The 56,426-nt window shown below is 69.5% G+C and carries 51 protein-coding genes (2 of these 51 running past the window's edge); 22 read left to right on the forward strand and 29 right to left on the reverse strand.

Going from position 1 to position 56,426, the window contains the following annotated elements:
* The 3 genes in view from ABDZ92_RS06920 to ABDZ92_RS06930 are tightly spaced (each overlapping or abutting the next) and all read right to left on the reverse strand, a layout consistent with a single transcriptional unit that may run on beyond the window.
* Window positions 1–294: the 5' end (the start) of a type II secretion system minor pseudopilin gene (locus ABDZ92_RS06920; protein WP_125960691.1), read on the reverse strand. Its footprint begins 594 nt before the window's first position; only the first 294 of its 888 coding nucleotides appear in the window; it begins with the start codon at window positions 292–294; its stop codon lies off the left edge, out of view.
* Window positions 291–836: a type II secretion system protein GspJ gene (locus ABDZ92_RS06925; protein WP_241211830.1), complete on the reverse strand. Its 546-nt coding sequence runs from the start codon at window positions 834–836 to the stop codon at window positions 291–293. Before ABDZ92_RS06925 ends, ABDZ92_RS06920 begins: the two co-directional genes overlap by 4 nt.
* Entirely contained in the window at window positions 833–1,777 is a 945-nt protein-coding gene (locus ABDZ92_RS06930) for an ABC transporter substrate-binding protein (protein ID WP_241211829.1), read from the reverse strand. The genes ABDZ92_RS06925 and ABDZ92_RS06930 overlap by 4 nt, the downstream gene beginning before the upstream one ends.
* Window positions 1,778–1,962: 185 nt before the next feature.
* On the opposite strand from ABDZ92_RS06930, the gene gspN reads away from it, so the two are divergent.
* On the forward strand, window positions 1,963–2,595 hold the full coding sequence (gene gspN / locus ABDZ92_RS06935; protein WP_125960689.1) for a type II secretion system protein N: 633 nt from the start codon (window positions 1,963–1,965) through the stop codon (window positions 2,593–2,595).
* A 9-nt stretch (window positions 2,596–2,604) separates the two neighbouring features.
* Here the strand turns inward: gspN and ABDZ92_RS06940 are convergent, their stop codons facing one another.
* Window positions 2,605–3,831 (reverse strand): type II secretion system F family protein, encoded by a 1,227-nt coding sequence (locus ABDZ92_RS06940; protein ID WP_125960688.1) that lies wholly within the window; start codon window positions 3,829–3,831, stop codon window positions 2,605–2,607.
* A 229-nt stretch (window positions 3,832–4,060) separates the two neighbouring features.
* On the opposite strand from ABDZ92_RS06940, the gene ABDZ92_RS06945 reads away from it, so the two are divergent.
* The gene (locus ABDZ92_RS06945; RefSeq protein WP_125960687.1) at window positions 4,061–5,077 is read left to right on the forward strand and encodes a glycoside hydrolase family 43 protein; all 1,017 of its coding nucleotides are present in this window, start codon (window positions 4,061–4,063) and stop codon (window positions 5,075–5,077) included.
* Window positions 5,078–5,254: 177 nt separating this feature from the next.
* Here the strand turns inward: ABDZ92_RS06945 and gspE are convergent, their stop codons facing one another.
* Genes gspE through gspL form a run of 3 tightly spaced genes read right to left on the reverse strand, consistent with a single transcriptional unit; the run spans window position 5,255 to window position 8,306 of the window.
* Window positions 5,255–6,748: a type II secretion system ATPase GspE gene (gene gspE, locus ABDZ92_RS06950; RefSeq protein ID WP_125960686.1), complete on the reverse strand. Its 1,494-nt coding sequence runs from the start codon at window positions 6,746–6,748 to the stop codon at window positions 5,255–5,257.
* Window positions 6,745–7,242: a type II secretion system protein GspM gene (gene gspM, locus ABDZ92_RS06955; protein WP_125960685.1), complete on the reverse strand. Its 498-nt coding sequence runs from the start codon at window positions 7,240–7,242 to the stop codon at window positions 6,745–6,747. The genes gspE and gspM overlap by 4 nt, the downstream gene beginning before the upstream one ends.
* Window positions 7,239–8,306 (reverse strand): type II secretion system protein GspL, encoded by a 1,068-nt coding sequence (gspL, locus tag ABDZ92_RS06960; RefSeq protein ID WP_241211828.1) that lies wholly within the window; start codon window positions 8,304–8,306, stop codon window positions 7,239–7,241. The genes gspM and gspL overlap by 4 nt, the downstream gene beginning before the upstream one ends.
* A 33-nt stretch (window positions 8,307–8,339) precedes the next feature.
* Between gspL and gspG the strand changes: the two genes are divergently transcribed.
* From gspG to gspD, 5 genes are read left to right on the forward strand one after another with little or no spacing between them, the layout of a single operon-like run.
* Complete coding sequence (gspG, locus tag ABDZ92_RS06965) at window positions 8,340–8,849, forward strand: type II secretion system major pseudopilin GspG (RefSeq protein ID WP_125960684.1); 510 nt, start codon at window positions 8,340–8,342, stop codon at window positions 8,847–8,849.
* A 58-nt stretch (window positions 8,850–8,907) separates the two neighbouring features.
* The gene (locus ABDZ92_RS06970; RefSeq protein ID WP_241211827.1) at window positions 8,908–9,417 is read left to right on the forward strand and encodes a prepilin-type N-terminal cleavage/methylation domain-containing protein; all 510 of its coding nucleotides are present in this window, start codon (window positions 8,908–8,910) and stop codon (window positions 9,415–9,417) included.
* Window positions 9,414–9,779, forward strand: a complete 366-nt coding sequence (gspI, locus tag ABDZ92_RS06975) for a type II secretion system minor pseudopilin GspI (protein ID WP_125960683.1) — start codon at window positions 9,414–9,416, stop codon at window positions 9,777–9,779. The genes ABDZ92_RS06970 and gspI overlap by 4 nt, the downstream gene beginning before the upstream one ends.
* Window positions 9,776–10,579, forward strand: a complete 804-nt coding sequence (locus tag ABDZ92_RS06980) for a type II secretion system protein N (RefSeq protein ID WP_241211826.1) — start codon at window positions 9,776–9,778, stop codon at window positions 10,577–10,579. Before gspI ends, ABDZ92_RS06980 begins: the two co-directional genes overlap by 4 nt.
* A gap of 11 nt (window positions 10,580–10,590) precedes the next feature.
* Window positions 10,591–12,651 carry a type II secretion system secretin GspD gene (gene gspD / locus ABDZ92_RS06985; protein ID WP_241211825.1) on the forward strand — a complete coding sequence of 687 codons (2,061 nt, stop codon included), beginning with the start codon at window positions 10,591–10,593 and terminating at the stop codon, window positions 12,649–12,651.
* Here gspD and ABDZ92_RS06990 read toward each other — a convergent pair.
* From ABDZ92_RS06990 to ABDZ92_RS07020, 7 genes are all read right to left on the reverse strand, one after another.
* Window positions 12,645–13,064 carry a hypothetical protein gene (locus tag ABDZ92_RS06990; protein WP_125960682.1) on the reverse strand — a complete coding sequence of 140 codons (420 nt, stop codon included), beginning with the start codon at window positions 13,062–13,064 and terminating at the stop codon, window positions 12,645–12,647. The genes gspD and ABDZ92_RS06990 overlap by 7 nt on opposite strands.
* Complete coding sequence (locus ABDZ92_RS06995) at window positions 13,052–13,519, reverse strand: hypothetical protein (protein ID WP_125960681.1); 468 nt, start codon at window positions 13,517–13,519, stop codon at window positions 13,052–13,054. The genes ABDZ92_RS06990 and ABDZ92_RS06995 overlap by 13 nt, the downstream gene beginning before the upstream one ends.
* Window positions 13,516–13,983 (reverse strand): hypothetical protein, encoded by a 468-nt coding sequence (locus ABDZ92_RS07000; protein WP_125960680.1) that lies wholly within the window; start codon window positions 13,981–13,983, stop codon window positions 13,516–13,518. The genes ABDZ92_RS06995 and ABDZ92_RS07000 overlap by 4 nt, the downstream gene beginning before the upstream one ends.
* Window positions 13,984–14,155: 172 nt before the next feature.
* Window positions 14,156–14,494 (reverse strand): hypothetical protein, encoded by a 339-nt coding sequence (locus ABDZ92_RS07005; RefSeq protein ID WP_125960679.1) that lies wholly within the window; start codon window positions 14,492–14,494, stop codon window positions 14,156–14,158.
* Window positions 14,495–14,583: 89 nt separating this feature from the next.
* Window positions 14,584–15,897: an amidohydrolase family protein gene (locus tag ABDZ92_RS07010; protein ID WP_125960678.1), complete on the reverse strand. Its 1,314-nt coding sequence runs from the start codon at window positions 15,895–15,897 to the stop codon at window positions 14,584–14,586.
* Window positions 15,894–17,315 carry an amidohydrolase gene (locus ABDZ92_RS07015; protein WP_125960798.1) on the reverse strand — a complete coding sequence of 474 codons (1,422 nt, stop codon included), beginning with the start codon at window positions 17,313–17,315 and terminating at the stop codon, window positions 15,894–15,896. The genes ABDZ92_RS07010 and ABDZ92_RS07015 overlap by 4 nt, the downstream gene beginning before the upstream one ends.
* Before the next feature lie 50 nt (window positions 17,316–17,365).
* On the reverse strand, window positions 17,366–18,208 hold the full coding sequence (locus tag ABDZ92_RS07020; RefSeq protein ID WP_125960677.1) for a hypothetical protein: 843 nt from the start codon (window positions 18,206–18,208) through the stop codon (window positions 17,366–17,368).
* 91 nt (window positions 18,209–18,299) lie between these two features.
* Between ABDZ92_RS07020 and ABDZ92_RS07025 the strand changes: the two genes are divergently transcribed.
* From ABDZ92_RS07025 to tal, 10 genes are all read left to right on the forward strand, one after another.
* On the forward strand, window positions 18,300–18,962 hold the full coding sequence (locus ABDZ92_RS07025) for a DUF4129 domain-containing protein (protein WP_125960676.1): 663 nt from the start codon (window positions 18,300–18,302) through the stop codon (window positions 18,960–18,962).
* Complete coding sequence (locus tag ABDZ92_RS07030; protein WP_125960675.1) at window positions 18,959–20,191, forward strand: DUF4350 domain-containing protein; 1,233 nt, start codon at window positions 18,959–18,961, stop codon at window positions 20,189–20,191. The genes ABDZ92_RS07025 and ABDZ92_RS07030 overlap by 4 nt, the downstream gene beginning before the upstream one ends.
* Window positions 20,188–21,144: an AAA family ATPase gene (locus ABDZ92_RS07035; protein WP_125960674.1), complete on the forward strand. Its 957-nt coding sequence runs from the start codon at window positions 20,188–20,190 to the stop codon at window positions 21,142–21,144. The genes ABDZ92_RS07030 and ABDZ92_RS07035 overlap by 4 nt, the downstream gene beginning before the upstream one ends.
* Window positions 21,141–22,412: a DUF58 domain-containing protein gene (locus ABDZ92_RS07040; RefSeq protein WP_125960673.1), complete on the forward strand. Its 1,272-nt coding sequence runs from the start codon at window positions 21,141–21,143 to the stop codon at window positions 22,410–22,412. Before ABDZ92_RS07035 ends, ABDZ92_RS07040 begins: the two co-directional genes overlap by 4 nt.
* Complete coding sequence (locus ABDZ92_RS07045; protein ID WP_125960672.1) at window positions 22,409–23,404, forward strand: stage II sporulation protein M; 996 nt, start codon at window positions 22,409–22,411, stop codon at window positions 23,402–23,404. Before ABDZ92_RS07040 ends, ABDZ92_RS07045 begins: the two co-directional genes overlap by 4 nt.
* The gene (locus tag ABDZ92_RS07050) at window positions 23,397–24,278 is read left to right on the forward strand and encodes an RDD family protein (protein WP_241211824.1); all 882 of its coding nucleotides are present in this window, start codon (window positions 23,397–23,399) and stop codon (window positions 24,276–24,278) included. The genes ABDZ92_RS07045 and ABDZ92_RS07050 overlap by 8 nt, the downstream gene beginning before the upstream one ends.
* Window positions 24,279–24,293: 15 nt before the next feature.
* Window positions 24,294–24,848, forward strand: a complete 555-nt coding sequence (locus ABDZ92_RS07055; protein ID WP_125960671.1) for a GNAT family N-acetyltransferase — start codon at window positions 24,294–24,296, stop codon at window positions 24,846–24,848.
* Window positions 24,849–25,057: 209 nt separating this feature from the next.
* Entirely contained in the window at window positions 25,058–26,137 is a 1,080-nt protein-coding gene (gene dinB / locus ABDZ92_RS07060) for a DNA polymerase IV (protein ID WP_125960670.1), read from the forward strand.
* Complete coding sequence (locus ABDZ92_RS07065; RefSeq protein WP_125960669.1) at window positions 26,134–27,333, forward strand: FAD-dependent oxidoreductase; 1,200 nt, start codon at window positions 26,134–26,136, stop codon at window positions 27,331–27,333. The genes dinB and ABDZ92_RS07065 overlap by 4 nt, the downstream gene beginning before the upstream one ends.
* Window positions 27,334–27,411: 78 nt before the next feature.
* Complete coding sequence (gene tal, locus ABDZ92_RS07070) at window positions 27,412–28,533, forward strand: transaldolase (RefSeq protein WP_125960668.1); 1,122 nt, start codon at window positions 27,412–27,414, stop codon at window positions 28,531–28,533.
* Between the two features lie 99 nt (window positions 28,534–28,632).
* Here the strand turns inward: tal and ABDZ92_RS07075 are convergent, their stop codons facing one another.
* The 4 genes from ABDZ92_RS07075 to ABDZ92_RS07090 form a co-directional block, all read right to left on the reverse strand.
* Window positions 28,633–30,054, reverse strand: coding sequence for an amino acid permease (locus ABDZ92_RS07075; RefSeq protein ID WP_125960667.1), 1,422 nt, complete (start codon window positions 30,052–30,054; stop codon window positions 28,633–28,635).
* Window positions 30,055–30,079: 25 nt separating this feature from the next.
* The gene (locus tag ABDZ92_RS07080) at window positions 30,080–30,736 is read right to left on the reverse strand and encodes a GntR family transcriptional regulator (RefSeq protein ID WP_125960666.1); all 657 of its coding nucleotides are present in this window, start codon (window positions 30,734–30,736) and stop codon (window positions 30,080–30,082) included.
* Between the two features lie 61 nt (window positions 30,737–30,797).
* A complete protein-coding gene (locus ABDZ92_RS07085; protein WP_125960665.1) occupies window positions 30,798–31,796 on the reverse strand; it encodes a 4-hydroxyproline epimerase in 999 nt (332 codons plus the stop codon).
* A gap of 12 nt (window positions 31,797–31,808) precedes the next feature.
* Window positions 31,809–32,723, reverse strand: coding sequence for a dihydrodipicolinate synthase family protein (locus ABDZ92_RS07090; RefSeq protein ID WP_125960796.1), 915 nt, complete (start codon window positions 32,721–32,723; stop codon window positions 31,809–31,811).
* 75 nt (window positions 32,724–32,798) lie between these two features.
* On the opposite strand from ABDZ92_RS07090, the gene ABDZ92_RS07095 reads away from it, so the two are divergent.
* Both ABDZ92_RS07095 and ABDZ92_RS07100 read left to right on the forward strand, forming a co-directional pair.
* A complete protein-coding gene (locus ABDZ92_RS07095) occupies window positions 32,799–34,016 on the forward strand; it encodes an NAD(P)/FAD-dependent oxidoreductase (protein WP_125960664.1) in 1,218 nt (405 codons plus the stop codon).
* Window positions 34,017–34,032: 16 nt separating this feature from the next.
* On the forward strand, window positions 34,033–35,229 hold the full coding sequence (locus ABDZ92_RS07100; RefSeq protein ID WP_125960663.1) for a M24 family metallopeptidase: 1,197 nt from the start codon (window positions 34,033–34,035) through the stop codon (window positions 35,227–35,229).
* 230 nt (window positions 35,230–35,459) lie between these two features.
* Here the strand turns inward: ABDZ92_RS07100 and ABDZ92_RS07105 are convergent, their stop codons facing one another.
* Window positions 35,460–36,752 carry a homoserine dehydrogenase gene (locus ABDZ92_RS07105; protein WP_125960662.1) on the reverse strand — a complete coding sequence of 431 codons (1,293 nt, stop codon included), beginning with the start codon at window positions 36,750–36,752 and terminating at the stop codon, window positions 35,460–35,462.
* Between the two features lie 176 nt (window positions 36,753–36,928).
* A complete protein-coding gene (locus tag ABDZ92_RS07110; RefSeq protein WP_125960661.1) occupies window positions 36,929–37,876 on the reverse strand; it encodes an isopenicillin N synthase family dioxygenase in 948 nt (315 codons plus the stop codon).
* A gap of 211 nt (window positions 37,877–38,087) precedes the next feature.
* Here ABDZ92_RS07110 and ABDZ92_RS07115 point away from each other — a divergent pair, with 211 nt between their 5' ends.
* The gene (locus tag ABDZ92_RS07115; RefSeq protein ID WP_125960660.1) at window positions 38,088–38,423 is read left to right on the forward strand and encodes a DNA primase; all 336 of its coding nucleotides are present in this window, start codon (window positions 38,088–38,090) and stop codon (window positions 38,421–38,423) included.
* On the forward strand, window positions 38,420–39,283 hold the full coding sequence (locus ABDZ92_RS07120) for an MliC family protein (RefSeq protein WP_125960659.1): 864 nt from the start codon (window positions 38,420–38,422) through the stop codon (window positions 39,281–39,283). Before ABDZ92_RS07115 ends, ABDZ92_RS07120 begins: the two co-directional genes overlap by 4 nt.
* A gap of 72 nt (window positions 39,284–39,355) precedes the next feature.
* Here the strand turns inward: ABDZ92_RS07120 and ABDZ92_RS07125 are convergent, their stop codons facing one another.
* The 9 genes from ABDZ92_RS07125 to ABDZ92_RS07165 all read right to left on the reverse strand — a co-directional run bounded on the left by ABDZ92_RS07125 (window position 39,356) and on the right by ABDZ92_RS07165 (window position 54,031).
* Window positions 39,356–42,181 (reverse strand): TonB-dependent receptor, encoded by a 2,826-nt coding sequence (locus tag ABDZ92_RS07125; RefSeq protein ID WP_272695151.1) that lies wholly within the window; start codon window positions 42,179–42,181, stop codon window positions 39,356–39,358.
* A gap of 219 nt (window positions 42,182–42,400) precedes the next feature.
* Window positions 42,401–43,846 (reverse strand): glycoside hydrolase family 43 protein, encoded by a 1,446-nt coding sequence (locus tag ABDZ92_RS07130; protein ID WP_125960657.1) that lies wholly within the window; start codon window positions 43,844–43,846, stop codon window positions 42,401–42,403.
* 29 nt (window positions 43,847–43,875) lie between these two features.
* Window positions 43,876–44,898 (reverse strand): arabinan endo-1,5-alpha-L-arabinosidase, encoded by a 1,023-nt coding sequence (locus ABDZ92_RS07135; protein ID WP_425542284.1) that lies wholly within the window; start codon window positions 44,896–44,898, stop codon window positions 43,876–43,878.
* A gap of 97 nt (window positions 44,899–44,995) precedes the next feature.
* The gene (locus tag ABDZ92_RS07140) at window positions 44,996–46,594 is read right to left on the reverse strand and encodes an alpha-N-arabinofuranosidase (RefSeq protein WP_125960655.1); all 1,599 of its coding nucleotides are present in this window, start codon (window positions 46,592–46,594) and stop codon (window positions 44,996–44,998) included.
* 214 nt (window positions 46,595–46,808) lie between these two features.
* Window positions 46,809–47,234: an organic hydroperoxide resistance protein gene (locus ABDZ92_RS07145; RefSeq protein ID WP_125960654.1), complete on the reverse strand. Its 426-nt coding sequence runs from the start codon at window positions 47,232–47,234 to the stop codon at window positions 46,809–46,811.
* Between the two features lie 111 nt (window positions 47,235–47,345).
* The gene (locus ABDZ92_RS07150; protein WP_125960653.1) at window positions 47,346–48,896 is read right to left on the reverse strand and encodes a family 43 glycosylhydrolase; all 1,551 of its coding nucleotides are present in this window, start codon (window positions 48,894–48,896) and stop codon (window positions 47,346–47,348) included.
* 1 nt (window position 48,897) lies between these two features.
* Complete coding sequence (locus ABDZ92_RS07155) at window positions 48,898–50,682, reverse strand: DUF885 domain-containing protein (RefSeq protein WP_125960652.1); 1,785 nt, start codon at window positions 50,680–50,682, stop codon at window positions 48,898–48,900.
* Between the two features lie 2 nt (window positions 50,683–50,684).
* The gene (locus ABDZ92_RS07160; protein WP_125960795.1) at window positions 50,685–51,692 is read right to left on the reverse strand and encodes an Ldh family oxidoreductase; all 1,008 of its coding nucleotides are present in this window, start codon (window positions 51,690–51,692) and stop codon (window positions 50,685–50,687) included.
* Window positions 51,693–51,721: 29 nt separating this feature from the next.
* Window positions 51,722–54,031, reverse strand: a complete 2,310-nt coding sequence (locus ABDZ92_RS07165; protein ID WP_125960794.1) for a glycoside hydrolase family 127 protein — start codon at window positions 54,029–54,031, stop codon at window positions 51,722–51,724.
* Window positions 54,032–54,291: 260 nt separating this feature from the next.
* Between ABDZ92_RS07165 and ABDZ92_RS07170 the strand changes: the two genes are divergently transcribed.
* Window positions 54,292–56,426 carry the 5' portion of a DUF5695 domain-containing protein gene (locus tag ABDZ92_RS07170; protein ID WP_125960651.1) on the forward strand. Its footprint extends 610 nt past the window's final position, so only the first 2,135 of its 2,745 coding nucleotides appear in the window; it begins with the start codon at window positions 54,292–54,294; its stop codon lies off the right edge, out of view.

The following is a 56,426-nucleotide window of genomic DNA, read 5'->3' on the forward strand; positions in this document are numbered from 1 at the left end:
GTCGAAGCGGCCGCCCTCGATCGGCACGTCGCTGTCGGCGATCGCCCCCCAGGGCTCGCTCGCATAGTCGGCATCCGGCGCATCGCGGGCATCCCGGCGGAGCGCCACCAGCGCCGAAGTCTCGCCGCCGCGCACGATCGCGAGCGCGCGCGCGGCTTCCCTTGAGCGGATCGCGCGATCGAGCGCGATTTCCTCGCGGCTGATGAGCAGCAGCACGATGCCGCTGGCGATGGCCACGAACATCAGCACGTTGACGAGGATCATCCCCTCGTCGCCAGGCGCGCGCCGGTTCATTTCGGCTCGGCCGCCGGAATTGGGAGGGTGACGACGCGGCGGACGGTGCCTGCCATGCCGCTGGGCGCGGAGACTGCGAGCTCGACGGCCACGGCACGCGGCCAGGCGTCGACCCGCTCCTCGTCCGGAGGCCAGGAGTCGAGCCAGCCGCCATCGAAATAGCGCCAGCGTGCCGACCGGACGCCGCCGAGCACCCGCTGCGCCCGGCCGTCCACCGTGCGGACGAACACGTCATTGGCGAGGGTGTAGGTGACGGCGGGCGCGGGGCCGCCGAAGCCGCCGGCGGCACGCGAGAAGGCGACCCGGCCGCCGTCCCCCTGCACGCGCCCGCGTGCGAGCTGGTCGAAGTCGCTGGCCACGACGAACATCGCGCGCTGCACCTCGGCAATGCGGTCCAGCCGCTTTTCGGTGCGGCCCTGGACCGAGAGGATGCTGTCGACGAGCGTCACGCCCGCGACTGCGATCAGCGCGAACAGTCCGAGCGAGATCATCAGCTCGATGAGGGTGAAGCCGCCCTCCCCGTGCCGGACGGGCTGAGTCACGCGCCCTGGCTCACCGCCACCTTGGAGTAGCCGTCGCGCCCGGCGAGCAGGATCGCGAAGCTGCGCGCGCAGCTGCCATCGGTGCGGAAGCGGACCGCGCCCGTCGCGCACTGGAAGCCGCTCTCGGCGAGCAGCCCCTCGCGGTTGAGGCGATTGGCGGCACGCAGCTGGCGAGCGATGCCCGCCGCGTCATAGGCGAGCGCCGCAATGGTGCCTGGGCGGCCGCCATTGCGCGCCGCATAGGCCCCGGCGAAGCCCTCGAACGCCTCCGGATCGGGGCTGGCGATCCACGCGCCTTCAAGCGCGGTGAGCGCTTCGGGGCGATAGTCCACACCCTGGAAGGTTGCGAGCAGCTGCACGCCCGCATCGCGCAACGCGCGGGCCGCGGCGAGGAGCGTCGCACCGCCACCCGGCACCAAGACCGCATCGGGCGCGTCGCCGACCGCAGGCAAGGGCGTGCCGGGGGCGACCGTCACCGTCCGGACGGTCATGCCGAGCTCCGCCTCCATCGCCTTGGCCGCATCGACCGAGGCGATGGACCAGGCGCCGCCGTCGCCGATCACCAGCACGGTCCGCACGCCACGGGAACGGGCATAGCGCAGGATCGCCTGGGTGCTTTGCGAAGCGGTGATGCCGAACAGAAAGGCACCGCTGTTGCGCAGCGCCATGTCGTTGGAGAAGGCGAGCACCGGCACCTTCCCGCCGGCCGCCTGCACCACCGCTGGCACCTCCGCCGCGGTGAGCGGCCCGAGCAGCATGCCGGCCTTGGCCTTCAACGCCAGCCGGGCGGCAGCGGCAGCCCCCGCCGGGGTGCCCGCGGTGTCGAACACGCGCAGCATTCCCGTTTCGGCGGGTGCGCCGGATTGCGGAAGCATCGCCGCCTGCTGCATGCTAAGGCCCAGCGCCGCATGGCTGCCGGTCAGCGGCACCAGCAGCGCCACGGGCCGGGTTTCCTTCCGCGCCGCCAGCAAGGGAGCAGCGGCCCATGCCGCAGACGATAGCACTAGGGTCGACCGCAGCAGGCGAAGCGTCTGCCGCCGCGATACTTCCGGAAGGGGCGCGAGCTCAGGCACGGCGGCGCTCTATCGCGTTCGCGGGGTTGGGCATAGCCTCGTTCGCCGTCGCCATGATCGCAACGCTGCCGGCGAGCGCAGTGCTGACCGACCGGCCGTGGCGCAGCGGCGTCGCCGGCACGATCTGGAACGGCGAAGTGGGCGTCGCCGGAGGCAGCAAGGTCGAATGGCAATGGGCGCCGCTCCGCTCGCTCACTTCCCTGGGCTTTGCGGTCGACTGGCGTGCGACGGGGCCGGACACCGACCTGGGCGGCCAGGCGCTGTTCCGCATGGGGGGCACCGTGCGCCTGGACCGGGTGAGCGGGTCCGCCGACGCGAGCCTGCTCCAGGCGGTGGCGCCGGACCTGCCCTTCACCTGCGACATGACCATGCAGGTCGAGCTTCCGCGACTGGTGGCCGGCGGCAGCGACCAGCAGGCGCAGGCGACGATCCTGTCCGATGCCGGGAGCTGCATGGCAAAGCCGGCGGGCGCGGGAAGCACGGTGCCGGCAATGATCCTGACCGCAGAGCACGTCGGCAGCGAGACACGCGTCCGCCTGGCGCCGCAGACCCAGCGCCGCCAGACGCTGGTGGAGGCGGTGCTGGCCGAGGACGGCGCATACCGGGTGACGCTCACCAGCGACGGCGCGGCGGTGCTGCCGTTCACCGGGTTGCCACCGGGCGTGACGATCGAGAGCCGGCTGTAGGGGGGCGCATCAGATCGTCACCAGATTGTTGAGGTTGATGATCGGCAGCAGGATCGCGAGCACCATCAGCAGCACCAGCCCGCCCATCAGCAGCAGCACCAGCGGCTCGACCAGCGCGACCAGCGTGGCGGTGAGTGCGTCGAGTTCGCGCTCCAGCTCGGTCGCGGCGCGATCCAGCGCCGGGGCAAGCCGGCCGCTCGATTCGCCCGAGGCGACGATGGCGACCAGCATCGACGGGAAGGCCTCCGCCTCCGCCATGGCGGCGCGCAGGCTGAGTCCCTCGCGGACGCGATGGGCGACGCCGAGCGCCTTGTCGCGCACCCAGCGGTTGGGGGTGACGGCGGCGGCGGCGTGGAGCGCCTCGACCAGCGGCACGGCGCTGCCGACCAGGGTCGCGAGGCTGCCGGCAAAGCGTGCGGCATTGTGCTGGCGGCTGAAGCGGCGGAAGGGCCGCCGTTCGGACAGGAAACGATCGACGCGCAGCCGGTTGGCCGGCACCTTGGCCCAGCGCCCGGCGACGAGCCCCAGCACCAGCGCCGCGACGGCGACATAGAGGCCGTAGTTCTGGATGAAGGCGGACAGTGCGATCAGCGCGCGCGTCAGGAACGGCAGCTCGGCGCCGCGTGAGACGAACACGCGCACGATGTCCGGCACGACATAGACCATCAGCAGCACCATCATCCCGAAGGAGACGGCGGCGAGCAGCGCGGGATAGAGCAGCGCAAGCTGGAGCTTCTGCCCGTTGGCGTGGCGCGTCTCGACGAAGGCGGCGAGGTGGTTGAGCACGTCCGTCAACCGTCCGGACTGTTCGCCGGCCGCGACGGAAGCGGTGTAGAAACCCGGAAAGGCGCGCGGGTGCTTGGAGAGAGCCGCGGCGAAGCTGCGGCCGTCGAGGATCGCCGAGCGCACGTCGAGCAACAGCGCGCTCACCGCCGCCTGTTCGGCCTGCCCGGCTACCAGGCGCAGCGACTCCTCGATCGAGACATCGGAGCCGACCAGGGTCGCGATCTGGCGGGTGATGGTGGCGAGCTGGCGCGGGGTGATGCCGCGCCGACGGAGCGAGGGCAGCCGCAGCGTTCCCAGCGAGGCGCGCTTTTCTCCCGCGACCTCCACCGACAGCGGCAACAGGGACTGGTCGCGCAGCATCGCGCGGGCCGCAGCGGGGCTCGACGCCTCGATGATCCCCTTGCGGGTGGCGCCGCCACGATCGGCGGCGCGATAGGCATAGGCAGTCATGCGAGGCCTTCGGGAGCGCGGAAGTTGAGGAAGTTGAGGCTCAAACGCACTTCTGCCTCAACCATGTCAGCACCGTGACACAGGCGGCGAGCGGACAAGGGGGCGAGGAGAGGCATCGTCGGCCACGAAAGCACAGGCGCGCGGCGTAGGACAGGGGCAAGCGCACTGTCCTCTTGAGCATCACGCCGAAGTGCCGTCATACAGCAGATAAATATGAGGAGAGAGGTTGATGCGCGCGTTCCGGTGGATCCTGCCTGCCCTGGCTTCGGCCACCCTGGTGTCGGAAGCGGGGGTGGCGCGCACCCCGGCCGGCGGGTCGGCGGCGCAAGTGGCGATCAACCCGCTGCTCCCCGGCGGACCGGACCCGTGGATCGTCCGGCAAGGCGACACCTATTACTATATGGCGACGCTGGGCGACCGTCTGGCGATCCGGGCGACGCGCGACCTTTCCCGGCTAGCTGAGGCGAAGGAAACGGTGGTGTGGCGGCCGCCGGTGACCGGCCCCCATGCCCAGTCGATCTGGGCGCCCGAGCTGCACCGCATCGATGGCAAATGGTACATCTATTATACGGCCGCGGCCGCCGGGCATGACGACGACGCGCACCGCGGCGTGTTCGTGCTGGAGAATGCGAGTGCCGACCCGCTGACGGGCACTTGGATCGACCGCGGACGCGTCGCGACCGCGCGGCCGGGGATCGACGGCACCACCTTCGAGCACCGCGGCAAGCGCTACTTCGTCTATTCGCCTTATGTCGGGAGCGAGAGCGACCTGGCGATCGTCGTCATGACGAACCCGTGGACGGTGACGGGGCCGGAGACGATCCTCGCGCGGCCGGATCGGGACTGGGAGCGCCAGGGCGGGCGGCAGATCCTGGAGGGGCCGGCGTTCGTGAAGGGGCCGAAGGGCGACCTGTTCCTCGCCTATTCGGGCAGCGCCTGCTGGTCGGATGGCTATGCGGTGGGGCTGCTGCGTGCGTCGGCCGGTGCGGACCCGCTGAAGGCATCGTCTTGGACCAAGGCACCGGAGCCGATCCTGAAGACCACACCCTCGGCCGGGGTGTACGCGCCCGGGCACAACGGCTTCTTCACGGGCAAGGATGGGTCGACCTGGATGGTCTATCACGCCAACACCGCTGCCGAGATGGGCTGCACCGGCAAGCGTGCGCCGCACATCCAGCGCGTGACCTTCGACGCCAGCGGCGCGCCGGCGCTGCCGACGCTGGAGCGGGAGGCGGTGGTGCCGTGACGCAGGACGATTTGGAACCGAGACCGTTCGTGCTGAGTAGGGGCTGAGCCTGCCGAAGACCCGTATCGAAGCACCGCCGACGGTCCTTCGATACGCCATTTCGACTTCGCTCAATGGCTACTCAGGACGAACGGGTCTGGTGAACCCTCTGGGACACCGCTCCTCAGCGGCAGCGGCTCACCCCTCGTCGCGGACGACGCGGGCGACTTCCTCGACGGTCGTGATGCCGGCGCGGACCTTGGCGGCGCCGTCGTCGAGCATGGAGGGGTTGTCGCGACGAGCGGCGCGCTCGAGTTCTGCCTCCGATGCACCGTCGTGGATCAGCGCCTGGAAGGCGTCGTCCACCGCGACCACTTCGTAGAGGCCGGCGCGGCCGGTGTAGCCGTCGCCGTGACAGGCGTCGCAGCCGTTCGCCCGCCACAGCGGTTCGCCGGCTTGGATCGCGCCGCCCATCAGCAGCACGTCGCCCTCGCCCGCCACGTCCTCCCGACGGCACTCGGGGCAGAGCTTGCGAACGAGCCGCTGCGCGACCAGGCCCACGACCATCGGCGCCAGCAGATAGCGCTCCACCCCCATGTCGATCAGCCGCGTGACGGAGCCGATCGCGGAGTTGGTGTGCAGCGTCGACAGCACGAAGTGGCCAGTCATCGACGAGCGGACGGCCACCTGGGCGGTCTCCTGGTCGCGGATCTCGCCCACCATGATGACGTCGGGGTCCTGGCGCAGGATAGCGCGCAGCCCACGCGCGAAGGTGAGATCGGTGCGCGGGTTGACCTGGGTCTGGCCGATGCCCGGCAGCTCATATTCGATCGGGTCCTCGACCGTCATGATGTTGCGGCGGCGGTCATTGAGGCGGGTAAGCGCGGTGTAGAGCGTCGTCGTCTTGCCCGAACCGGTGGGGCCGGTGACGAGCAGCATGCCGTGCGGGCGTTCGAGCAGGCGGGTGAAGACGGTGACGTCGCGCTCCGACATGCCGAGGCTCGGCAGGTCGAGCCGCAGCCCGCCGCGCTCGAGCAGGCGCAGCACCACGCGCTCGCCATGCTGGGTCGGGATGGTCGAGACGCGCGCGTCGACGTCGTGGCCGCCGATGCGCAGCGTCACGCGGCCGTCCTGCGGCACGCGCTTTTCGGCGATGTCGAGCTTGGCCATCACCTTGATGCGGCTGACCAGCAGCGGCGCGAGCGCACGCTGCGGCTCGACGATGTCGCGCAGCACGCCGTCGATGCGGAAGCGGACAACGAGGCGCTTTTCCTGCGTCTCGACATGCACGTCCGACGCGCGTTCCTTCACCGCTTCCAGCAGCAGCGCGTTGATGAGGCGGATGACCGGCGAATCGTCCCGGCTGTCGAGGAGATCGTCGACCGAGGCGGCGCTGTCGGCGAGGGCCGCCAGGTCGTGCTCCGCAAGCTCGATGCCCGCGGCGGTGGTCGCGCTGCTGCCGCCATAGGCCTGGGCGAGCGCGGTCTCGAACGCGTCGTCGGCGACGGGCACGAACGGCACGCCGGGCGCGATGCGCTGGACCTCCAGCAGCGCGTCGAGCGGCGCGCTGGTGCGGTGGAGGCACTCGACGCCCGTGCTTCCAGGCCGCAGCAGCACGCCGGCGCGGCGGGCATAGCCATAGGGAAGCCGCTCGGCGGGCGCGTCCTCGATCAGGAGCAGCGTGTCGGTCATGCGCCGAACTCCACGGTGGCCGAGACATGGCCGGGTGCGGTGCCGCGCACGATCGAGACCTGACGAATGCCGAGCGTGGTGGTGCGCGCGACCTCGTCGATCCAGCGGATGACGCCGTCGTAGGCGCCGTCGGCAACGGTCACGCGGTATCCGCCGGTGACCATCGGCACCACCTGGACGGCGATGCCGGCGCGACCGGCGGCGGCGGTGATGACCGCGTCCGGGGGGCCGGCGGCGAGTGGCTGGACGGGCGGCAGCGTGCCGGCCGCGCGGATGCGGGCGTTCAACGTCTCGAACTGGCGGATGTCGGCGCGGGCATCGGCGCGCGCGGCCTGGATGGGCTTCACCACCCCATAGACGGCGACGAGCAGCACCAGCAGCCCCGCGAGACTGCCGACCAGCTTTCGTTCCCGCTGGCTGAGGTTGGTCCACCACGAGTCGAAGCGGGCGAGCCCCGCCTCCAGCCGCGAGCGTCCGGGCAGCCGCACGATCATGCGCCGGCCGCCGTCACGCGGATGCCGCCCGCGGGATCGGGAGTGACGGTCGCGTGGACGCGGGCACCGCTGAGCGCCGCACGGAGCCGGTCGGCGGCGCCCACCTCACCCGCGTCGAGATCCACCACCAGCTGGTTGCCGCTCCACTGCATCGAGCGCACGACGATGGCGGGGCCCATGGGGGCGAGCGCTGCCGAGACGCGGGCGAGTGCGGGAACGAAGCGGTTGTCGCCGGTGGCACGCGGGAGCCGATCGGTGATGCTGCCGGGCAGGTCCTCCGCCTGGGCGAGATCCGGTGCAGCGGTGGCGAGCAGGGTCCGCGTCTCCGCCTCCCGCCGGTCGGCGATCGCACGCAGCATCAGCGTGTCGGCCGCGGCAATGACGCCGTGCGCGACCAGCGCGGCGAGCCCGACCATCGCCAGCTTGCGCACGAACGCCGATCCGGTGCGGCGGCGTGCGTAGCGGCCCTGGCGCAGATCAAGCGCCGGCACCCCGAGCGTCATGCCGAGCGGCTGCGGCACCGCCGCCTGCGCGACGATCGGCTGGGCGAGCGGATCGCCGAAGGCCGTGACCTCGGGCCGGGCGGCGGCTTGCCAGGCGGCCGGCAGCAGCGCGGCGGGCACCGCAAAGCCGGTGCCGTCCCCTGCCCGCACGACCGCGCGCCCGTCGCGTTGCGCGACGTTCCACGCGCCCTCGGCCGGGCGCGGCAGCGACAGCGCATCGGGCACCAGCGCCGCATCGCCTAGGCCGTTCACGTCCGCCAGCGTGACCCACTCATCCATGACGCTGTGCCGCACGACCGCGACCAGATAGCGCTGCGGCGCCAGCATTTCCCCGATCGCCAGATGCACCGAATCGAGCGGGTCGGCGATGCGATCCTCGATCGCGAAGGGCAGTGCTTCCAACCGCTGGGCGCGCGTGGCGAGCGGCAGGTCGACGGCGAGCAGCAGCAGACGCTCGGAAGGCACCAGCAAGGTTGCGGGTCCCTCCGCATCGGCTATGATCGGGCGTTCGCCCTCAAGCGTCCACACGCCGGCAGCGGGGCCGGCCGGCGGGACAGTCATATTTGAGTCATCAGGCGAACGCATGGGGCCGGGATGCGCATCTTTTCACAACAGTTTCATGACAGCGTGACGGGCACCGTGGCAGCCCGGACGAAAAGCCGCAAGCCGCGCGTGCGTGCCGTCCCCGCCTCGCAGGCGGGCCTGACGCTGGTCGAGATGATCGTTGTGCTGGCGATCATCGCGATCGTCGCCGCCCTGATCGTCCCCAACGTCATCAGCCGCCCGGACCAGGCGCGTGTCACCACCGCCAATACCGACATCAAGAGCATCTCCGCGGCGCTCAAGATGTATCGGCTCGACAACGGCGACTATCCGACGACGCAGCAGGGGCTGAAGGCGCTGGTGGAGCGGCCGAGCACCCCGCCCGTCCCCAGCAGCTGGGCGCCGGGCGGCTATCTCTCCGACATGCCGGTGGATCCGTGGGGCAACCCCTATGCCTATAGCTCGACCGGCAACGGCAGCTTCGAGCTGAAATCGCTCGGCAAGGACGGAAAGCCCGGCGGCGAGGATCTGGACGCCGACATCGACGGCAAGCGTCCCTGACATGATGCCGCCCGCCCGGGTCGCGGGCACCATTCCGGCCGTCCCTTCGCGCGGTTGCGTGCGGAATCCTGCGCCTGCGCAGGACGGCAAGCGGCGCGCGGGCGAGGCCGGCATGACGCTGGTCGAGATGCTGGTGGTGCTCGCGATCCTGGGGGTGGCGGCGGGCGCCGTCACGCTCGGCATCGGGGCTGCGACGCGCGCGCCCACCGTCGAGACCGAGGCGCGTCGACTGGCGACGCAGCTGCAGGCGGCGGCGGACGACGCGATGCTGGGGGATCGTGCGATCGCCTTTACCGCAGGCGAGCATGGCTATGGCTTCGCGACCCTGAACGCCAAGGGCGGATGGACGCCGCGTGCGGGCGCCGGCATGGCATTCCATCCGCTGCCGGGCGGCATGGTGATGGCGCTGTCGGCGCGGCCGCCGGTGCTGCTGGGCGTGGACGGCACCGGCCAGCCGCTGACCGCCGAGATCAGCGCGGGCGGGGATCGCTGGATCGTCACCTATGACGGAATGACGGCAGAGGCCGTGCACGCGCCCGCCGACCCCGCAAAGGCGGCGGCAGCATGACGGCGCACCCGGCCGAAACGGGATTTTCGCTGATCGAGGCGCTGGTCGCGCTCGCAGTGCTGGCGATCGCGACCGTCGGGCTGATCGGCGCGGTCGAACAGCACATCGATTCGACCCGCGGGATCGAGCGGCGCACGATCGCCATGCTGATCGCCGAGAACCGGCTAGCGGAGCTGGAGGTCGGCGCGCCCGAGGCGGATGCCCGCGACGTGGAGATGCTGGGCCGCCGCTGGCAGGTGGCGGTCGCGCGGCGCGGGACCGACGATCCCGCGCTCGACCGGGTGCGCATCGCCGTCTCGGCAGCGGGCGAGGAAAGGCCGCTTGCGCAGCTCGACGGCTTCCTGGAAGGACGCGGATCATGAGGATGCCGCCCGCGCTGACGCCGCGCCAAAAACGCCGGACGCTCGACCTGGCGATCGCGCTGGCGATCATATCCGTGGCGTTCGCGCTGGCCGGCCTGGTGTGGCGCATGGCAGGGCATGCCGGCACCGGCGCGGTGACGGTGCCGAGCGAAGGGCGCGCGCGCCCGTCCGCCGTCAGCGACCTGGGACCGCTGCTCGGCTGGGCTCCGTTCGGCCAGGCGACGGTGGGCGAGCCTACGCAGAAGACGGCCATCCAGGCCGAGCTGAAGGGGCTGATCTTCACCGTACCGGCCGAGCAGGCGGTGGCGTTCGTGGCCACCGGCTCCGAGCCGGCGCGCGCCTATCACGTCGGCGACACGCTGGCGGGCTTGAGGATCGAGGGCATCCAGCGCGATCGCATCCTGCTGAACAACGGCGGCCGCATCGAATATCTGGGCTTCCCCGATCCTTCGGTGCTGACGGGTGCGGCTGCGCAACCGAACGGCGGCACCGCCGCTGCCGCTCCCGGCTCCACGCCGATGTCCTCCACGCCGCAGGCCGCGCCGCCCGCGGCGGCGCTGCCCGCAGCCTCCGCGCTGATCGACCGGCTGGGCGCGACCCAGGTCCCCGGCGGCTATGCGATCGGCGCGAACGCGCCGCCGGGCATGCGGGCGGGCGACGTCGTCCAGTCGATCAACGGCGTCGCGCTCAGCGACCCGGCAGCGGCCGACGCCGCGCTTGCCGGTGCAGGCACCGGCCCGGCCCAGGTCACCATCCTTCGCGACGGCAAGCCAATTACCGTCACCATACCGATCCGTTAGGTCAAAGCATCGTGCCGCATCCGATCCGTATTCCTCTCCTTGCGCTCTGCCTCTCCGCGACCGCGCTCCAGCCGCTCGCCGCGCAGACCGCGCCCGCGGGCGACATCGTCGTCAACATGCGCGGCGTGGAAATCGCCGACGTCGCCGAGCAGATCAGCCGGCTGACCGGGCGCACGTTGATCCTGGACCCGACCGTGAAAGGCCAGGTGACCGTCACGTCGGCGGAGCCGCTGTCCCCGGCGGGCGTGTGGGAGCTGTTCCAGTCGGTGCTGCGCGCCAACGGCTTTGCCGCGGTGCGATCGGGCGGCGCGTGGCGTATCGTACCGGCGGCCAACGCGGTGCGCGACGGCGGGGTGCGCGGCGGCGGCGGCCAGGCGCTGGTGACGCGCATGGTCCGGCTGGCGAACGTTCCCTCGGCCGATGCCGCCCGCATCGTCCGTCCGCTGGTCGCGAGCTTCGGCAGCGTGGAACCGCTGTCGGCGCCGAATGCGATCGTCGTCACCGACTATGCCGACAATGTCGCGCGGATCGAGGCGCTGGCACGTTCGCTGGACGGCGGCGGCGGTTCGAGCTTTGCGACCATTCCCTTGCAGAACGGCAATGCCAGCGATGTGGCGCAGGCGATGCAGGGCGTGCTGGGCGATGCCGCCGGCGGCACCGGCGCACGCGTGGCAGCCGATCCGCGGAGCAACACCCTCGTGGTGCGCGGCACCCCGGCGGCGGTGGCGGAGGCGCGGCGGATCGCACAGGCGCTCGATGCACCGGGCGGCGCCACGCCGGTCACGCGCGTCTTCCGGCTGAACCACGCCGATGCCGAGGCGGTGACCGAGGTGCTGCGCGGCATCCTGGGCCAGGAAGCCAGCGCGTCCAATCCGGTCGCGCGCAGCCTCTCCTCCCGCCCCCGCGCCGGTAGCGGGGCGCAGAGCCCGACGGCGGCGCTGTCGAGCCTGATCAGCGGCAACGCCGCCGCACAGGCAGCGGCGGCAGGGAGCACCACGGCCGGCCTGTCCGGCGGCAGCAGCGGCGGCGCCATGGGCGAGCAGGCGCCGACCCCGCAGGGCTTTTCGACACCCGACCTGACGGTGCAGCCGGCCCCCGACATCAACGCGCTGGTGGTGCGCGGCACGCCGACGGCGGTGGCGCAGATCGACCGGCTGATCCCCGACTTGGACGTGCGGCGCCCGCAGGTGCTGATCGAGGCGGCGATCGCCGAGATCGTTGGCGATGACGCCGAACGGCTGGCGGTCCAGCTGGGCACCAGCGGCGCGGCGCTGACGTCGGTGACGGGCGCCGGCACGTCCTTCAGCACGCCCACGGGCGTGACGCCGCTCTCGGCGATCCTGCAGACGCTGGGCGTGCCGGCCGGAAAGCTGCTGGGTGAGGGCCTGACCGCCAACATCGGCATCGGTAACGACTTCTCGATCCTGGTGCAGGCGCTGGGCACGTCGTCCAAGGCGAACCTGCTCTCCACCCCGCAGATCACCACGCTCGACAACAAGATGGGCGAGATCGTGGTGGCGCAGGAAGTGCCGTTCATCACCGGATCGATCCTGACCGACACGACCAACGCCAACCCCTATACCTCGATCGAGCGCCGGGACGTCGGCATCACGCTGCGAGTGCTGCCGCGGATCAATGCCGGCGACACGATCCGGCTGGAGGTGGCGCAGGAAGCCTCCTCGATCTCGCCCACGCAGCTGCAGGCCGCGTCCGACATCATCACCAACAAGCGCATGATCAACACGACCGTGCTGGCGGAGAACGGCCAGACGATCGTGCTGGGGGGCCTGACCGCGGACGACTACAACCGGCTGAAGAGCCAGGTGCCGATCCTGGGCGACATCCCGGTGCTCGGCGAGCTGTTCAAGAGCCGCCAGGAACAGCGCGTCAAGCGCACGCTGTTCATTTTCCTGAAGCCGACGATCCTGCGCGACGGCACGGCGGCAGCGGCGGAGACGCAGGCGCGCTACGACCGGCTGCGCGGCGACGAGGCGCAGCTGGGCGAGAAGCGCAGCCTGTTGCTCGATCCGCCGCGGCCGCGGCTGTCGGTGGAGATCGACGGGATCTACTGAGGCGGGTCTTCGCCCGGCATCGGCACCCGCGCACGCTGGCCGCCGCGGGTGAAATAGGCGGCGTCGGCGGCGAGGGATTCGAGTCGCCAGCCGTCGACGCTCTCGCCCGGCGCGAGCGTGCGCGTGCTCCCGTCGGCGGTGCGGACGAGCGCGACCGCATCGTGCATCAGCCGCCCGACCACACCCACCAGCGCGGGCGCATCCTCGGCAGCCGGCGCCTCTTGCCCGCCGGCCGCGAACAGCGGGCGGGTGAAGGCGGCGGCGAGCGGCGGCGCTTCCGGCGGCGCGGCGAGCGGCGGCAAGGCGCCCTGCGGCGCCTCCGATGCGCGGGGCGGCGCCAGCAGCAGTGCCGGCATCGCGCCGGCAAGCAGCGCGGCCGGCAGCAGCAGCCAGCGGGGGCTCAGCCGCGCCATGGCATCATCAACTGGGCGTCGAGGCGAATGCTGCCGCCCTCCCCGGCTTCCACCCGCCAGCGGGCGAAGCGGGCGAGCGGACGCCCGCGTTCGGCGCGATCGGCAAAGGCGAGCACCGCTTTTTCCGGACCCGAGAGGCGCAGGTCGAGCAGGACGAGCCCGGGCGGCGGGGCAGCGGCAGGGGCGATCCCCTCGACCAGCAGGCCGGCGGCGGTGGCGGCGGCGCGCAGCTGGCCGGCCGCCCGGCGCGTGGCGGTTGCATGATCGGGCGCGGCGAGCGCCAACTCGGGCGCGATCGGCGCCGGGGGCGGCGGTGCGTGGAGCGCGACGGCCAAGCGGCTGCGGGTCTCTCGCGCATCCGCCAGCCGATCGAGCGTTGCCGCCATCGGGATGCAGAACGCCGCCGCCATCAGGAGCCCCGCCACGACCGCCGCTGCCCAGAGCCGCGTGGTCATTGCGGACGCCCCCGCAGGGTCACGCGCATGACCGCCTCGTCGCGCTGCTGCCCCGCCTCCCGCAGTTGCGCCAGCACCGGCTCCCGGCGCAGGGCGTCGCGAAGCGCGTCGGGATCCGCGGTGAGGATCGCGACCTCCAGCGTACCGTTGGGATCGCTCGATACCCGGGCCAGGCGGTCTTCGGCAGGAAGCGTCGTTGCCAGACGCTCCAGGGTGGTGCCAAGCGTCGGCCGTTCAACCTGTGGTGCCCAGGCGACGCGGGTATCGGCAGCGGCGCGGGCGCGGGCGAGCAACGGTTCGGCGGCGGGTGCGAGGGCCGCGACATCGGCGCGGGCGCGGTGTTCGAGGACGGCGGCACAGGCCCAGGTCAGCGCGGGGCCGAGCGCCAGCAGCAGCGCCAGGGCGCCCGGCCAGCGGAGATCCCTTGCAGCAATGCGATCGGCGGGTGCAGCCCGGGACCGCACAGGGGGCACTTCGGGAGAGGAGGAAGGCTCGCGGCGGGGCGCAGTCGCCTTCGTCCTCGCTGCCGAGAGCGCCCGCGCCATCAGACTCGGCGGATTTCCGGGACGGGAGGGCGGCGCGGCCATGGGATCGCCCCTAGCTGCGCCGCACCGGTAAGTCACCCGTTGGGCGCGCTCACTTGCGCGTCATGCTGGTGACCTTGGCCATCCCGTCGGGGGTGAAGGCGATGATGTGCTTGGAGCCGTCGGTGCAGGTGGCGGTCCAGGTCGCCTGGGCGTCGCCCGAGCGTTCGGAGGCGGTAACGCCCTGGCACGGCAGCCCTGCGTCGCGGATCGCGCGGATGAACACGCCGTTGCGCTGTCCTTCCGAAAGTGCGGCGACCTTGGCGTCCAGCTGCTGGGTGGCCTCGGCCGTTGCGCCGTTTTCGGCAGCGGTCGGCTGGGGCTCGCTGTTGCCGCCGCATGCGGCGAGCGCCAGGGCGAGCGCGGGAACGATCAGGGTCGGAAAGCGCATCGGAATAGACCTCCTCTGGTGCCGCGGGCGGCGGCTCTCCTGACAAAGCGCGTGCCGCCCGCGCGGTTCCCGCGGGCGGCACGAAGCGGTCAGTATTGATATGCCTTGGGCAACGTGCCCTCGGTCGGATCGAGGTAGCGGTCGCGCAACCGCTGCTGGCGGTGGACGAGCGGCTGCTCGACCCCGTCGACGAACACCTGTGTCGGCATCGAGCCGATCTCCAGCGGATCGCCATCCCAGATCACCACGTCGCCGCGGCGGCCGGGCTGGAGCGAGCCGAACTCGCCGCCCATGCCCAGCGCCTCGGCAGGACGCGAGCTGATTGCCGCAAAGGCGCTGCCCCAGTCGAGCCCGGCGGCACCGGGAATGCGGCTGAGCGCCACGAGGTTGCCGGCGTACTGCTTCACCAGCCGCGCCTGGCGCGCCTCGTCGTTGTTGATCATGCCGATCGCGACGGGGACGCCCGCCGCCTTCAGCCGGCCGATGTTCGACTGGGTGGCGGCGAGTTGCTCGAAGGAGGACGGCAGGTCGGCAAGCGCGCTGGCGATCACCGGCACGCCGGCCGCCGCGATGTCCGCGGCGACGGTCCAGCCTTCCGTGGCGCCGACCAGCACGAGCTTGACGGTGCCGAGTTCGCGCTTGAGATCGAGCAGCGCGCGGATGTCCGACGCGCGCTCGACATGGGCGAGCAGCGGCATGCGCCCCTCGATCACCGGCACCAGCGCCTGCGCGTCGAGGCGGGTGAGCAGCGCGTCCTTGCCGCGATCGGCGAAGCTCGCGGGGCTGCGGGCATATTCGCGCGCCTCGAACAGCGCGTTGCGCAGCATGGCGAAGGCGGCCGGGCGGCTGCCGCCGGCAGCGCGCGCGCCGCTTTCGCCCCATTCCATGAACTGGAAGGCGCGCGGGCGGGTGACCGCGTCCATGTCCGCGGCGAGATCGATGACGGCGCCCTGGCCGGCAAAGATCGAGCCGCCATTCTCGGGCGCGACGACGGCGCGGGTGACGCCCTCAGCCCGGTTGAGGGCGATGGCGGAGGTGCGCGGGTTCACGGCAGGGGCGATGTCGAGCGCGGCGTTGAACACCGTCTCGTCGGCGCTGGCATCGTTCGTGCCGCGCACCGCATCGACCTCGACGATGCCCATGCGGGTGAAACCGGCGAAGATGCCAGGCGTCACCCATTTGCCGCCGGCATCGATGGTGCGCATCCCGGCGGGCACCGCCACGCCGGGACCGGCGGCGACGACGCGACCATCGCGCACCACCACCGTGCCGCCGTCGACCGGACCGGCGCCAGTGCCGACCACCAGCTTGGCGTTGGTGATCGCGACCGTCTGCGCGGAGGCGGGCAGCGCCGCTGCCGTGGCGAGCAGCAGGGCCGCCGTGGAAAGGATCAGGCGCTTCACTTCACATCCCCCTCGCCCGGCTGGCCGAGCTCGAAATCGGAAACCGGCCGCAGCCGCTTGTCATTGGCGTCGAACAGCAGCGCGCCATCGACCCACACCTTTTCGGGGCGGGTGTAGACGCTGAACGGATCGCCGTTCCAAAGCACGACATCGGCCATCTTGCCGGGCTTCAGGCTGCCGGTGACCTGGTCGATGCCGAGCGCACGCGCAGGCGCGATGGCGAGCCAGGTCCAGGCATGTTCGGGGGTGACCGCGATACCGGCGCGGCGCGCCGAGCCCATCACCTTGGCGACTTCCTGGTTCAGCCGCTGGATGCCGTTCTCGTCGTCCGAATGGATCATCGCGCAGGCACCGGCGCGGTCGAGGATGGCGAGGTTTTCGCCGACCGCGTCATAGGCCTCCATCTTGAAGCCCCACCAGTCGGCCCAGACCGCCGCACAGGTGCCGTTCGCCTTCAGCAGATCGGCGATCTTGTAGGCCTCCACCGCGTGGTGGAAGGCGGTCACCTTGTAGCCGAACTCCTTGGCCATATCGAGGACGACGGCCATTTCGTCGGCGCGGTAGCAGTGGTTGTGGACGAGAATCTCGCCGTCCAGGACGCCGCGCAGCGTGTCCATGGCGAGGTCGCGATCGGGCGCGTCGCCGCCGTCCTCCTCATACTTGTCCCACTTGCGATCATAGGCGCGGGCCTTCGCCCAGGTGGCGCGATCGACCGCGACATTGCCCATGCGGGTCGTCGGCATCCGGCCCTTGCTGCCATAGACGCGCTTGGGGTTTTCTCCGCAGGCCATCTTGAGGCCATAGGGAGCGCCAGGGAACTTCATCCCCTGCATGGTGCGGGCGTAGACGTTCTTCACCGTCACCGAGCGGCCGCCGAACAGGTTGGCGGAGCCGGGCAGGATCTGCAGCGTGGTGACCCCGCCGTTCGCGAGCGCGCGGCCGAAGCCGGGGTCCTGCGGCCAGACGCTGTGCTCGGCCCAGACCTCTGCGGTCACCGGCGCCGACATCTCGTTGCCGTCGGACAGCGCCTCGACGCCGGGCGAGGGATAGTCGCCGAGGTGGCTGTGGACGTCGATCACGCCCGGCGTCACCCACTTGCCGGTGCCGTCGATCACGGTCACGCCCTCAGCAGGCGCGATCGACTGGGCGACTTCGACGATCTTGCCGTCGCGGAACAGCACGGCGCCGCCGTCGATGCGGCCACCCTCGCCATCATAGATGGTAACGTTGGTGAGGAGCGTCGGCCGGCCGGGATAGGCGCGGTAGGTGGAGGGATAGGGATCGTGGTTATACCCCTTGCCCGCGCCGGGCGCCTCGTCGCCCTTGTCCTTCTTGGCGCTGGCCGAACGATCGCCGGCGGTATGCGCCCGCGTCCCATCGGCCGCGCAGGCGGCGAGCCCGCCGGCCGCGGCGAGCATCAGCAACGTTCGTAGCAAGCCTGTTCTCCGTTCCTGTCGATGTCGGGCGGTCATGCGAACACCGCCTCCAGATCCTCGCCCACCAGCCCTTCGCGTTCGGACTTGAGCTGGTGGTAGATGGTCGAAAGTCCGGCCGCGCCCATCGCCCCGGTGAGGGTCGCGACCAGCGTCTGGATGACGATGCTGCCGATCCGGGCGCCGCTGGTCTGGCTGGCGAGCGCGAAGCCCTGGCCCATGCCGCCGAACAGCGACCAAGCCACGAACACGACCGCGAAGAGCAGCAGCAGCCGCCAGCGGGCGCCGCGCAGGAGCTCCCCGCTGCGCGCGAAGCTGGCAAAGATGCCGGGACGCTCAGCGACCAGGACCGGGAGCACGATCGCCCAGGTCAGCATCAGCACCAGTCCCGGGATGATGAAGAGCATCAAGCCGAAGGCGACACCCACCCACAGCAGCAGCCGGACGAGAATGGCGGGCAGCAGCAGCCGCAGTCCCTGCGCCAGCGCCGGCCCGAACTGCACCGGCCGCCCGGCAAGCACGTCGAGCGCGATCGCGATCATCACGACTTCGCCCAGCGTGCCCACCAGCAGGCTGACCAGCCAGCCGATGCCGAGGGCGGTCAGCACCTGCTCGTCCGGCATGGTGAACATCCGGGCGGTTGCGTCGAAGCCGAGTGCCGTCTGGAGGGCGGTGGCTGGCAGCGCGATCGTCACCAGGCTGGTCGCCAGCATCGGCAGGCGCGCACGGCCGATCGTCGAGAAGCTCTGCGAGACCACGTCGGTGATGCGGAAGCGCCAGGGATGTCGCCGCGCCTCGGTACGCGCCGCGAAGATCAGGGCGGCGATGAACAGGAAGGGCAGCGCAAGCAGCACCACCAACATCAATATGACTGCCATGGATCCCCCGCCCCCCGCCGGTTCGCCAAGCCTAGGCGAAAAGCGTTGCGTGTAAATCGGCGATTTGCTCCAACGGCGCGCAGGGGGACGAATGACGGCACGCGCATCCATGGAGGCCGCATCGGCGGCAGCGCCGCCCGACCCCGCGCGTGTGGCGGAGGCGCATCGCGCGATCCTGGCCGACAAGAGCATCCAGTTCGACCTGCCAATGCGGCACATCGAGGCGCGCGAGACGCCCGAGTGGCTGAAGGCGCTGGGCAGAGCGATCGCGCGCTTCGTCGCCTGGGTCGGCGACGGCTGGACCGTGATCGGCTGGATCGCGGCGGCAGTAGTGGTTGCGGTGCTGCTGTTCGCGCTGGTTCCGGGGTTGCGGGACTGGGTCCTCTCGATCGTCCGGCGCGGCCGCAGCGACGTGGACGAGACGCCGCAATGGGCGCCGACGGAGCGCCAGGCCCGCGCGCTACTGGAAGAGGCGGACGCGCTGGCGGCCGGCGGCCGCTATGACGAGGCGGTGCACCTGATCCTGTTCCGCAGCATCGACGACATTGCCGCCTGGCGCGGCGAGCTAGTGCGCCCCTCCTCTACCAGCCGCGACATCGCGCGGGCCGAGGGGCTACCAGGCGAGGCGCGCGGGGTGTTCGCGCGGATCGTGGCGGCGGTGGAGCGCAGCTGGTTCGGCGGGCGTGCGCTGGAGGCGGGCGACTGGGAAGCGGCCCGTGCGGATTACGCTCGGTTCGCACTGAAGACCGCATGAGCGCGACACCCGAGCCCTTTGCGCGGCGCACCGCGATCGTGCTGGTGGTGGTCGGCACGCTGCTGGCGCTGGCGGCGATCCTGCTCAACGGCTTTTCCGACGTGCTGTCGCGCCAGCTGGGCTCGCTTCCGGCGGCCGACGAGAAGCATGGCGCCGGCTATTATGCCCTTCGCCAGCTGGTCGACCGCACCGGCGGTGGCGGATCGCTGGTGGCCGATCCGGACGATCTGGCCGCGATGCCCGAATTGGCGGTGCTGACGCCGGCGATCGACACCCAGCCCGAGCAGGTGGCCAGGCTGGTGCAGGCGCGCGAGGCACATGCGGCCGCGGCGGAGGAGGAAGACGCAGAGGAGAGCGGCGACTTTCCGACGCTGATCGTGCTGCCCAAGTGGCACGTGTCGGCGCTGCCGTTACAGCCCAATCGGGTGCAGCGCGTGGGGCTGCTGAGTTCCGAGAAGGTCGCAGCGCTGGTGCCCGCCAAGGCTGTCGACACCACCTATGGCGCGACGCAGGAGATGCGCAGCGCCCCGGGCTGGAAGCTCCGCCCCTTCCTGGCGCCCCGGTATCTTAGCGCCGTAACAGGCAAGACACTGGTCCCGGTCCTGCGGGACCAGGACGGGGCGGCAGTGCTGGCGCGAATCGGGCGGACGAACACCTATGTGCTCTCCGACCCGGACCTCCTCAACAATGCCGCGCTCAAGCACCCGCAGAATGCGCAGGCGGCGATCGCGCTGCTCGCGGCCCTCGACCCGAAATATCCGGGTGCGGCCGTGTTCGACGCGTCGCTGCATTATGGCCCAGGCGACCGCAACCTGGTGAAGCTGCTGTTCACGCCGCCGTTCCTGGCGGCGACCCTGGCGATGATCGCCGCCGCCGTGCTGGCGGGACTTGCGACCGCGGTGCGGTTCGGGCCGGTGCTGCGCGAGCGGCGGGCGGTGGCGCTTGGGAAAGCGGCGCTGATCGACAACATCGCCGCCCTCACCCGCTTGTCCGGCAGAACGCTCTCGGCCGGGGGGCGCTACGCCGACATCGCGCGCGAGGGGCTGGTTCGCACCATGGACCTGCCGCGCGACCTGGACGAGGCCGGCGTGCTGGAGCGCCTCGACCGGCTGGGCGACCGCCCCGCCCCCTATTCGCAGATCGACCATCGCCTGCGCACCGCCCGCACAGAAGCGGAGCTGGTGGCGGCGGCCCGACAACTCCACGCATGGAAGGACGCATTGGCATGACGCTCGAAGAGGTCCGGTCGCTCGGACAGGCGATCGACCGCGAGATCGCAAAGGCCGTGGTGGACCAGGGACCGGTGGTGCGCTTCCTGGCGATCGCGCTGTTTTCCGCCGGCCATGTGCTGCTGGAGGGGCCGCCGGGCACCGCCAAGACGCTGCTGGCACAGAGCTTCGCCCGTTCGCTGAGCCTGGACTTCGGGCGCATCCAGTTCACGCCCGACCTGATGCCCGGCGACATCATCGGCGCGAACCTGTTCAACTTCCAGACGTCCAGCTTCGCGCTCACCCGCGGCCCGGTGTTCTGCGAGCTGCTGCTGGCCGACGAAATCAACCGCACCCCGCCCAAGACGCAAGCGGCGCTCTTGGAGGCGATGCAGGAGCGCGCGATCACCACCGACGGCCGTACCGAGCGGCTGTCGGATCGCTTCACCGTGGTCGCGACCCAGAACCCGATCGAGCAGCAGGGCGTCTATCCGCTGCCCGAGGCGCAGCTCGACCGCTTCTTGTTCAAGCTGTCGATCGGCTGGCCGTCCGAGGAATCGGAGCGCGCGATCGTCGCGCAGTACGGCAACCGCACCGGTACGCCGCGGCCCGAGGACTCGGGCGTGCAGCCGGTCGCGGGTGCCGCGGAGATTGCAGCCGCCATTGCTGCGGTGTCGGAGGTACGACTGGTCGATCCGGTGATCGACTATATCGTGCGGCTGGTGCGGGCGACCCGCGAGCATCCCGATATCGCGAGCGGCGCCTCCCCGCGCGCCGCATCGGCCATGGCCGCGGCAGCGCGGGCCGCAGCGGCGCTGGAGGGGCGTGACTATGTCATCCCCGACGACGTGAAGCTGCTCGCTCCGGCGCTGCTGCGCCACCGGCTGATCCTGTCGCCTGCGGCCGAGATCGACGGGCGGCGGATCGACGATGTCGTCACCGGGCTGATCGACGCGACCGAGGCGCCGCGTTGATCTATCCCACCCAGCGCGCGGTGTGGCTGGTGGCCGCGGCGGCGCCGGTGGCGCTCGCCGTCGGCATCGTCGCGCCGGGCGCCTGGGTGGCAGCACTCGGCTGGGTGGCGCTGATGCTGGTGCTGGTGGTGGTCGACGCGCTGCTGGCGCCACGGCTCGGCAGCGCCCGGCTGTCGATCGCGACCCCGGCGGCAATTCACGTCGGCGAGACGTTCGACCTCGCACCGCGACTGGAGCAGGACACGCGCGTGTTGCCTGCTGCCTTTGCCGCCGAAATTGCGGGACCGCTGGAGCGCGAGGGGTCACGCACCAGCACCCGCTTCCGGGCCGTCCGGCGCGGGCGCGCAGTCGTGGAAGCGCTATGGGCGCGCCATGCCGGGCCGATGGGGCTCGCCTGGCGACAGACGCGCCGGCCGGGCGGCCAGGCGATCGCCGTCATGCCCGACATCCGCCCGGTCCGCGACGAGGGGATGCGCCAGTATCTCAACAGCCAGCATACCGGCCTGCGCATGCGGCGCGACAGCGGCGAGGGGCAGGAATTCCAGGTACTCACCGACTTCCAGCCCGGCATGGAACGGCGCACCATTGACTGGAAGGCGTCGGCCAAGCACGCGTCGCTGCTTGCCCGCGAGTACCAGACGGAGCGCGACAATGCGGTGGTGTTCGCGGTCGATGCGGGGCGCGCGATGAGCGACCCGGTCGGCGGCGTGCCGCGGGTCGACCGCGCCGTCTCGGCAGCGCTGCTCGCGGCATTCGTGGCGCTGAAGTCGGGCGACCGGGTGCGGCTCTATTCCTTTGCCGCTCGGCCGCAGGTGGATTCGGGCACGCTGTCGGGCACGCGCGGCTTTGCGCGGCTGCACCACGCCGCGGCCGACATCGACTATGGCACCGACGAGAGCAACTACACGTTGTCGCTGGTGACGCTGGACTCGCGACTGGAGCGGCGTTCGCTGGTGGTGCTGTTCACGGAGTTCACCGACCCCACCAGCGCGGAACTGATGCTTGCCGCCGCCCAGCGCATGTTGAAGCGCCACCGGCTGCTGTTCGTGCTGTTCCGCGACGAAGAGCTGGAGGGAATCCAGGATGCCGAGCCGAAGGATGCCGACGATGTGGTGCGCGCGACCGTCGCCCATGCGCTGCTGCGCGAGCGGCGGATCGTGATCGAACGGCTGCGGCGGATGGGCGTGGACGTGATCGAGGCGCCGGCCGAGGCGATGGCGCTCCGGCTGGTCGAGCGCTATCTCCGCCACCGGGAGCGGGTGGCATGAACGCGCCACTGTTCGCCAGCCGCCACTTCCGTGCCGAGCGCGAGGCTGACTGGGCGCGGCTGGAGGCGCTGCTCGACGTCGTCGAGAGCAAGAGCCCCCGGCGCCTTTCCGAAGAGGACTTGTTCGAGCTGCCGCGGCTGTACCGCGCGACCTTGTCGGCGCTGTCGGTGGCGCGCGAGACGTCGCTGGATGCGTCGCTGGTCGACTATCTCGAGCGGCTGTCGACCCGCGCCTATTTCGTGCTCTACGGCTGCCGCGCGCCGTGGGGGCGGCAGATCGTCGATTTCTTTGCGCGCGGGCTGCCGCAGGCGGTGCGCACGCTGTGGCCCGAGATCCTGGTGGCGACGCTGCTCACCATTTTGAGCGCTGTTGCCGCTTACGCCTTGATCCGCGCCGAACCCGCGTGGTTCGGCGCGATCATGCCATCCGAGATGGCGAGCGGCCGCGACATGAGCGCCTCCACCGAGTTCCTGCGCAAGTCGCTCTACGACAAGCCGGAGGATGGCGGGCTGGAGGTGTTCGCGGCCTTTCTGTTCACCCACAACGCGCAGGTCTCGTTCCTGTGCTTTGCGCTGGGCTTTGCGCTCGGCATTCCGACGCTGATCCTGCTGGTGCAGAACGGCGCGATGCTGGGCGCGATCTTCGCGGTCTATACGCCGCATGGCCTCGCGCCCGGGCTGTTCGGCTGGCTGATGATTCATGGATCGACCGAGCTGAGCGCCATCGTCCTGGCGGCCGCCGCAGGGCTGCGGATCGGCCACACCATCGCCTTTCCGGGCGAACGCGGACGCGTCGCTGCCGCAGGGGCGGCCGGCCGGACCGCCGCCACCGTGATGCTGGGCGTCATCCTGATGCTGCTGGTGGCCGGCCTGCTGGAGGGGTTCGCGCGCCAGCTGGTGACCAGCGACAGCGCACGCTACGCCATCGCCGGTGCGATGTTCGCCCTGTGGGTCGGCTATTTCAGCCTCGTCGGGCGCCGTCGCCGTGGCTAGGCGCCCGCGCAAGCCGCGCCCGCCGCTGTCGCTCGACCGTGCGCTGGTGACGCCCGAGGGGGTGACCCTTCACGTGCGGCTGGGAAGCGGTGGCGCCCGCGCGGGCGCGCTGGTGCTGGACCTGCTGGTCATGCTGGCGATCCTGGTCGGCTTCACCCTGCTGGTGGTGCTGCTCGCCCAAGCGGGAGGAACCGCGACCGGCCCGCTGCTGATGGTCGTGTGGCTGCTCGGCTTCTTCCTGCTGCGCAACTTCTACTTCGTGGCGTTCGAGGCGGGCGGGCGCGCGGCGACGCCGGGCAAGCGGATGCAGAAGCTGCGGGTGGTGGCGCGGGACGGGGGGCGGCTGACCCCGACGGCCGTGCTGGCGCGCAACCTGATGCGCGAGGTCGAGCTGTTCCTGCCGCTGAGCTTCCTCCCCTTTGCCTTTGCGGAAGGGACGATCGACGGTTGGGTCGGCTTCCTGGCGCTCGGCTGGGCGTGCCTGTTTCTGTTCTTCCTCCTGTTCAACCGCGACCGGATGCGCGCAGGCGACCTGGTGGCGGGCACCTGGGTGGTGGAGAACGAGCGCGGGCAGATCGGCGCGGAGCTGCTCGATCCCGCCGCGCTGGAGGGCGATCGCTATCGCTTCGCGCCGCACGAACTCGCCGCCTATGGCGCATTCGAGTTGCACAAGCTTGAGGACGTGCTGCGCCGGAACGACCGGCACGACCAGTTCATGGTGGCGCGCACCATCCGCATCAAGCTCGGCCGCAACCCCGACGAGGGCTATGACCGCGAGTTCCTGGAGGCCTATTACGCAGCGCTGCGGCTGGAGCTCGAACGCAAGCTCCTGTTCGGCAAGCGCAAGAAGGACAAGCACGACCAGCAGGGTTGAGGAGGAGGCAGTCCGATGGAAGGCACTCAGGGGAACGCAGAGATCGAGACCGAGCGCCTGACCCTTGCCCGCCCGACGCTCGCGGACCTGGACGACAGCCATGCGATGCTGAGCGATGCGGGCGTGATGGCCTTCATCGGGGGGCAGCCGATCCGCCGCGAGGATGCGTGGAACAAGCTGCTGCGCAACATCGGCCACTGGACGGCCTTTGGCTACGGCATCTTCACCGTCCGCGAGAAGGACGGCGGACGCTTCCTGGGCGAAGTGGGAATCGCCCATTTCGCGCGCGGGTTCGGCGCCGCCTTCGATCCCTTTCCGGAAGCCGCATGGATCCTGGCGGCGCAAGGCCATGGCAGGGGCTATGCCACGGAAGCCGTGCAGGCAGCGCATGCGTGGATGGCCGAGGTGCATGGCGCCGAACGCACGGTGTGCCTCATCCACCCCGACAATTTGCCATCGCGGCGGGTGGCGGAGAAGCTCGGCTACCGGCGCTTCGGCGAGGTCCACTATCGTGACGCGCCGGGCATTCTGTTCGAACGGGGCGGGCTCGGCGCTGAGGTGACACCGTAGCAAGAGCTTATCCGTACCCCGGCGAAGGCCGGGGTCCAGTTGCGGTGCAATCGCGATGTGCCACGCGCCTCAACCGTCCCCCATCTGGGCCCCGGCCTTCGCCGGGGTACGGGCTCACCGCGGCTTTGATGCCGGCACCATGATAGCGAAGAGCCACCAAGGTTGGCGGGTGACATCGGGGACGTTTGTTCCTATCCTGTTCGCGTGCCATGACCCGCAAGATCATCCATGTCGACATGGACGCCTTTTTCGCGTCGGTGGAGCAGCGCGACGCGCCGGAGCTGCGCGGGCGGCCCGTGGCGGTGGGCGGCTCGAGCGGGCGCGGGGTGGTCGCGGCGGCGAGCTACGAGGCGCGGCGCTTCGGGGTACGCTCGGCGATGCCCTCGGCGCGGGCGATCCGGCAGTGCCCGGAACTGGTGTTCGTGCGGCCGCGCTTCGACGTCTATCGCGCAGTGTCGCAGCAGATCCGCGCGATCTTTCACAGCTATACGCCGCTGGTCGAGCCGCTGTCGCTGGACGAGGCCTATCTGGACGTGACCGAAAACCTCGCGGGGCTGCCGTCCGCGACCGAGACGGCGCTGGAGATCCGGCGGCGCATCCGCGAGGAAACCGGCCTCACCGCGTCGGCCGGCATCTCCTACAACAAATTCCTGGCGAAGCTCGCCTCCGACGCCAACAAGCCCGACGGGCAGTGCGTCATCCCGCCGGGTGCGGGCGAGGCGTTCGTCGCCAAGCTGGAGGTGGGGCGTTTCCACGGCATCGGCCCGCGTACGGCCGAGAAGATGGCCGGGCTCGGCATCCACACCGGCGCCGACCTGCGCGCAAAGGAGCTGCCATGGCTGCGCGCGCACTTCGGCAAGTCGGGCGAATGGTATTACCGCGTCGCCCGCGGCGAGGACCACCGCGCCGTTACGCCGGACCGGGTGCGCAAGTCGTCGGGGTCGGAAACCACCTACGCCATCAACCTCGTCACGCCCGAGGCGGTGGAGGACGGCATCCGCGCAATGGCCGACGATGTCTGGGAATGGTGCGAACGCACGCGCAGTTCCGGCCGCACCGTGACGACCAAGATCCGCTTCGCCGACTTCCGCACCCTGACGCGCAGCCGCAGCCTGGCCGAGCCGGTCGGCGACCGGGAAACGCTGCACGCGATCGCGGTGGAGCTGGTGCGCGGGCTCTATCCGCTGCCGATGGGGGTGCGGCTGCTGGGCGTCACCCTCTCCAACCTCGGCCCCCTGCCCGATCCGGCGACACCCGGCGTGCAGATGGCGTTGGACTTGGCGCGATGACGGCGCGGACGATCGCGGTAGCGGGCTGCGGCCCAGCCGGCTTGGCAGCCGCGCTGCTGCTCGCGCGGGACGGCCACCATGTCACCCTGTTCGAGCGGTTCGCGACGCCGCAGCCGATCGGGTCGGGGCTGATGCTGCAGCCGACCGGGCTTGCCGTGATGCGGGAGCTTGGACTGACGCAGGAAGTGCTGGCGCGGGGCGCGCGCGTCGATCGCCTGCTCGGGTGCACTGCGGAAGGCAGCGTCGTGCTGGACGTCGCCTATCGGGCGCTCAGGGGCGAGCGCTTCGGGCTCGGCATCCACCGGGCGAGCCTGTTCGGCGTGTTGTTCGATGCTGCGATCGCAGCCGGTATCCCGATCGAGACGGGTCAGACGGTGATCGGCAGCGAGCCGGCCAGCGACGGCGGTCGCCGCCTGCTCTTCGAAGGCGGCACCCGCAGCGTGCGGTTCGACCTAGTGGTCGACGCGCTGGGCAGCCGCACGCCGCTGGCACCGCCCACGGGCCGCGAACTCGCCTATGGCGCGCTGTGGACGAGCCTCGCCTGGCCCGAAGAGAGCGCGCTGTCGCCGAGTACGCTGGAGCAGCGCTATCACCGGGCGAGCCAAATGGTCGGCGTGCTGCCGACGGGCAAGCGCGCCGGTGGCGGTGGCGCCGAAGCCTCGCTGTTCTGGTCGCTGCGGCTCGACCGGCTGGAAGCGTGGCGGGCGGCCGGACTGGCGGCGTGGAAGGCGGAGGTGCGGGCGCTGTGGCCGGGAACCGAGCCGCTGCTCGCCCGGATCGACCATCCCGACCAGCTCGCCGTGGCGCGTTATGCGCATCGCACGCTTTTGAAGCCGGCGGCCACGGGCCTGATCCACATCGGCGACGCCTGGCACTCGGCGAGCCCGCAGTTGGGCCAGGGGGCGAACATTGCGCTCCTCGATGCCTTTGCGCTGCGGCAGGGGCTGCGCGGTGCCGCGACGATGGAGGCAGGGTTGGCGCGCACGGTGTCGCTGCGACGGCGGCACGTCGCGCTGTACCAGGCGCTGACGGCGCTGCTGACGCCGGTCTATCAGTCCGACAGCCGGGTGATCCCCGCATTGCGCGACCGGCTGGTGGCGCCGCTCTCTCGCCTGCCGCTGGTGGAGCGGATCCAGGCCGCGCTGGTGGCGGGACTGGTCGGCCGGCCGCTCGCGAAGCTGGCACTGCACGCGTGAGTCGATTTTTGCCGCGGCTGGCGGCATAGCGCTCCCAAAGCCGGGCTCTGGGTCCGGCGCAGGCTGAAAGGACAGGTAATGGGGCTGCTCAACGATCTCGGCGCCAAGGGCACCGCACCGTGGCTCGACTTCGTCGACCGCAAGTTCCTGGAAGCGGGCGGGCTGGAAAAGCTCGTCGCCGAGGACGGGCTGACCGGCGTCACCTCCAACCCCGCCATTTTCGAGAAGGCGATGGGCTATGGCGATGCCTATGACGCGACGCTGGCGGCCTATGATGCCGCTCACCCGGGTGCGGCGACGATCGACCGCTACGAGCATCTGGCGATCCAGGACATCAAGGCCGCGGCCGAGACGCTGCGCCCGGTCTATGACCGTACCGATGCCAAGGACGGCTATGTCAGCCTGGAAGTGTCGCCGTATATCGCGGACGACACCGACGCGACCATTGCCGAGGCGCAGAAGCTGTGGGCGGCGGTCGACCGGCCGAACCTGATGATCAAGATCCCGGGCACGCCGGCGGGTGCGCCCGCGATCGCGGCGACGGTTGCAGCCGGCATCAACGTCAACGTGACGCTGCTGTTCTCGCTGGAGGCGTACCAGCGCGTCGCCGAGGCGCATGTCGCGGGTCTCGAGCAGCGCGCGGCACAGGGCCTGCCGATCGACCGGATCGCGGGCGTCGCGAGCTTCTTCGTCAGCCGCCTCGACGCGGTGATGGACAAGGCGATCGACACGCGGGTCGCCGAGGGCGATCCCGAGGCCGAAGCGCTGAAGGCGCTGCGCGGCAAGGTCGCCATCGCCAACGCCAAGGCGGCCTATGCCTGGTACCAGGACTTCATCGCGAGCGACCGTTGGCAGGCACTCGCCGCCAAGGGCGCGCAGCCGCAGCGGCTGCTGTGGGCGTCGACCGGGACCAAGGACCCAGCCTATCCGGATACGCTCTACGTCGACGCGCTGATTGGGCCAGACACGGTCAACACCATGCCGCCCAAGACCATGGACGCGTTCCGTGAGCGGGGCACCGTCGCCGACACGCTCACCGCCGACCTGGACGGCGCGCGCCACGTGCTGGCGGAGGCCGAGCGGCTGGGCCTGGACCTGAACGGCGCCACCCAGCGGCTGGTCGAAGAGGGCGTTGCCTCGTTCGTGAAGGCGTTCGACGACCTGCTGGGGGCGATCGCCAAGAAGCATCCCGGCGCCTGAAACGACAAACGGGAGGTGCGGCATCCCCGCACCTCCCGCACTATCCCGGCGCGAATGCCGGGCGAAGACCTGGGCGCGGCGCGGGTGCACCGCGCAGGTTCAGGCGGCGGCGACCGGCTTCGGTTCGCGCGCGTCGCTGTGGCGACGGCCATAGGCGAAGTAGATCACAAGGCCGATGACGTTCCACAGCGCGAAGCGAGTGATGGTGGAGCTCGGCAGGCTGATGAACAGATAGATGCAGCCGAGGATCGCGAGCGTGCCGACCACATAGGGTGCCGGGCAGCGGAACAGCCGCGGCAGCTCCGGAAAGCGGCGGCGCAGGATCATCAGGCAGGCGCCCACCGCGATGAAGGCGACCAGCGTGCCGGCGTTGGCGAGCTCGGCGATCTCGTCGAGGCGGAAGAAGCCGGCGACCGCCGCGACCGAGACGCCCGTCACCAGCGTGATCAACGTCGGAGCGCCGGTGCGCGGGCTGACCTTGGCGAGGCCGCGGGGCAGCAGGCCGTCGCGCGCCATCACGAAGAAGATGCGGCTCTGGCCGTACATCATCACCAGGATCACCGAGGGCAGCGCGACGACCGCTGCCAGCGCGATCAGGTGTGCGGCAACCGGTTGTTGGAGCGAGCGCAGCACCAGCGCCAGCGGCTCGGGCGAGTTGGCGAGGGCGGTGTAGGGCAGCGCGCCGACGGCTGCGACCGCGACCGCCATGTAGATGATCGTGCACACCAGCATCGATCCAACGATGCCGATGGTGAGGTCGCGGCCCGGGTTCTTGGCTTCCTCGGCCGAGGTCGCCACCGCGTCGAAGCCATAGAAGGCGAAGAACACGATTGCGGCCGCCGCCATGACGCCACGCTTCTCGCCCATCACCTCGGTGCTGCCGAAGCCATAGGGCATGAACGGCTGGAGGTTGTCGGCCTGGAAGGCCGGCAGCGCAAAGGCGACGAACACGCTGAGCGCCACCAGCTTGATGATGACGAGGATGATGTTGAGGGTCGCGCTCTCGCGCGTGCCGGCGATCAGCATGCCCATGACGGACAGCGCGACCAGCACGGCCGGCAGGTTGATGATGCCGCCATCATGCGGCCCCACCAGCAGCGCCTGCGGCAGGGTCACGCCCGCCGCCTGGATCCAGCCGACGAGATAGCCGGACCAGCCGACCGCGACGGTCGAGCAGGCGAGCGAATATTCGAGGATCAGGCTCCAGCCGACGATCCAGGCGATCCCCTCGCCCATCGCGGTGTAGCTGAAGGTATAGGCGCTACCTGCGGCCGGGATCAGCGTCGCCATCTCGGCATAGGCGAGTGCCGCGCAGGCGCAGACCGCCCCGGCGATGGCGAAGGCGAGGATGACGGCCGGCCCGGCACGTTCCGCGCCGACGCCGGTGAGTGTGTAGATGCCGGTGCCGACGATGGCGCCGACCCCCAGCGCGATCAGGTGCGGCCAGCTCAGCGTCTTGGCGAGCCGGTGTCCCTCCTGTTGACTGCCCATCGTGTGGATCGATTTACGCGGCCCGAACATCGGCTCTCCCCCCTGGTTTTTCGTCTTAGCCGGACAATTCCGAGCCGAATTCGGCGCGAAGATCGTCCAGCGTTGCCTGAATGTGTGCGCTCAGCAGCCGTTCCACCGTAGGCCCATCGCCGGCGAGCCACGCATCGAGCAGGTCGCGATGCTCCAGGTGCGCGCGATCCTCGCGTCCGGCGGGCTGGAGGTGGGCGATGACATAGCGTTCGGACAGCACCGTCAGCCGCTCGACCAGCTGGGTGGTGAGCAACCGCCCGCTCGGCCGCACCAGCGCGGTGTGGAAGCTGCGGTTGCAGCTGGCGACGCTGGCGAGATTGTTGCTGGCGGCGCTGTCGAGCGCCTCGAACGCTGCGATGGTGGCCGCACGGTCTGCGTCATCGGCGCGTTCCGCCGCACGGGCAGCGGCTGGCGGCTCCAGCACCAGCCGCAGCTCGAAGATTTCCTCCGCCTCCGCGGCCGACATGGGACGCACGAAATAGCCGCGGTTCGCCTGGCTGGTGAGCAGCCCTTCCTGCTCCAGCCGCGCCAGCGCCTCACGCAGGGGAATTTTGCTCACCCCCAGTTCGTTGGCGAGCGCATCCTGACGGATCGGCACCTCCCGCGGAAGGACGCCGGTGATGATCCGCTCGCGGATGATTTCGAATACCTGTTCAGAGAGCGTGCGGACGACGATGCTCATCTGCGAAAAACCTCCGGAGGGCCGCGACGGACCCGCCGACAATCGACTTCGGCCGCCAGGGTCACTTGACCTGGAAACCCTTCCAGAAAGGATCGGCGCGATCAATCCAGATCGTGTTGAAGCCGGTGGCGACCGCCGATCCCTCGATCGATGGGATGATCGCCGGCTGGTCGCCGATCGCAGTCTCCGCCTCCACCCGGCCGATGAAGCGGCTGCCGATATAGCTTTCGTGGACGAAACGCTCGCCGGTTTTCAGCTGCCCCTTGGAGGCGAGGTGCGCGAGGCGCGCCGAGGTACCGGTGCCGCACGGGCTGCGGTCGATCGCGCGGTCGCCGTAGAAGACGGCGTTGCGGCCGTCGGCGCCGTCGCCGCGCGGCTTGTCGGCCCACAGGATATGGCTGACGCCGCGGATGGTGGGATCGAGCGGGTGGACCGGCTCGAACTTCTCGCGGATCGCCTCGCGCAGGCGGGCGCTCAATTCGACCAGCCGCGAGGCACCGAGATCGTCGAGGCCGGTATAGGCCCCCTGCGGCTCGACGATGACGTAGTAGTTGCCGCCATAGGACACGTCGACGCTGAGCGGCCCCAGCCCCTCCAGATCGACCTGGATGCCGGTCGCCGCGACATAGGCGGGGACGTTGGTGATGCGCACCGCCGTCACCTTGTCGCCTTGCGTCTCGTAGGTGACTTCGATCACCCCGGCCGGCACCTCGATGCGCAGCTTGCCGGGCGTGGCGGGCTGGATGAGGCCATGCTCCAGGCCGAAGGTGACCATGCCGATGGTCCCGTGCCCGCACATCGGCAGGCAGCCGGACGTCTCGATGAACAGGATGCCGATGTCGGTGTCGGCCTGCGTCGGCGGGTAGAGGAACCCGCCCGACATCATGTCGTGCCCGCGCGGTTCAAAGCACAGGCCCGTGCGGATCCAGTCGAAGCGGGCCAGGAAATCCTGGCGCCGCTCCGACATGGATGCCCCCTTCAAGAGCGGCGCGCCGCCCGCGACCAGGCGGACCGGATTGCCGGCGGTGTGGCCGTCGATACAGAAGAAGGTGTGCCGCATGGGTGTCTCGTGTCAGGCTGCCTTGGCGATGTCGAGGGTCGGGCGGGTCGCCGCCGCCTTTTCCACCATGGCGATCACCGCTGCACGGCGTTCGCCGGTCAGCACCTGGCGGGGCGGAAGCACGCGCTCCGAACCCCGGCCCATCACCTGCTCGGCGAGCTTGATGGTCTGCACCAGGTCATGCTCGGCATCGAGGTGGAGGAGCGGCATGAACCAGCGGTAGATCTCCAACGCCTTCGCATGGTCGCCGCGTTCGAACGCGCGCACCAGCTCCACCGACTCGCGCGGGAAGGCGTTGGTGAGGCCCGAGACCCAGCCCTTGGCGCCCAGGAACAGGCCCTCCAGCGCCACGTCGTCGAGGCCCGCGAACAACACGAAGCGGTCGCCGAACTCGTTGCGGAAATCGGTGAAGCGGCGGGTGTCGGGCGCCGACTCCTTGACCGCGACGATGTTCTTCACGTCGTCGAGCGCCGCCAGCACGCCGCGGTCGATCACGGTGCGATAGGCCGGCGGGTTGTTGTAGAGCATGATCGGCAGGCTCACCGCCTCCGCCACGCCGCGGAAGTGCGCGACCAGTTCCTCGGCCTTGGGCACATAGACCATCGGCGGGAGCAGCATCAGGCCATCAGCGCCGATCTTTTCGGCCGCCTGGGCATAGCGGGTGGCGCGGCGCTGATCATATTCGGAAACGCCGGTGAGCACGGGCACGCGGCCGGCGACCACTTCCACGATCGCGGAGAGGACCTGCTGCTTTTCCTCGAACATCAGCGAGTTGTTTTCACCCACGGTGCCGAGCGCGATCACGCCGGTCACCCCGTCGCGGATCAGGTCGTCCACCACCCGCTGGGTTTCACCCAAGTCGATCGACAGATCCTCACGGAGCTGCGTCGTCACGGCGGGGAACACGCCCTTCCATTCGACCATCATCGGAACCATTCTCTTCTCGTTGCGGACATATACCGTATACGATAGGGATTGCTGTGCCGCAACAGGAGAACGGGCGTGGGTGCGACAAATGTGGTCGGGGGGGGCGTTGTCGGGCTGGCGAGCGCATTGGCGCTGGCGCGTGCCGGCCATTCCGTGACGCTGCTGGAACCGGACTCCGCGCGCACGGCCGCCTCCTGGGGAAATGCCGGCCACATCGCGACGGAGCAGGTGGCGCCGCTCGCCTCGCCGGCTGCCATCCGATCCGCGCCGCGGCGGCTGTTCGTGCGCGGCGGGGCGCTCGACCTGCCGCTCGGTCAGCTCGCGAACTGGCTGCCGTTCGCGCTGCGGCTGGTCGGCCGGTCGACCCCGAGCCGCTTTGCCGCGGGCAGCGCCGCGCTCGGCAGCCTGTTGCGGGAGGCGATGCCCGCCTGGGAGCGGCTGGCGGCGACGATCGACGCCCCCGAGCTGCTGACGCAGGACGGACATCTGGTGCTGTGGGAATCGCCGGAGACCGCACGCGCCGGACGCGCCGCCTGGACGGCGGCCGATACCGGCACGGCGACGTTCCGCGATGCCGACGCTGCCGAGCTCGACGCAATCGCCAGCGTGACCCAGGCTCCGGTGGCAGGTGCCATTCGCTTTGCCGGCAGCGGGCAGATCCGCGATCTCTCGGTGCTGGCAGGCGCGCTGGAGGAAGCGTTCCTTCGTGCAGGAGGCCGCATCGTCCGCGCCCGCGCGCAGCTGCGCATCATCGACGGGGTGGCGCTGGTCCCCGGGCATCCGGCCGAACTGGTGCTGGTGGCGGCCGGCATCGGCTCGCGCGCGCTGATGGAGGCAACCGGCCACGCCGCCCCGATGATCGCCGAGCGCGGCTATCACATCCGTGCCGCCGCCGATCGCTGGCCGGCGGACCTGCCGCCGCTGGTGTTCGAGGACCGGTCGATGATCGTCACCCGCTATGGCGATCGCGTGCAGGCCGCGAGCTTCGTCGAGCTGAGCAGCCCCGACGCGCCGCCCGATCCGCGCAAGTGGGAGCGGCTGGAAGCGCACGTCCGTGCCCTCGGCCTCCCCATCACGGGCCCGTTCCGCCGATGGATGGGATCGCGCCCCACCCTTCCCGACTATCTGCCCGCGATCGGCCGCTCGCCTCGCGCGAACAACCTGCTCTATGCATTCGGCCACCAGCATCTGGGGCTGACGCTGGCGCCGATCACGGCCGAGCTCGTCGCGGCCCTGGTCGCAGGCGAGCGGCCGCCGGTCGACCTGGCGCCCTTCGATCTCGCACGGTTTTGAACAAGGAAGAACAGGCATGACCATCGGCGGATCGAGCGCAGAGGCCGAACTCGCGGCCATCACCCCTTGGGCGGACCGCGCCGCTCCCATCGGTGCGGCAGAGCGGCAGGCGCGGCTCGAGCGTGCCCGCACGCTGGCGGACGCGGGCGGTGCGGACGGGCTGCTGCTCAACGTCGGGGCGACGCTGCGCTATTTCGCGGGCGTGCCGTGGGGCCCGAGCGAGCGGCTGGTGGCGATGCTGCTGCCCGTGCGCGGCCGGCCGGTGCTGCTGTGCCCGGCGTTTGAACTGGGCACGCTCGAAGCCGACCTTGCGATCGATGCCGACATCCGCCTGTGGCAGGAGGACGAGGATCCGATCACGCTGCTTGCCGACACGCTGGCGGCGACCGGAGTCGCGAAGCTTGCCGTCGACCCGCTGTTCCCCTTCCAATGGGCCGAGCGGCTTCGCGCCAAGGCGGGCAGCGTCCGGCTGCTCGATGGCGCGCCCGCGATCGACGGCTGCCGGATGGTGAAGTCCCCCGCCGAGCTGGCGCTGCTTGCCCAGGCCAAGGCGATGACGCTGGAGGTGCATCGCCGCACCGCGCGCATCCTGCGCCCGGGCATCGCCGCGAGCGAGGTCGTGCGCTTCATCGACGCCGCGCATCGCGCGATCGGGGCTGCGGGCTCGAGCTTCTGCATCGTCCAGTTCGGCCGCGCGACGGCGTTCCCGCACGGGCTGCCGGGCGAACAATATCTGCAGGAGGGCGAGCTGGTGCTGGTCGACACCGGCTGCCTGGTCGAGGGCTATCACTCGGACATCACGCGTACCTATGCGTTCGGGGCGGTTCCGGACGAGGTGCGCAGCATCTGGTCGCTGGAAAAGGAAGCACAGCAGGCGGCGTTCGACGCGGTGGTGCCGGGCGCACCCTGCGAGAGTGTCGATGCGGCGGCGCGGCGCGTGCTGGAGGCGGCGGGGCTCGGGCCCGACTATCGCCTTCCGGGGCTACCCCACCGCACCGGGCATGGCATCGGCCTGTCGATCCATGAGGCGGCCTATCTGGTGCGCGGCGACAGGACGCCGCTTGCGCCCGGCATGTGCTTTTCCAACGAGCCAATGATCGTCGTGCCGGATCGCTTCGGCGTGCGGCTGGAGGATCATTTCCACGTCACCGAAACGGGTGCGGCGTGGTTCACCCAACCGCAGCATGCGATTGACCAGCCGTTCGCGGAATAATCAACGGACGTGATCAGTACCCCGGCGCAGGCCGGGGTCCAGTTGGGGTGCGTTCCGGGCTTTCGCGCAACACCGCCGGATAGCACCCCCGGCCTTGCGGGAGCATGTCCCCCCGACAGCTTCACCGCCAGCCGGCACTGGCGATGACGTGAGCGTCAGCGTACTTAATCCCCACCATCGCAACTGGGCCCCGGCCTTCGCCGGGGTACAGGTTGGTGCAGCGGGTGCGCTCAGCTTTCCAGGATGTGCATCCACATCGGCTCGCCGACGAGGCTGGGGGAGCCGCGCAGGCGTTCGAGTGAGGCGGCGACGGCGCGCTCGGGTCCCTCGTGGGTGACGATCGCTACCAGCACGCTGCCGTCGGCATTGGCGCCGCGCTGCATCAGCCGTTCGATCGACACGCCGGCGTCGCGCATCGCCGCCGCGATTTCCGCCAGCACGCCCACCTTGTCGGCGACCATCAGCCGCAGATAGGCGCGGCCGCGGCGTTCGCCAGTGGGCGCGGCGGGCTGTTCGGCGAGCGCCTCGGCCGGTTCCGCATAGGGCGGCCCGAACTCGCCACGAGCGATGTCGATCAGGTCCGCCACCACCGCGCTCGCGGTTGGGCCATCACCGGCGCCGCGGCCTTGGAAGAACAGCCGGCCGACGAAATTGCCCTCGGCCACCACGGCATTGAGCGAGCCGGTGACATGCGCGAGCGGATGGTCGAGGGGGACAAGGTGCGGGTGGACGCGCTGGAACAGGCCGTTCTTGCCGGCCTCCGCCACGCCCACCAGCCGCACGCGATAGCCGAGCGTCGCCGCCTCGGCGATGTCGGCCGCGAGCACGTGGCGCACGCCGGTGATCGCGACATCCGAAAAGGCCGGGCGGGTACCGAAGGCGAAGCTCGCCAGGATCGACAGCTTGTGCGCGGCATCGACGCCATCGATGTCGAAGCTGGGGTCCGCTTCGGCAAAGCCGAGCCGCTGCGCTTCGTCCAGCACCTCGGCGAAGTCGCGGCCCTCGGCCTCCATCTTCGAGAGGATGAAATTGCAGGTGCCGTTGAGGATGCCATAGACATGGCCGATCTCGTTGGCGGCGGCCCCCTCGCGCAGCCCCTTGATGACCGGCACGCCGCCTGCGACCGCCGCCTCGAACTTCAGCGCGACGCCGCGCCCTTCCGCGGCGCGGGCGAGTTCGAGGCCATGGTGCGCGATCATCGCCTTGTTGGCGGTGACGACGCTCTTGCCGTTGGCGAGCGCCGCACGGGTGAGCGTCAGCGCGGGACCGTCCGCCCCGCCGACGAGTTCCACCACCACGTCCGCCCGCGGATCGGCCGCGAGCGAGGCGGTGTCGTCCACCCAGTCGAAGCGCGAAAGGTCGACGCCGCGATCCTTGGCACGATCCCGCGCAGACACCGCCACGATCTCGATCGGGCGACCGGCGCGGCGGGCAATCAATGCCCCGTTCGCGTCGAGCAGACGAATGACGCCCGCGCCGACCGTACCAAGTCCTGCGATCGCGACGCGTAGCGGTTCCGTCATGCCTGCCTCTTCCATTTCGCCGCCGGGCACGTCCCGGCGGAGCGGCAGGCGTTAGCGGAGGGGCCGTGGTATAAACAACCCCAACACGACCAGAAGGCTTTGCAAAAGTTACCGGGCCGCTTTCGCCGCCCGGACGCGGAACGCGCGCCCGTTCCGGGAAACGGGCGCGCGTCGCATCACTTCTTCAGGAGGCCGATCTCGACCAGGCGCTGGTGCAGATAGTCGTGGGCGGTGATCGGCTCGGGGTAGCGGTTGCCCTCGCCCACGCAGCTCGGCAGCGTCTCGATCAGGAAATCGGGCGCCGGGTGGAGGAAGAAAGGCATGGAGTAGCGCGAGTTGCCGCGCCGCTCGGGCGCCGGGTTCACCACGCGGTGCGTGGTCGACGGCAGCACATGGTTGGTCAGCCGCTGCAGCATGTCGCCGACGTTCACGACCATCGCGCCCACCGGCGGCTTCACCGCGAGCCAGTCGCCGTCCTTGTCGAGCAGTTCCAGCCCGGCTTCCTCAGCGCCCAGCAGCAGCGTGATGAGGTTGATGTCCTCATGCGCCTCTGCACGCACGCCCGGCGCATCGGCGGGGATCGGCGGATAGTGGAGCAGGCGCAGCACCGAATTGCCGTCCTGGACCGCGTGCTCGAACCAGTTGGGATCGAGCTTCAGGTAGCGCGCGATCGCCGAAAGCAGCTTGAGCCCGGCGGTGTCGAAGGCGGCGAACAGCTCGAGGAAGGTCTCCTTGAAGCCCGCGGGCGCCGACGGCCAGATGTTGTCCGGCATCACGTCGCGGAAGCGGTGGCCGGCCGGCAGCTCCCGTCCGATGTGCCAGAACTCCTTGAGGTCGGTGACCTTCGCGTTCTTCGCAATTTCGGTGCGGAAGGGCGTGTAGCCGCGCGCGCCGCCGCCGCCCGGCGTGTGATAGGCGCGCTTCTCCTCCTCCGGCAGGCGGAAGAACTCTTCGGTCAACGCCCAGGCGCGGTCGATCAGCGCCGGATCGATGCCATGGTCCGCGACCATGGCGAAGCCGAAGCGTTCGAACGAGCCGCCGAACGCCTGTGCGAAACCCTCCGGGTCGTTCTGCTGGTCGGCCAGCGAGACGAGCGGCACCTGGGTCATGGGAACGTCGAGCATGGGGAATCCTGTAGGGGTATGAATAGCGGCGTGAATACGCCTGCAACCCGCGCGGGAACAGCCCCTTGGAACGGCCGGCGGGGAGTATACCGCAGGCACGCCCCCGCCCGTCCGCCGCTCGGCTCGTCCTTCGGTTCGGGAACACGCGGGCTCGCCCGCCGTTCGCGCTCTGACGGCCCCGCTGCTGGTGGGCCAGACGAAGGAGCGAACCATGGGTGGTCACCAGGTACCGGGGCTGGGCTCCGGCGACAGCTTTGACGAAGAAGGCTATGACGAGAGCCAGCGCGCCGAAATCCTGGAGGTAACCAGCGACGGTCCTTCGGACGGTACCCTGCTGACGGACATCGAGCCCGACCTCGGCGATGACGAGGATGAGGACGACCTCCTCATGGAAGACGATGAGCTCGGCAGCGAGGATGACGACGACGACATCGTTGTCGACCCCGAGGACCAGGAGGAAGACGAGCTTCAGGAAGACTTCGACGAGGACGACCTCGCCGAGGACGACGATCTCGAGGATACCGACAGGGCCGCGCTGGAACCGTGACCCGCACCACGACCGCTGCCGCACTGGCGTTGTTGCTCGCCGGTTGCGGCGGCGGCGTGCCGGAGCCGGAGGGGAATACCCCGGAGGCGGCAGCGGATACCGCGGCGCCGGCCGAGAAGTCGGCCGGCCTGGTCCCGAGTCCCACCCCCGTGGCGGCTCCGGCGCCGTCGCCGTCGAGCCCGACGCCCCCCGTGGCTTCGGCTGCCGACGACCCGGATGAAGCGACCGCCGAGGCGGCGCGCGCGGTGGTACAGCGCTATTACGCGCTGCTTGCCCGCGGTGACTATGCAGCGGCGCGGGCGCTGTGGCGCCGGGGTAGCGAAGGCTCCGGCAGGGACGCGCGGGCCTTTGCGCGCAGCTTCGTCCGCTATGCGAGCTACGGCGCGCGCGTGGGCGCGCCCGGACCGGTCGATGCCGGTGCCGGTCAGCGATACGTCACCGTTCCCGTCACGGTGCGCGGGACGCTGAAGGACGAAGGCGTGCCCTTCACCCAAGCCGGCGAGGTCACCCTGCACCGCACCGGCGACATCGATGGGGCGACCGCCGAGCAACGGTCCTGGCGAATCGAAAAGATCGAGCTGTCCCCCGGCGAGGCGCCGGCAGGCGATCTGCCGCAGCGCGTGACCGCGCGGTATCAATGCGAGAACGGCACCCTGTTGATCGCCACCTTCGACAATCGGGCAGACACGGTGACGCTGCGTGCGCGTGGCAGAACGCTGGGCGTGCTGAAGGGGCAGCGACCGGCATCGGGGATCTGGTATGCCGGCGACGGCATGACCCTGCGGGGCAAGGGCCGCGACGCGAGCTTCGAAGTCGAAGGGCAGGCCCCCGTCCACTGCGTCTCAAGCGAAGCGCGCTGACGAAAAAGGGGCCGGCGATGCCGACCCCTTGAAAGATTTGGCGCATCCGGCGGGGTCTCCCCCGCCAGCGGCTTACATCGAGAAGCGCAGGCCCACCGCGAAGGTGCGGCTCAGCAGCGTCGTGCCGAGGTTGTCCGTGTCCTGACCGCCGGCGCTGCCGAAGCGGTAGTAGGACTGCTGCTTCTGGTTGGTGAGGTTCACCGCGTCGAAGGTGAGGCCGATCTGGTCGTTGACCTTGTAGCTCAACTGGAAGTCCAGGCTGCTCTCCGGACGGTACCAGACGCCGATCGGGTTGGCGAACAGGCGCGCCTCGTTGTTGTGCAGGAACTCCTTGCGCCAGACGTACGACAGGCGGGCACCGACCGGGCCGTTGTCGTAGGCAAGCGTCGCGTTGTACGAGAAGTCCGACACGTTGAAGAACGACGAGGTCGCCTCGCCGGTGATGTTGCCGGCGGAGTCGGTCTGCGGAATGTTCTGCTTGGAATCCAGCACGGTCAGGCTGCCGACGAAGCCCAGGCCGTCGAGGAAGCTCGGCAGGTACTTCGGGAAGTAGGTCAGGCCCACTTCGACACCCTTCAGCACGCCGTCCGACGCATTCGCCGGACGGGTGATGGCGAAGTTGTTCGTCGCGCCCGCGACGATCCCGTTGTTGGGGATATACTCCATGACGGTGAGCGGAACGACCAGACCCTCGATCTCGCGACGGAAGCCGGTCACGTAGATCGCGCTGTCGCGATCGAAGTACCACTCGACCGCGAGGTCGTAGTTCTTCGAATGGGTGGGCTGCAGGTCCGCGGTGCCCGCCGTGCCGCTGCCGTAGCCGACGTTGGTGAGGTCACCCGTCAGCGAGTAGTTCGGGTTGATGTCGCCGAAGTTCGGACGGCGCAGCGTCTCACCATAGTTGAAGCGCACGCGCAGCGTCGGCGTGACTTCGTAGCGCGCGGTGAAGCTCGGCAGCCAGCGATGTGAACCGCTGGAAACGGAGGTCTGGGCGCCGTTGTTGTAGCGATCGAAGAAGTCATAGTCGGTGTCGACATCCACATAGCGGATGCCGCCCTGGATCTTCAGCGGACGCCCGAACACCGAGATCTCGCCATCGGCCAGCAGGTAGGCCGACATGGTCACTTCTTCGATGTTGAAGGTCTTGACCATGCGCAGCTGGTCCGAGGTCGGGAGGCCATAGAGGCCGCGAACCGTGTCTGCGTTGTCATAGAGCCAGCTGCCCTTCGGCAGCACCCAGCTGGTCGGCACGTCGGCGCGACCATCGAAGAAGTCGGAGTTGGTGAACAGCGCGTCTTCGCCGAGCGTCGTCAGGCTGCGACCGAGCACGCCGGCGTCCTGGGTGCGCACGTAGCTCGACGCCTTGCGGTCGTCGACGCGGATGCCTGCCTTGATCTGGCGCAGGAAGCCCTCGTCCCAGGTATAATAGCCGTCCAGGGTACCGGTCAGCGCGCTACCCTTGTCGCGACCACCGTTGTCGTAGAGCTGCGCGATGTTCCAGGACGCGGGATCGGTCAGCAGCGAATCGTCGCTGAAGTGGTAGGAGGGGATGCCACCGCCGGCATTGAAGTCGACCGTGATCTGATCCGCCACCCGCTCGGTGCGCATCGCGATGAACGAGGTCTGGTACTTGCTGGTCTGATAGGCGAGGTCAGCGGTGATCTTGCCGCGCTGACCCAGGTCCCATTGCCCGTTCAGTGCGTAGACGAAGCTGTCGGTCTTGCTGCGGGTGTAATCTGCGCTGTTGAAGCCGTACACGTCGTTCGCGACGCGCGACTTGACGATGTTGGTGCCCTCATAGAGCTCGACCGGCTGCGGATTCGCCCAGAAATCCACGAAGCTGAACATCATGCTGTTGGAGGTCTCTCCGCGGAAGCCCGCGTAGAAGACTTCGGCCGTGTAGACCGAGCTGCTGTTCGGGGCCCACTGCAGCGCCGCGTTGAACGACGGGCGCTCACGCTTGCCATAGAGATCCGAGCTGAAGACCGCGTCGCGCGAGAGGTAATAGGGCGTGTCGACGCCGTTGATGTCGAGCGTCGAGCCCGGTGCGGTCGGAAGCCCGGCATCGAGGCCTGGCTGCCAGTTGACGTTGCCCTCACCCGGGAAGATGCGCTCGAGCGGCGCGAGGCCGGAGCCCGCGGGCGGCGTCTCGGTCGCGAAGGGAACCAGCGCACCGGCCGTCACCGACATGTTGCGATACTTGGTGCGGCTGTAGCTGCCGTTCACCAGCAGGCCGATGTCGCCGATGCCGGTTTCCCAGCGATCCGACACGAGGAGCGCGATGTTGGGGTTAAAGCTGTCGGCCTGCTCGTTGTAGATGCCGCGTGCGAGGCCGGAGATGGTGAAGCCGTCGAAGTCGAGCGGACGGCGCGTCTTCACGTCGATCTGGCCCGCCAGACCGGTCTCGATCTGGTCGGCCGAGCGGGTCTTGTAGACGTCGACCTGCTTGACGAGGTTCGCCGAGACGTCCTGCAGCGAGAAGGACTGGCCGGCAGCGGTGAAGATGTTGCGGCCGTTGAGCGTGGTCAGCGGGTCGCTGAGGCCGCGGATGGTGATGGTGGCCGCTTCGCCGCCGGTGCGGTCGGTGACCTGGACACCGGTGACGCGCTGGAGCGCTTCCACGACGTTATTGTCGGGCAATTTGCCGACATCTTCGGCCACGATCGAGTCGACGATCTGCGTTGCTTCGCGGCGCACGTTGAGCGCGCCGACGATGCTGCCGCGCACGCCGGTGACGATGATGTCGCCGCTGGTGGCTTCATCCGGAGTGGAATTGACGGGCTCTGCGGCCTCAGTGGTCTGCGATGCGTCGTCCGCAGTGGTCTGTGCAAAGGCCGGCGGCGCCAGCACCAGGGCAACAACGGACGCGGTACGCAAGAAAATCGGCTTGAAAGCCATGTGCCTCTCCCCTCGCCGGGCTTGGCGCCCGGGCGTAATTGATCGAAACTTTACTCCTACAAAATTACGGCAACAGCTGGGCGACGGCAAGCGCATTCGGAAGGGCGCTGCACAGCAAGCGGGCAGCGTTGCCCGAAAGTCACGCAGCACTGGCCCCGCAGCGGCAGAGCCGTGCGGGGCCAGCAGGTTCAGGAGGGGAAAGCGGGCGAAACTTCTGCGTCAGCTGACGCGGAAGAGACTGTTCTCGGCGTTCCCGCGCTTCGGCCGCGCGACGAGCCGGAGCTCACCGCCGACCTGAGCGAGTACCATATTGGGACGCCCCGCCAGCGCAAACCGCACCGTGTCGCGACCGACGGCCTCGCGCACAAAGCTGCTGCGGAGCACGAACTGGCGATCGCGCAGCGGCTGGGCCAGCCGGACGCTGCCGTCGGGGGCGGCGAACAGCACCCGGTCGGCCACGTCGATCGGTGCCAGCGAGATGGCGCCGGACCCCGCCATGCTCTCGACGCTGCGGAACTGGCTCGACGGGATCGAACCCTGTCCGACAACGACGCGATCGCCGTCATGGCGCACGAACTGCTTCGGCGCAGTCGCCGGCGAGAAGCGGTCCGGCACCGGGCCATTGCCGACCGGGATGCCGAAGTCGGGGGTGCCGTCCTCGCGATAATAGATGCGCTGGACGCGGGTATGGCGGTTCGGGTCGAACAGCGGATCGCCCTTGATCGCCTTATAATCGCGGCCGTGGTAGACGAGCACGTCGCGGCCCTGCTCGTCGACGGTGAAGCTGTTGTGGCCGGGGCCGTAGACGCTGGTCACTTCCGAGCTGACGAACACCGGCTGGGGCGATTTCACCCAGCTCTTCGGGTCCATGATGTCGGCGTCGTCGCGCGCGGTCAGCATGCCGAGCGAATAGCGATCGTCGGTGGCGCTTGCCGAATAGGTCATGAACAGGCGGCCGTTGCGCGCGAGCACCGCTGGCGCCTCGGCCACCTTGAACCCGCGGATCTCCCAGTCGAGCGTCGGCACGGTCAGGCGCACGGCCTTGCGCGCCAGCGTCAGCGGGGTCTTGAGCGGCGCCAGATAGAGGTTGGAGTTGGTCTCGATCCCCGGCTCGCGCTCCGCCCAGCAGAAATAGGAGACGCCGCGATGCTCGAAGATCGTCGAATCGAGGTTGAAGCCGTCGAACGGCGACTCGAACTTGCCGAGCACCTTCCAGTTGCCGGTCATCGGATCGAGGCCGTCGCACACGATCGCATAGGTGCGGATGCGGAACACGTCCTCGCCGCCGCCGCTGGGGCCGGCTGCGAAATACATGATCCACTTGCCCTGGAAGAGGTGCAGTTCGGGCGCCCAGAGGAAGCCGGACATCGGGCCCGTGGCTTCGTGGCGCCACAGCACGCGCTCCTCGGCGGTGGCAAGGCCCGCCAGGGTGCGCGAGCGGCGCAGCACCAGCCGGTCATACTCCGGCACCGAGCCGGTGAGGTAATAATAGCCGTCGGTGTGGCGGAACACCTGCGCGTCCGCGCGCTGCTTGACGAGAGGGTTCACCGGCACGGGGGCGGCGGGAGTGGTACCGGGGGCGCGCATGCCGGCGACTGCTGCCTGGGCGGCAGCGACGGTGCCGGCGGCACCGGCGAGGAAGAGGCGGCGGTCGAGATGAAGCATGTCGGCTCCCTGGATTCGGCGAGAGGAGGTCATTGGGCGGCGACGGGCCAGCCGTCCGCGCCCCAGGTGACGGGAGCGATGCGCAGCGTGGGCGCGCCGTTCTTCTCCCGATCATAGGCGTGGTAGACCACGTAATCGCGGCCATCCTTGTCGTGCAGCCAGCCGGGGTGTCCGGGGCCGCGGAAGCGCTGCTTCTCTTCGAGATCGGCGCGCAGGAAAATCGTGCCCTGCCCCTGCATCAAGGAACTGCCGTCCTTGCCGAGATAGGGCCCGGTGATCTCCTTCGAGCGACCGACCACGGTGTAATAGGTGCTGTTCACGCCCTTGCAGCAGTAATCATAGGACACGAGCAGATAATAATAGTCGCCATGCGGCACGATGAACGGCGCTTCCACCGGTGCCGCCGCGCCCACGGGCGCCATGCGGCGCGCGATCGAGAAGCGCTTCTCCTTCGGGTGGAGAAGCTTGCCGGTCTTCTTGTCGAGCTCGAACAGCTTGATGCCGCTCCAGAAGCTGCCGAGCGACAGCCAGTGGCGGCCCTGCCGGTCGACCACGAAGTTCGGGTCGATGGCGTTGAAGTCGTCGCTGGGCATCGACTGCACCACCAGCCCCTCGTCGCGCCAAGCGAACTTGGGCGACTTCGCATCCAGCGTGGCGTTGGTCGCCATGCCGATCGCCGAGCGGTTCGAGCCGAACGTCGACACGGAGTAATAGAGCCGCCAGCGGCCGTTCACGAACGCGATGTCGGGCGCCCACATGCCGTTGGTGCCGGGTACCGCCTTGGGCGCCCAATCCGGCATCTTCGTGAACACGGGCGCACCCGCGGTCCAGTGGATCAGGTCCGGCGAGCTTTTGGTCTCGACCAGGCGATCGCCGTGGCCGGTGCCGAAGACGTAATAGGTACCGCCCTCGCGCGCGATCACCGGATCGTGGGTGGGGATGAGGTCACCGGTCAGCCGCTCGTTGAGGCTGGGCGCAGGCGTCTGCTGCGCCGGAGCGCTGGCGCCGCAAAGAACCAGCGCAGCTCCCATCAGAAGCGACCGAACCATCATCCCTCTCCTCCACTGGCACTCCTGCGAAGGCAGGAGCCCAGGGTTTCTACGCGTTGCGTTCGTGGCCCTGGGCCCCTGCCTGCGCAGGGGCACAAGGTTACTGCAGTTCGAGCACCACCACCGACTTGGCGGGCAGCGTCACCGTCAGCGTGCCGCCGTTCACCTGCGCGCCGTTGAAGGCGGCGGGCTTCACCACTTCGGGCGCGTCGAAGGTGTTGTGCGCGTTGATCGCGGGCGCGGTCAGCACCCGGCCGGTCACCGAGCCGGCGGTGATGCCGTCCAGGTTGACCGTTACGGTATTCGCCTGGTTCGGATCGAGGTTGGACAGGCCGATGTGGACCTTGCCGTCCTTGCCCCGCACTGCCGAGCCGCTCACCGCACGCATGGTGAACTGGTTCTTGTTGTACCAGGGCGCGTTGATCGTGATCGGCAGCACGGTCGCGTCCTGCCAGGGCTTGTACATCTCGAACACGTGGTAGGTCGGCGTCAGCACCATCTTGCCGCCGTCCGTCAGGATCATCGCCTGCAGCACGTTCACCATCTGCGCGATGGCGGTCATGCGGACGCGGTCGGCATGCTTGGCGAAGATGTCGAGGTGGATCGAGGCGATCAGCGCGTCGCGGAGCGTATTCTGCTGGCGCAGGAAGCCCGGGTGCGTGCCCGCATCCTGGGCATACCAGGCGCCCCATTCGTCGACCGCCAGGAAGATGCGCTTCTGCGGATCATATTTGTCCATGATCGCGCTGTGCTTGGTGATCAGTTCGTCCATGCGCCAGGCGCCGGCAAGCGCATCGGCCCAGCCGTTCTCGTCGAAGTCGACCGCAGGCGCACGCGGCGGCCAGCCGCCGGCGGGGTGGACGTAGTAATGGAGCGACACGCCGTCGAGCTGCGGTGCGGCCACGCGCATCATCGTCTCGGTCCAGTTATAGTCCTCGACGTTCGCGCCGGCAGCGATCTTCATGATCTTGGTGCCGGCCGGCGCCTTGATGAAGGTCGCGTAGCGGCGGGTCTCGTCCGCGGCGAACTCCGGCCGCATGTTGCCGCCGCAGCCCCACAGCTCGTTGCCGACGCCGAAGAACGGCACCGCCCAAGGCGCCTTGTGGCCGTTCTTCGCGCGTTCGTCGGCCAGGCTGCCGGCGGGCGAGGTCATGTATTCGACCCACTCGGCCATTTCGCGCGGGGAGCCGTTGCCGACGTTCCCGGCGACATAGGCCTCGGCGCCGACCTGGCGCAGCAGCTCGAAGAACTCGTGCGTGCCGACCGTGTTCGGCTCGGTCACGCCGCCCCAATGGGTGTTGATCTTGACCGGACGCTTATTCTGCGGGCCGATACCCTCACGCCAATTGTATTCGTCGGCAAAGCACCCGCCCGGCCAGCGGATCACCGGCACCTTCAGGTTGCGGAGCGCCGCGACCACGTCGTTGCGGAAGCCGTTGGTGTTCGGGATCTTGGAGTTCTTGCCGACCCACAGCCCCTCGTAGATGCCGTGGCCCAGATGCTCGGCGAACTGGGTGAAGATGCGGCGATCATAGACCGGGCCGGGCTGGTTGCCCTGGATCGCGACGGTGGCGGTGGCGGTGCCGGCGGCGGGCGGCTGGCTGGGCGCACCCTGACCAGGAGCGGTCTGGGCGCCTGCGGCGAGCGGGGCCGCCGAAAGCATCAGCGCGAGCGCTGCGCGACGGAGGGTCCGGATCATGGGTCGTCTCTCCCTTTGCTGCCGCAGCCGGAGCTACAGCCTGGTTCCCACCCTCTCATGGGGTGCACGACGGCCGGCGAAACGCGCGTCCGTATTACTCGGACATATTGCAACGACCGCTTTTACGCAATCGCGGAGGGGCAGCAGCAATGGAACGTAAAACGGGCGGGGTGTCGCCACCCCGCCCGCTAGGAGACCCCGATGGAGGCCGCCGTCAGGCGACGCTGAGGCCGACGTCCACGTTGTTGCGGGTGGCATTCGAATAGGGGCAGATCTGGTGCGCGGCTTCTACGACCTTTTCCGCATCGGCACGATCGACACCAGGTAGCGTCACTTCCAGGTCGGCGGTGATGCCGAAGCCCCCCTCGGAACGCGGGCCGATACCGACGGTGGCGGTGATGCTGGTTTCGGCGGGGACTCGCACCTTGAGCTGCTGCCCCGCGACCTTCAGCGCGCCCAGGAAGCAGGCGGCATAGCCGGCCGCAAACAGCTGCTCGGGATTGGTACCCTCACCGCCGGCGCCGCCGAGCTCCTTGGGAGTCGCCAGCTGAACTTCCAGGCGGCCGTCCGCGGTGCGGGCGCGGCCGTCGCGGCCTCCGGTTGCAGTGGCGGAGGTGCGATACTTCACATCGACGGACATAGGCTGACTCCTGCGAAAGAACCCTTATTGCGATAAGCAATATGGGATGCATGCCGCTGCTTGTCCAGAGGTTTTCGTTATCGCGATAAACTTGTGTCGGACGGCTGGGTGCTATTCGCGCGGCTCGCAGGGTAGAGCCGGCTCGGGGGGCAGCGTGACCCGCGTCGGCCGGCGGGTGAGCACCTCCCATTCCTGAACCGCCATCCCTGCGTTCGTGCCGTTGACACGCGCGGCCTGGAAGATTGCACGCAGGCACCGGGTTCTGACGGGAGCGAAGCGGGTCTGCTGGAAGGCGCCCGCAGCCGTGTTGTAGCGGCCGGCACGGGGCACCGGCTTCCAGCTGCCGTCCCAATATTCGATGCGCCAGCTAGCGGGCGGCGCAACGCCAGCGGCCTCCTCGGCAACGAACCATATCCGGGACTCGCTGACGGTGACCGGCTGCGGCCAGCGATATTCGATCCACTGCTGCGGCGGATTCGCAGCCGTGGCGCTGCCCCACATCTCGGGCGGCAGGGGCGACGCGCGGGTGGCGCCGTCGTTGAGCGCGCGCAGCCAGAAGCGCACCGGGATCGGCTCGTTCGAGGCGGCGGGGGTCGCGGCAGGGGCGATGTTGCGGCTGGGTGGCGGCACCGGCCGCGGGCTGCGGGTCGGCACCACGGGCCGAATCGCCGCCGGGCTGACGCTGTCGTCCCACTCCAGCCGGTCGATCGCGACGCTGCGGCGGAAGTGCCCGCCGCCTGCGCCATCGGCGGTGTGATAGGCGAGATACCATTGCCCGCGATACTCGACCGTGCCCGGATGCGACGTCGTCGAGGACACCGGCTTCAGCACGGTGCCGCGATAGGTCCAGGGGCCCAGCGGCGTCGGCGCGGTGCCATAGGCGATGCAGGCGTGGTAGAGCGTCGGCGTGCAGGGCGAGTCCGGGCCGGCATTGTTGCCCGCATAGAGCAGGTAATAGACGTCCTTGCGCTTCATCAGCCACGGCGCCTCGAAGAAGCCGGTCAGCCCCGTCACCGCGATCTGGCGGCCCTTGGGCGTCACCATGTCGCGCTCCAGTTCGATGCCGCGCAGCTTTCCGAACGTCCCCCAATAGAGGTAGACCCGCCCGTCATCGTCGACGAGCACCGTCGGATCGATGTTCTGGATGGTGTTGGGCTCGGGCACGCGCTGCGACACGATGGGGCCGGCGGGATGCGCGTCCACCCAGGGACCGGTCGGGCTGTCCGCCACGGCGACGCCGATCGCAAACCCGTCCTTGGCGTCGGTGTTCGCCTCCAGCACCGGAGCATAGAGATAGAGCCGGCCGTCCGGCCCCTTCACGATCTGCCCGGCATAGGCGCGGCCGGGCTCGGCCCAGCGGAAGATACCCTCGGGCGTCGCGACCGCGGGATAATGGGTCCAGGCGCCCGCGGCCGGCTCCCGCGTGGCGAGCAGCTGCCACTCGTTCATGATGAAGTCGTTGACGTCCGGAGGCGCCTCGTCGCGCCCGGCGAGGATGTAGAGCGCGTCGTCGATCACCACCGGCGCCGGATCGGTCGAATAGAAGCGCCCGTCCGCCAATATGGGGTTGCCGGCGCTCTGCACCGGCACGCCCTGTTGCGCGGCGGCCGGCCACACCGCTGGGAGCAATGCGGCGACCGCGACCGGCCGAGCCGCCCGCATCTTATTGCTCGTCCGGGTACGGCCCCTTGCCGCCTTCGGCGATCAGCTGGTCCACCCGCGCGGCCATCACCGGCAGCGGCACCGATCCGAGTTCGAGCACCGCGTCATGGAAGTTGCGGATGTTGAACTTGGGGCCGAGCGCCTGTTCGGCCTTGGCGCGCGCTTCCTGGATCGCGAGCTCTCCGAGGTAATAGGACAGCGCCTGCCCCGGCCACGCGATGTAGCGGTCGACCTCGGTCGTGATCTCGTGATCGGCCATGGCGGTGTTGTCGTGCAGGTATTTCTGCGCCTGCTCGCGGCTCCACCCCTTGGTGTGGATGCCGGTGTCGACCACCAGCCGGGCCGCCCGCCACATCTGGTAGCTGAGCATGCCGAACACGTCATAGGGCGTGTCGTACATCCCCATCTCTTCGCCCAGCGCCTCGCAATAGAGCGCCCAGCCCTCGCCATAGGCAGAGATATAGCTGTCGCGGCGGAACGCCGGCAGGCTGGTATTCTCCGCCGCCAGCGGCATCTGGAAGGCGTGGCCCGGCGCGCTTTCGTGCAGGGTCAGCGCCGGGATCGAATAGAGCGGGCGCGCCGGCAGGTTGTAGGTGTTGACGAGGTAGATGCCCGGCCCACCGCGCCCGCCGGTGTAGAAGGGCGCGACCTCGTCCGGCACCGGCTTGATCGCGAAGCGGCTGCGCGGCAGCCGGCCGAAATACTGGCTGGCCTTGCCGTCAAAGGTCTTGGCGACCCAGGCGGCGCGATCGAGCAGGTCCTGCGGAGTCTTGGCGTAGAAGCGCGGATCGGTGCGCAGGAAGGTCAGGAACGCCGGCAGGTCGCCCTGGAAGCCGACCTGCCGCATCACCTCCAGCATCCGCGCGCGGATCTTGGCGACTTCGGACAGGCCGATCGCGTGGATCTCGTCCGGCGTCTTGTCGAGCGTGGTGAACTCGCGGATCTTGGACTGGTAATAGGCCTTGCCGTCCGGAAGGTGATAGGCGTCCAGCTCCTTGCGGGCGCCGGGAATATACTCGGCGCGCAGGAACGTGAGCAGCCTGGCGTGGGCGGGCACCACCGCCTCGCGGATCGCCGCCTCTCCCTCCTTGCGCAGCGCCGCCTGGGTCGCGGCCGGAATGGTCGAGGGCATCTTGCGGAACGGTGCGTAGAACGCCTGGTCGTCGAGCGTCTTGGCCTCGGCAACCTGTGCTACGCCGAGGTCGCGACCCTTCAGCGTGATGGCGGAGGGGGTGAAGCCGCGCTTGAGGCCGGCGCGCATGTTCGCGATCTGCTGGTCATAATAGCGCGGCACCTCCCGCAGCATCGCGATGTAGTTGCGGTAGGCGGTTTCGTTCTCGAGCGGCTCGCGCGCCCAGCCCGCGATGTCGCCCCAGAAGCTGGTGTCGGCGTTGAGCGGCTTTTCATATTCGCGGTAGCGCTGTTCGGCGAGCAGCGCGTCGATCTGCCCCTTGTAGACCGCGAAGTTGACGCGGTTGGCGGGCGTCAGCGTAGCGGGGTCGATGGCGGCGAGCGCCCGTTCGGTCGCTTCCCAGCGCTTGAGCTTTTCGGCCTGCACCTTGGGACCGACGTCCGGCAGGCGCTTGGCGGCGCCGGCGGGGCTGTCCTCATTGGGGGCGGACTGCTGCGTTCGCCATTCCCATTCGGCCGTGTAGATCGCCTCGAACCGCTGGTCGGCGGTCTGGGCGGCCGAGGCCTGTGCCGGGGCCGCGGCAACCGCCGCCTCCACCACCGCCAGTTGCCCCATCATCAACGCTGCCCTGAGCAGAAACCGTGCCTTGCGCATGTCTAAGCCTTGCCCCCCTGTGCCAGCGCCATCAGATCGGCGTGGAGAGACGCGGGCACCCGCACGCCTTCCACCAGGCTGCGCCGCCGCGCGGCATAGCGCCGCGATCCCGGCAGGCGCGCACCCTGCGTTTCGATTGCCTCGAACATCGCTTCGGCCCGCGCGAGATGCTCGGCGACGCCCGCACCCAGGAAGCCCGCGGGGTCGATCGCGAGGACCAGCTCGCCGCCCAAGGGGGATCCGCCCGCGCCGTCGTCAGCCGCCATCGACTCCTTGCTGGTCATATCGCCGATCAACGGCCCGGCGATCAGCTCGACCATCGCGGCGAGTGCCGACCCCTTGTGCCCGCCAAAGGTCCGCATCGCGCCAGACAGCACCGCCGCGGCGTCGGTGGTGGGGTTGCCGTCGGCGTCATAGCCCCAGCTCTCGGGCACGGGCTTGCCCGCGCGCCGGTGGAGCTCGATCTCGCCTCGCGCGACCGCGCTGGTGGCAAAGTCGAACACGAACGGCTCGCGTCCCGGCCGTGGCCAGCCGAACGCGATCGGGTTGGTGCCGAACACCGGCTCCGTCCCGCCCGCCGGCGCTACCCAGGCGTGGCTGGGGGTGAAGGCGAGCGCGACCAGCCCTTGCTCGGTCAACGCCTCGACCTCGGGCCAGAGTGCTGCGAAGTGGACGACGTTGTTGAGCGCCAGCGCGGCAATGCCGAACGTGCGTGCCTTTTCCACAAGCAGCGGCTTGCCACGTTCGAAGGCGAGCTGGGCAAAGCCACCACCGCCATCGACGCGCACCAGCGCCTGCGCCGGCTCGCTCACCACCGGCACCGCATCCTTGGACACGCGGCCGGTCGCGATGCTGCGGGTCGCGACCAGCAGCCGGTACACGCCGTGCGAGCCGCAGCCGTCGCGCTCGCCGGAGACCAACGTCTCGGCAACCGCCGCGGCATGGTCCGCGGAAAGACCCGCGCCGGACAGCACGCTGCGCGACAGGGTGCGGACCTCGTCCAGCGTCATCGCCACCGTGTCGGGTGCAGTCGCCTCGCTCACGTCGTCGCGCCGGGCTTCGCGGTGAACAGGCGGACGCCGAACACCGGCCCGGCACTGCTGCGGTCATGCGGCACGAACTTCACCTTCACGCTCTGCTTGCCCTTGGTAAGTGCCTCGGGAAGCGGATATTCGACGTCGAAGAACTTGCCCGGCTGGTCGTTCTCCAGATGCTGGGTGGCGAGCTTCACATTGTCGACGAGGATGTCGAAGTCGCGCGCGCGCTCGCTGCCCCAATAGCTGGCCTGCAGGACGAGCGGGCCCGGCTTCACCTTCATCGAGAATTCGAAATAGCCGCCTGAGCGCGCGTCGCGACCGTTCCTGCCGCGGTACGAGACGGGGTATGAGATTTCGGAGGTGAGGTTGTGGTCGCGCTCCGGCTGCATCTCGCCCAGGTGCATGACGTCGACCGAACGGGCAGCAATGTCCTTCACGCGCGCCTGCTCGGCGAGGAACGCGACCTGCTCGTTCTTCCAGCCGGCTTCGCTGAAGCGCTTGAAATAGATCGCGCTGCGCCGTTCATACTGCGAGTAGAAGGGCACGAAGGTCAGGTCGGCGGGGCGCAGCAGCCCCTTGGTGGCATAGGATGCGCGACCCTGCGCCGGGGTAAAGGCGGCGAGCGGCTGTTCGCCGACCATCGCAGGATCCGCGCCCTGCCATTCGCCCTCGGCCGCACCGAGATCGGCTGCCAACACCATCGGCCCGCGCACCACCGCGACCGTATTTGGGTCGCCCGGCGCGGATTCCAGCCGCAGTTCCAGGGGGAAGGTAATCGCGACCACGTCGCCGGCCTTCCAGCGCCGATCCACCACGGCATAGCCGTTGCCGATCGCGGGAGTGACGGGCTGGTCGTTGACCGTCACCTGCACGGTGTCGCCGGCCCACCCAGGTACGCGCAGCGCGATCGGGAAGCGTCCGCGCTTCTTCAGTGCAGCGAGCGTCAGGCGCGCACCGGGCTCGAACGGATAGCTGGTTTCGAGCGCGACCTGCGCGCCGCGCGTCTGCCACTGCGCTTCGGCCGGAATGTAGAGGTTGACGATCAGGCCACCCTCGCCTTCCCAGAAGATCGCCTCGCCATGCTTGGCGTGACTCTCCATGCCGGAACCCACGCAGCACCAGAAGCTGTCCTCATAGGGTTCCGAATAGCCGCGCTTCGTGCCCGTCATCAGCGGCGTCATGTAGGTGAAGCCCCCGGTCTTGGGGTTCTGCGCCGACATGACGTGGTTGAGGTGCGCGCGCTCATAATAGTCGAACAGCGCGCCGTCGGGCTGCCAGTGATAGAGCTGCTGCGTCAGCTTGAGCATGTTGTACGTGTTGCAATGCTCGCACGTCTGCTCGGTGATGTGGTTGGCGATGCTGTCGGGTTCCGAGAAATACTCGCGGTCCGCATTGCCGCCGATCACATAGCTGTGGTGCTGCGTTACCGTCTTCCAGAAGAAGGTGGCGGCGTTGCGCTGCTCGGGTTTTCCGGTGAGGTCGTGGAGCCGCGCCAGGCCGATCAGCTTGGGCACCTGGGTATTGGCATGGAAGTTGGCGAGCTTGTCCTCGCCCGCGACCAGCGGATCGAGCACGCGATGGTCGTAGATCCGCTCCGCGACCGCGAGCCAGCGCTTGTCGTTGGTGCGGGCGTAGAGCTCGGCATAGCTTTCGTTGAGGCCGCCGTATTCGCAACCCAGCAGCTTCTCCATCTGCGCGTCGTCGAGGGCCGCGAACACCCGCTCGAAATAGCCGCCGAGGCCGGTGACGACCTGCAGCGCCTTGGGATTGCCCCAGGCGCCGTGGATGTCGAGCAGGCCGGCGAACAGCTTGTGCACGGTGTAGAGCGGCGACCAGCTGCCGTTGAGGTCGAAGCCGCCCGAACGGATGTCGCCCTTCATCACCTCGGGGAAGATCTCCTCCCCGTCGACGATCGTGCCGTCCTTCCGCTTGCGCCCGAGCGCACCGACATAGCCGGTGCCGCGCTTCGCCTGCGCCTCGGCGAGTTCGTCGACGATATAGTCGGCGCGGCGGCGGCATTCGGGATCGCCGGTCTGCTGCCACGTCAGCACCAGCGCAGTCATGTAGTGGCCGAGCGTGTGGCCCGCGATCGTGTCGTTCTCCCAGCCGCCATAGATCGGCGCCTTGGGCTCGAGCCCCGCATATTTGCGGAAGTTGTGGAGGAAGCGATCGGGATCGAGGCGATGCAGATAGCCGCGGTTGACCTCGACGGCGGTCGCATAGTCGGACGGCTTGAGCCGTACCGCCGCAAGCGGTAGCGGCTTGGGTTTGGCGGGCAGCAGCGACGCGTCCGGATTCGCCACCCGCGCCATCGCGCGCGCGCCTTGCGCTGCGAAAACCAACGTGGCTGCCCCTACCAGCAGTTCCCTACGGCTGCTCTCGATCACATGCCTCTCCCGTGAAATACGGTATACGATTACGGTGCGCTTCCCGCGGCGTCAACCGCTGCCATCACCATGGTAGGTTCAACATCGTATAATGTATTTGACCTACAAAGCCCCGGCTGGTTTCATGCCGGTGAAGATACTGCCGTTGCTGCACCCTTGCCGCCGCAGACTAGGAGCCCCGCCGAATGCACGTCCTGCGCACCCTGCCCCTCGTCGCTCTGCTAGCAGCCGTGCCGCTGGTCCCGGTCCTGCAGCCCGCCTGGTCCCAGGAAAAGCCGGTCAAGAAGGCGCCGAAGCCGATCGCGCGCACCGCGTATCGGACGGCAGACTTCCGCATGGAGCTGCGCAGCGACACGGGGACGCTCGCGCGTCTGTCCCCCAATGCCGAGCCCGCCTTCGACTTCGTGCCGGGCGCGCGTGCGGCGGAGCGGGCCGAGGACGGCTATGTCCATCTGGGCGACCTCAACCTGCGGCTGCGTACGCCCGGCGGCGCCTGGCAGGACTTCGCCTCGTCCAGGAAGCGTGCGCCGCTCCGCAAGCTCGCCGCGCGGCCGGGGACGCTCGCGGCCGCCGATATTACCACCAGCATGGGCGCGAGCTTTCCGCTGAAGGTGGAGCGACGCTGGGCGACCGAGGGCAAGGCGGTGGCGCTGCGCTTCACCCTCACCAACCCGGGCAGCACCCCGATCGAGATCGGCGGCCTCGGCATGCCGATGGTGTTCGACAACATCATCACCGATCGCGAGCTGGAAACGGCGCACGCGCAGGCGAGCTTCGTCGACCCCTATATCGGCCGCGACGCCGGCTACCTTCAGGTGACGCGCCTGAACGGCAAGGGCCCGGCGCTGCTGGTCATCCCCGAGCGCGGCACCCCGCTGGAGGCCTATCGCCCGATCGCAGAGGCCCGCCACGCCAGGCCCGGCGACATCTTCACCGACCGCAGCCCACGCGGCCAGACCTCGGAAGGCTTCTACGACTGGACGGTGGCCAGCAAGGGCTTTGCCGACAAGGAATGGAAGAACGCCGGCGAGCAGTGGAACACGCCGACCAGCATCACTCTAGCACCGGGCGAGACCCGCACCATCGGCGTGCGGCTGGTGCAGGCACCCTCCATCCGCGGGATCGAGAACACGCTGGTGCAGCAGGCGCGGCCCGTCGCCGTCGGCATCCCCGGCTATGTCGTGCCGACCGACATGGATGCATCGCTGTTCCTCAAGAGCACCCAGCCGGTCATCAAGGTCGAGAGCGAGCCCGCCGGCGCGCTTACCGCGACTCCGGCGGCGCCGGTCAACGGCTGGGCGCGCTATGCGGTGCGCGCGAGCGGCTGGGGCCGGGCGCGCCTTTCGATCACCTATGCCGACAACAGCGTCCAGACGGTGAGCTATTTCATCACCAAGCCGCTCGAACAGGCGGTGGCCGACCTCGGCCGCTTCTCGACGACGCGGCAATGGTATGACGACAAGTCCGACCCGTTCCGCCGCGGCCCCTCCGTCATGTCCTATGATCGCGAGGCGAACCGCATCGTCACACAGGACGCGCGTGTCTGGATCGCGGGCCTGAGCGATGAGGGCGGTGCCGGCGCCTGGGTCGCCGCGATGATGAAGCAGCTCGACAACCCCGTGCGCGAGGAGGTCGCCAAGCTCGAGCGGATGGTGAACGAGACGGTGGTCGGCAAGCTGCAGGTCGCGAGCGGCCCGCAAGCGGGCGCGGTCAAGAAGAGCCTGTTCTACTACGAGCCCGGGCAGCACGCGGATTATTACGACCCGGGGCTGAACTGGAAGAACTGGACGGCGTGGACGAAAAAGCAGTCGGACGACCTCGGCCGCAGCTACAACTACCCGCACGTGGCGGCGGGCCACTGGGTGCTCTACCGGCTCGCCCGCAACCACACCGGCCTGGTGAAGACCCACAATTGGCGCTGGTATCTGGAGCATGCCTACCAGACCACGGTCGCGATGATGCGCGACGCGCCGCATTATGCGCAGTTCGGCCAGATGGAGGGCGACGTGTTCGTCGACATCCTCAAGGACCTGAAGCGCGAAGGGATGGCGCCCGAGGCGGCCGAGATGGAGCGGCTGATGAAGGGTCGCGCCGACCATTGGAAGACCCTGCCCTATCCGTTCGGCAGCGAGATGGCGTGGGATTCGACCGGCCAGCCCGAGGTCTATGCGTGGATGCGCTATTTCGGCCACCAACCGCAGGCCGACGAAACGCGCGAGGTGATCCTCGCCTATGACCCGGCCGTCCCGCACTGGGGCTATAACGGCAATGCGCGCCGCTACTGGGACTTCCTCTATGGTGGCAAGGTCCCGCGGATCGA

Source organism: Sphingomonas molluscorum, from assembly GCF_039522995.1.
Lineage (GTDB): Bacteria > Pseudomonadota > Alphaproteobacteria > Sphingomonadales > Sphingomonadaceae > Sphingomonas > Sphingomonas molluscorum.

Coding starts and splice junctions, on each gene's coding strand:
- gspN (WP_125960689.1), top strand. CDS start 1,963: ATGATCGCAACGCTGCCGGCGAGCGCAGTGCTGACCGACCGGCCGTGG.
- ABDZ92_RS06940 (WP_125960688.1), bottom strand. CDS start 3,831: ATGACTGCCTATGCCTATCGCGCCGCCGATCGTGGCGGCGCCACCCGC.
- ABDZ92_RS06945 (WP_125960687.1), top strand. CDS start 4,061: ATGCGCGCGTTCCGGTGGATCCTGCCTGCCCTGGCTTCGGCCACCCTG.
- gspE (WP_125960686.1), bottom strand. CDS start 6,748: ATGACCGACACGCTGCTCCTGATCGAGGACGCGCCCGCCGAGCGGCTT.
- gspM (WP_125960685.1), bottom strand. CDS start 7,242: ATGATCGTGCGGCTGCCCGGACGCTCGCGGCTGGAGGCGGGGCTCGCC.
- gspL (WP_241211828.1), bottom strand. CDS start 8,306: ATGACTGTCCCGCCGGCCGGCCCCGCTGCCGGCGTGTGGACGCTTGAG.
- gspG (WP_125960684.1), top strand. CDS start 8,340: ATGCGCATCTTTTCACAACAGTTTCATGACAGCGTGACGGGCACCGTG.
- gspI (WP_125960683.1), top strand. CDS start 9,414: ATGACGGCGCACCCGGCCGAAACGGGATTTTCGCTGATCGAGGCGCTG.
- ABDZ92_RS06980 (WP_241211826.1), top strand. CDS start 9,776: ATGAGGATGCCGCCCGCGCTGACGCCGCGCCAAAAACGCCGGACGCTC.
- ABDZ92_RS06990 (WP_125960682.1), bottom strand. CDS start 13,064: ATGGCGCGGCTGAGCCCCCGCTGGCTGCTGCTGCCGGCCGCGCTGCTT.
- ABDZ92_RS06995 (WP_125960681.1), bottom strand. CDS start 13,519: ATGACCACGCGGCTCTGGGCAGCGGCGGTCGTGGCGGGGCTCCTGATG.
- ABDZ92_RS07005 (WP_125960679.1), bottom strand. CDS start 14,494: ATGCGCTTTCCGACCCTGATCGTTCCCGCGCTCGCCCTGGCGCTCGCC.
- ABDZ92_RS07015 (WP_125960798.1), bottom strand. CDS start 17,315: ATGCTCGCCGCGGCCGGCGGGCTCGCCGCCTGCGCGGCCGATGGGACG.
- ABDZ92_RS07020 (WP_125960677.1), bottom strand. CDS start 18,208: ATGGCAGTCATATTGATGTTGGTGGTGCTGCTTGCGCTGCCCTTCCTG.
- ABDZ92_RS07025 (WP_125960676.1), top strand. CDS start 18,300: ATGACGGCACGCGCATCCATGGAGGCCGCATCGGCGGCAGCGCCGCCC.
- ABDZ92_RS07030 (WP_125960675.1), top strand. CDS start 18,959: ATGAGCGCGACACCCGAGCCCTTTGCGCGGCGCACCGCGATCGTGCTG.
- ABDZ92_RS07035 (WP_125960674.1), top strand. CDS start 20,188: ATGACGCTCGAAGAGGTCCGGTCGCTCGGACAGGCGATCGACCGCGAG.
- ABDZ92_RS07045 (WP_125960672.1), top strand. CDS start 22,409: ATGAACGCGCCACTGTTCGCCAGCCGCCACTTCCGTGCCGAGCGCGAG.
- ABDZ92_RS07055 (WP_125960671.1), top strand. CDS start 24,294: ATGGAAGGCACTCAGGGGAACGCAGAGATCGAGACCGAGCGCCTGACC.
- dinB (WP_125960670.1), top strand. CDS start 25,058: ATGACCCGCAAGATCATCCATGTCGACATGGACGCCTTTTTCGCGTCG.
- ABDZ92_RS07065 (WP_125960669.1), top strand. CDS start 26,134: ATGACGGCGCGGACGATCGCGGTAGCGGGCTGCGGCCCAGCCGGCTTG.
- tal (WP_125960668.1), top strand. CDS start 27,412: ATGGGGCTGCTCAACGATCTCGGCGCCAAGGGCACCGCACCGTGGCTC.
- ABDZ92_RS07075 (WP_125960667.1), bottom strand. CDS start 30,054: ATGTTCGGGCCGCGTAAATCGATCCACACGATGGGCAGTCAACAGGAG.
- ABDZ92_RS07080 (WP_125960666.1), bottom strand. CDS start 30,736: ATGAGCATCGTCGTCCGCACGCTCTCTGAACAGGTATTCGAAATCATC.
- ABDZ92_RS07085 (WP_125960665.1), bottom strand. CDS start 31,796: ATGCGGCACACCTTCTTCTGTATCGACGGCCACACCGCCGGCAATCCG.
- ABDZ92_RS07090 (WP_125960796.1), bottom strand. CDS start 32,723: ATGATGGTCGAATGGAAGGGCGTGTTCCCCGCCGTGACGACGCAGCTC.
- ABDZ92_RS07100 (WP_125960663.1), top strand. CDS start 34,033: ATGACCATCGGCGGATCGAGCGCAGAGGCCGAACTCGCGGCCATCACC.
- ABDZ92_RS07105 (WP_125960662.1), bottom strand. CDS start 36,752: ATGACGGAACCGCTACGCGTCGCGATCGCAGGACTTGGTACGGTCGGC.
- ABDZ92_RS07110 (WP_125960661.1), bottom strand. CDS start 37,876: ATGCTCGACGTTCCCATGACCCAGGTGCCGCTCGTCTCGCTGGCCGAC.
- ABDZ92_RS07115 (WP_125960660.1), top strand. CDS start 38,088: ATGGGTGGTCACCAGGTACCGGGGCTGGGCTCCGGCGACAGCTTTGAC.
- ABDZ92_RS07125 (WP_272695151.1), bottom strand. CDS start 42,181: ATGGCTTTCAAGCCGATTTTCTTGCGTACCGCGTCCGTTGTTGCCCTG.
- ABDZ92_RS07130 (WP_125960657.1), bottom strand. CDS start 43,846: ATGCTTCATCTCGACCGCCGCCTCTTCCTCGCCGGTGCCGCCGGCACC.
- ABDZ92_RS07135 (WP_425542284.1), bottom strand. CDS start 44,898: ATGATGGTTCGGTCGCTTCTGATGGGAGCTGCGCTGGTTCTTTGCGGC.
- ABDZ92_RS07140 (WP_125960655.1), bottom strand. CDS start 46,594: ATGATCCGGACCCTCCGTCGCGCAGCGCTCGCGCTGATGCTTTCGGCG.
- ABDZ92_RS07145 (WP_125960654.1), bottom strand. CDS start 47,234: ATGTCCGTCGATGTGAAGTATCGCACCTCCGCCACTGCAACCGGAGGC.
- ABDZ92_RS07150 (WP_125960653.1), bottom strand. CDS start 48,896: ATGCGGGCGGCTCGGCCGGTCGCGGTCGCCGCATTGCTCCCAGCGGTG.
- ABDZ92_RS07155 (WP_125960652.1), bottom strand. CDS start 50,682: ATGCGCAAGGCACGGTTTCTGCTCAGGGCAGCGTTGATGATGGGGCAA.
- ABDZ92_RS07160 (WP_125960795.1), bottom strand. CDS start 51,692: ATGACGCTGGACGAGGTCCGCACCCTGTCGCGCAGCGTGCTGTCCGGC.
- ABDZ92_RS07165 (WP_125960794.1), bottom strand. CDS start 54,031: ATGGCGCGGGTGGCGAATCCGGACGCGTCGCTGCTGCCCGCCAAACCC.